Below are 57671 nucleotides of genomic sequence, written 5' to 3' on the forward strand. Positions count from 1 at the left end.
AGGATTGCCCCATGGCTGAGCGCTCACTGCCGAAAGGCCTTTATGACCTGCTGATAACACAGGATATAAAGTATCAGCTGGAGAGCTCTGAGCTTGAATCCTATATCGAGCGCCTGCACCCGGATGACAGTCATCAACGTCTGGCCGATGCGGTTGCCGAAGAACTTTCTCAGCTATTGGCGCAACTGCCTCAGCAGGGGGAAGATACCAAGCTACAGCGTCAGGTGGCGTTATTGAATGAAGTATTGGTCACGGCCAGACGTCATTATCAGCCGGAAATATCCCAAGCCCCACAAACAGGTACTTTGCCAGAGCACCCCAGCCGTTTGCTGGCGCTTGATGAGCATCAGCGTCGGCCAGAATTGCCCAGTATTGGGCTTGCCCAACCCTGGTTGTTTACCGCAGGCAAAGACTCCCCACCTTTATTGCACGAGCTGTCTGCTGAGCTTGCTAGCTGCAATCAAGTCGACATCCTGGTCAGTTTTATTACGCAATCAGCGCTGAGCTTTTCCACTGGCAGAGCCAAAACGCGGCAAGTGCCAGCAAACGGCTGGGGCGCTCTGGCCTTTCACTGCTCTATGCTTCATCTAGGCTGGCGGTTCACTTTTCTTCGCAATCCAGTGCTATGCTGAAAATCCCATCCATTATCGAGGCGATGTTATGTCCTGTTTCGTTAAGTCTTTTACGACTTCCCTGCTGACAGTCTGCCTGTTTGCATCCCCCTTGGTGCAGGCAAGCGCTGAGCAACTGGAAGCCGATCTTGCCGAGCTTTTTGCTGAGGGCGAGTTGAGTATGGGCGAGGTGAATGACGCATCGAGCGGCGGGCAAGTGGTCGCAGAAGATATTGTCTTCGAGGGCCAGGACGGCCAACGCATTCTGGTGGAGCGCTATTCGGTCAACGGCGACTATGACGCGCCGGATGATATACAGCTGGAAAATATCCGCATTGAGGACAACCGAATCGATAAACCGCTGCTGAGTATCGAAAGCCTGATGCTGGCCGAACCCGGAATGGCCGTGTTAACCGACCAGGCCCTGCAAGACCCTGCTTTTGAGCTGGCGCAGTTTGCCATCGATGGCCTGGTGGTATCTCTGGATTCAGAAGTGGCGGAAGAAATGTGGCGCGAGCTTGCGATGGAACAGGGGACCGGGCAGCTGACGATCGAAAGTATCCAGGGAGCGTCACTCTCGGCCACTGCCATTGGTGAGCTTGAATTTCGCAATTTGGCCATGCAGGGCAACAACATGGATGAGCTAGGCGATGTCTCGCTGGTGATCGGGCGATTGCGGATAGAGGATGTCCAAGGGCTGCAGCAGGAAGAACTCGAACGTATCGGCGCCATGTCGCTGGAACGGCTGAGCATGGATAGCGATACGTTCGCGGCCAGCCTGGCCTCGCTAAACCTGGATGGGGACCTGAGTGACGGTGCCGCCCAGGTAGAAATGGAAGCTTTGGAGCTTGATCTCGACCGGATGATTGCGCTGTCCCCCCGCGAAGAACGCACCCAGAGGCGCATGGTGGCCAATGTTCTCACCGACGGCACCGGCCTGCTGGGTATGGATGCGGATTTTATGGTTCGTTGGGAGGAGCTGGCCAACCAGAGCCTTCTCGGGGGCGATGGCCAGATATTCCTGCGTGACGCCCTCGGTGTGAGCCTCAATGTTGAGTTACCCGTTCAACTGCCAGAAGGCGTGACGCCAGTAGACGTACTGAGCGACAGGGTGACCCTTGACGATGCCACCCTGCTTGGAGGAGAAGCAACATTGACGCTGGATGACCACGGGCTCTTGACCCGCCTTGTGACGCTTGCCGCCACGCTTGAAGGCGTGACGGAAGAACAGATTCTGGAGGTTGCCCGTACCCAGGCGCGAGGCTACGGCATGGTGTTCGGCTCTCAAATAGAGGCGGTATTGATGGGAGGAATGACTCTTCTGGAAGGAGGTGCCAGCCAGATGATCATGCGCATTACCCTGCCTGACGAAAGCCGTCTGAATACCTACACCGATGACCCGCTGGGGCTGCCTGATCTGCTATCACTGGAGGTGGAAACATATTGAGACCTGGAGGTGGCCAGCCGGACATCTATCCGGCTGACCAATCCGGTTGCCAATGAACGCCTGGCGGTCAGCGGATCCCCGCACGCAGAAACGACTGGACAAATTGGCGTTGGAATAGCAGAAAAGCGATCAATAGGGGAGCGATGCTCAGCAAGGTGGCAGCGCTGATGGTAGCCCAGTTGACGCCGGTTTCAGGGGCTGAAAAGACCCCTAGCCCGACCGTCAATGGGCGACTTTCCACCGAGTTGGTAACGACCAGCGGCCACAGGAAGTTGTTCCAGTGGTGGCTGATCGACACCAGGCCGTAAGCCAGGTAGGTCGGCTTGGCCAGCGGCACATAGACTTTCCAGAGAATTTCCAGCCAATGGCAGCCTTCAATCCGGGCAGCATCTTCCAGCTCCCGAGGAATGGTCTTGAAGGTCTGGCGGAGCAGGAAGATACCAAAGGCGCTGGCGACATAAGGCAGGCCAATACCGGTAATCGTATCAATCAGCCCAAGCTCGCTGGCAATCCGGTAGTTCTCAACAATCAGCACTTCAGGAAACACAAACAGCTGAATCAGCACCAGCATGAAGAGCAGGTTCTTGCCCGGGATGGGGAACCGCGCAAAGGCAAACGCCGCCAGCGTACAGACGATAAACTGCGCGACGACCACACCGGTCACCAGCATGAAAGTATTCAGGTAGTAGCGCGCAAAGGGCGCCTGCGCCCAGGCATTGATGAAGTTCTCCAGTGTCAAGGGGGCCAGTAACGTAAAGTTCACCATGAACTCCCCTGGATGAAAAGCCGCCCAGAACGCATACAGCAACGGGAAAATCCATATCATGGCCAGCAGCCAGGCGGCCAGGGTCTCCAGTGAAGGCAGCACACGGCGGGAAGGGCGTATGGCAGAGACTGTGTTCATTGGTAATGCGTCCTGCGGTCCAGAATCGTGAACTTCAAGGTAGCCACGAGCGCCAGTATCAATAGAATGACGACGGTCATGGTGGCGGCCATGGTGCGATCAAAAAAGGAGAAGGCGTTTTCGTAGACGTAATACAGCAGCAGATTGGTGGCGTTGTTCGGCCCACCTTTGGTGAGAATGAACAGATGGTCCACCACGCGCACGGCATTGATCAGGGCGTTGATCAATACAAACAAGGTGGTAGGCATCAGTAGGGGAAACACTACTCGCCAGAAATAACTCCAGCGGCTGGTACCTTCCAATCTGGAGGCTTCTTCCAGCTCGGGTGGAATCCCCTGTAATGCGGCCAGATAGAAAATCATGAAAAATCCGGCCTCTTTCCAGACAGACATGACAATCACAGAGCCCAAGGCAACGTCTGGGTCGCCCAGCCAATTAATACCCGACAGCCCAATGCCCTCCAGCAGCTTGTTGAACAGGCCAATCTGAGGAGCGTAAAAGAACATCCAGATGTTGGCGGCAGCCACCATGGGCAAAATGGTGGGCGTAAAGTAGGCCATGCGAACGATGCCCCTGCCCGCCAGCTTGCCGTTGACGAACAGCGCCATGATCAGCGCCAGGGCAATAGAGGTAGGAATCGTGCCCAAGGCATACCAGAGGTTGTTGCCCGCCACCTTCCAGAAGGTGGGGTCGTCCAGAAGTAACTGATAGTTTTCAACCCCGACAAAGGCTGGCGGCGTATCACGAAAACCGGGCAGCATCATACTGTTGATCACTGTCATCACAGTGGGCAAATAGGCAAAGGTGGCCAACAGTGCCGCCGCTGGAAGCAGCAGCAAAGCACCGTAGAGCTGCATTTTATGATGAGCCGTCAATGTCATCGGCAAGCGTCCCAATAAAAAGCCGGGGCAAGCCCCGGCAGGTCAAGCAAGAGGCGCGCTAGTTGAATACCCTAGCGTGCATAGCGCCTTAATACGGCGTCGGCTTCGCGTTGTGCCTGATCCAGCGCTTCCTGAGGAGACATATCGCCCGTCAAGGCTGCTTGAACGGCATTATCCAGAGCGCGGCGAACACGCCCACCCTGATAGGTCGAGAGCTCTGCCGTGGCATGTTCCAGCTGGTTGCTGGCCACCGCCGCAGGCGGAAAGCTTTCAACGTATTCCTCAAGAGCGTCGGTTGCATAAGCATCAGGGCTGACGCCCATATAGCCGGTCTCGATAGACCAGTCGGCGGCGCGCTCCGGTGATGTCATCCAGCGGATAAAAGTCATGGCGGCGCGTTTTTCTTCATCCGTGCTGTCCTTGAACAGGTAGAAGTTGCCGCCGCCGGTGGGGCTGCCACGTTGGGTTTTCATCGGTAGCATGGCAACACCAAAATCAAAGTCAGCCTGTTGGCGCACTGCTGTCAGGTTGCCGGTGGAATGCCACATCATGGCCGTGGATTCTTCAAGAAAGTTCTGGCGCAAGGTGCCCCATTCAATCGTATCTTCCGGCATGGCGTTATGTTCCTGGGAAAGGGATACCCAGTATTCAAGCGCTTCGACAGCGGCCGGGTCATTGAAGTAAACCTCGGTACCGTCGTCACTCATCAGCCGGTGCCCGTTCTGGAACGCCAGGGCCTGAAACATCCAGTATGGGTAACCTGTGGAGGGTATCATCACGCCCCATGGGTCATTGTCTGATGCTTCGCTGACAGCCGCGGCCATGCTGGCCATGTCATTCCAGCTGGCTGGCGGCTGCTCCGGGTCGAGTCCCGCATCAGCAAAGGCTTCCTTGTTCCAGTACATGACGATCGTTGAGCGCTGGAAAGGAATGCCATAGGTTTTTCCATCAATCTGACCGTTTTCCATCAGACCCGGATAAAAGCTGTCTAGCCATTCACGCTCTTCATCGTTTTGAATCACGTCATCAAACGCGACGATAGCATCCTGTTCGAGCAGCTCATAAAGATCGATCGAGAACATCACCGATAACTGCGGTGCCTCACCGGCCTCGATGGCAGACATGGCCCTCACGCGGGTATCATCGTAGTTACCGGCATAAATGGCATCGACATCAATATCCGGATGCGCTTCTTCAAACGCGTCCACCAGGTTGTCGATCACCGCGGTCAATTCACCCCCCACAGCAACCGGGTAATACATGGTCAGTTCAACCGGTTCGTTGGCGGATACGTTGTGAGCGCTGATCAGGCCAGCGGCAAGGGCAGTTAATGCAAAAGGAAGGCGCATGAAAAAACTCCTAATCGGCTGTGTCGGTGAAGCCGAATAAAGGGGTGTCAGCATCCATAGGGCCCTGGGCCGTATGGGGTGAGGCGGAGAACGGAATACGCTGAATATCGTCGCGACGTTTTCCGTCCGTTCCGAAAACATGGGCCGCATCAGGATGCCAGCCCAGGCGGCATTGCTGGCCCACAGGCAGAAAATGTTGACCGGCAAGCCGGGCGCTGAGCGTCTGCTGTCCGACCTGGCAGCGGAGTATGGTGTCGGCTCCCAGATATTCGCTGTCAAGCACGGTAGCGGGAAGGCCCGGGGCAGAGAGATCCTGGTGCACATGGACATCTTCAGGGCGCACCCCCAGGGTGCCAGACGCTGCCTGCCCGCCCGCTACGGCAATACGCGGTTCCCCGGACAGCGCCGCACCTTCAGCATGTGGTTCAAGGGCAAGCAGATTCATGGCCGGACTGCCGATAAAACTGGCGGCAAAGGTGGTTTGAGGGTAACGGTAGAGTTCATCTGGCGGGGCATCCTGAACGATCTGGCCGTCTTCCATCAGGATGACTCTGTCGCCCATGCTCATGGCTTCAACCTGATCATGGGTGACGTAGATCACCGTCATGCCAAGACGCGCCTGAAGGGCTTTGATCTCGCGGCGCATTTCGCTCCGCAGCCGAGCATCCAGGTTGGAAAGCGGCTCATCCATCAAACAGATCGGATGCTCGGAAATAATCGCCCGTGCCAGGGCAACCCGTTGACGCTGCCCACCTGAAAGCTGAGCGGGCTTGCGTGCCAGATAGTCAGTGAGGTCAACCAGCTCGGCTACCCTGGCCAGGCGTTGTTGGCGCTCATGTTTGGACACCCTGCGACTGCGTAGCCCAAACACGATATTGTCGGCAACGCTGAGGTGAGGAAAGAGCGCATACGACTGAAAAACCATGCTCAGGCCACGGTCACCCGGTGGCAGGAAGGTCACATTGCGGTCAGCGATAGTGATATTGCCCTGGCTGGCTTCTTCCAGACCGGCAATCATGCGCAACGTGGTTGACTTACCGCAGCCTGAAGGCCCGAGCAGAATGACAAACTGGCCGGGTTCGATCGAAAAGCTTATTTCGTCGACCGCCGTTGTAGTACCCCAGGACTTGCTGACGTGGTCCAGTTGAATCATCAATTATCAACTATTAATTAAAGTATCTAGACAGATTATTGGCTTTCTGATGTCAATGTGGTGTCAGGCAGATGACGGTTATGTGAAGGTTATTTTAGTTAGCTTGCTATCCGGTTGAGCAGCGACAGCCACATTGAACAAAGCCTAGTTCAAGATTGCTCACTTAGCTGGCGAAAAAGAAAATTCGAGGGCATCCGGGCGATCAGTGTCAGCAAGCCCGAAGTGAGTCATTCTCCTGAGTTGCTCTGATAAAAGAAGGTAGACGCTTCTCCCGGCGGTGTTACCGGTCAACCACCGCCGGCTGAATCCAGAGTCGTTGGCTATTCTTTATTTCGCGCCTGCCAGTGACCCATGTGCAAAATGAATGGCCATTTCACGCTGATGACGTTCGGCGTCAGGGTCATCAAGGGCTTCAATACGTTCCAGTGCCCGGATATAGGCAGCCGGCAGGGCGTGTTCACGTGCCCCGGAGAGCACATGGTGCTTGTACCAGTGGTATGGGCGCATGCCTTGCGCGGTCTGTTTACCCACATAAGCCTGCACCTCGAATTCCCGCGCGCTGTGCAGGTCCGTCACGATCAATGCGGTAGCATCATAGGCATGACCCAGCCCCTCATAACCGTCCAGAGTGGGTTTGTGGTGGGAGGCAATTTCCCAGATTACTCCATATACGCAGGCCTGTTCAGATGCTGGCACAATGTCGCATTTGCCAGAACCGTCACCGCTACGTTGATGAAACGCCAGGCGATAGGAGGGCAGCAGAGCGGTGGTGATAAAGCGCGCTGGAATGCGCGCGGCCAGGCGTTGAGTCGCCATGTTAGAACCATAGGCAAAGTACAGCATCAGCCATTTCCTCGAGTGAACGAACAGGGGCATAGGTTGAAAGCGTGAAGATCACTATACATCAGGCGGATTTTCTGCGCGTTGAACGATGGCGCGGGCAGTGGCATAAATTTCGGCTCGCCAGTGGGGTGACTGTATGACGTCGACATTGGCATGCATACCTATCAATAATTTTTGTTCAATGCTGCACTAGTTTCCCCTAACCCCCATCATTCATCGAGTGTGTGATCTCGCTCATCAGCCAGATGGATAGGGGGCTTCATCAACGCAAAGCAGTTTCTTGGAGTAGTGGCCAAGTAGGCAGGGTGATAGGCGGTGTTAGAGATGGCTTACATGTTTTGTGGTCAATCACTTACATTATCGCCTAAACAGATTTGGCAAAGTGATTCTTACAGATGACATGCTGAATAAATACACTAGGATGATAGGCGGTGGAGACAGTCCGAAATCGGGTTCCCACAGCAAGTGCCATCAGCACAAGCAACCTGCAATGACTGTTTTCGACCCAAAGCGGACATGCTGGCAAAGGCAGCATACTCGTTCATTGGGGATATGCTGCATATGCGATGATCGGTGTTATACTGCCAAGCAATGTTTAATATCTCCTAATTTTAATAGGTTAAGAGGTAAGGTGGTGTGCAGCATAACATTGTTGAACGTGCATGCACGTTCATCCGACATCAGTCCGTGCGGTCTAATACCTGTTAAGCAATAATATGACTAAAGAAAAAGTTTCGGTTTCAGGATCAGGCAAGGTTACAACCTACAACTGGATGCTCAAGAGCGCCCGGCTCGCGCTCGATTTCGCACGCGAAAAGGAAGAAGGGCGTTTTTTCCAAACCATGAATGTGTTGGTGTATTCAGCATTTGCCATGGAGGCGTATTTCAACCATTTGGGTGCACACCTGCATTCGGACTGGCAGTCGAAAGAGAGAAGACTCTCGAAGTTCAAGAAACTGCGCCAATTTAATGAGCACCTCCAACTAAACCAGGATCTTGCCAAAGAGCCGTATCGTTCGGTTCTAGATGTCTTCGACTTTCGAGATGCACTTGCACACGGAAAGACGGAAGAGGTTGAGCGCCAGGAGACTGTCGAACTGACAGAGGATGAGTTGCGATCCTATATGATTGGTATGAAGTGGATGGATGCCTGCACTCTGGCGAACGCAGAACGGGTATTTACTAATGTCGAGGCAGTTATTCGACAGCTACACAAAGCGGCGGGTCTCGGTGACTATCCATTCATCCACTACCATAGTTCAGCATACAGCCTTGCTTAACAATTGGCTGAACAGCGACCGATTTTCCACCGCTTCGCGGCTCCAAACCGGCGCGTGAGCCGGGTGTTATGTGTAAACAGCTAGCGTCTACTATCGGTCTAAAGCGGATGTTGAACAAGTGAAAAGCTAGATCTTGTCCCCCATATACGAATAAGAGAAATGTATGCTGAAGGATTTTGTTGAACCGCTTGAAAAGGTCATAACCCTCCCGGAAAAGCTCGCACCAACTATTAAGGTGGGCGGAAATTATGTTCAACGGGTGTTGAGTAAATCACTTACTTTGACTGTTGAGTTGACAGGAAGTGAGCACCGAGGACTTTACAAGTTAAATACCAGACTGGAGCCCCCTTTCAATGAGGTATACCTAAAAGCATGGAAGGCGCGTTCAGAAATACCGGATAATGTTTATTGCCTGAAATTCAAATGCTCTACCTCTCTGGAGGGGCTGAATCAGGACACAGAGTTGGTCTGGTTGCAGTACCCTGGCCTAGACACTCTTCTTTCACGGAATGAGGTCGCGGCTAGCTGGCTTGGTGAGTTCACGTTCAAGGAGGATAAGCCTGAGCTTGGTCAGGCCGGTCTTCGTCTCCCTCAAATCGGTGCCTTGCATGCTATATCGGCACACCTATCAACTGATAAAGAGCTGGAGCCTGCTACGGTAGTATTACCGACTGGTACGGGTAAAACGGAGACTATGCTTGCAACCATGGTCTATCGCAGGGCTCCTTGTATTATGGTGGTAGTGCCGTCAAGGTCTCTGAGGGAGCAGGTCGCGAATAAGTTTTTGTCGCTAGGTTGCCTTCCAGACTTGGGTGTTGTCTTACCGGGTTGCAGTTTCCCTTATGTAGCAAAAATCACAACGGGTATACAATCCGTTGAAGAAGCAGAACGGTTAGCGGCTGCCGCGAATGTGATCGTGACTACGCCAAACGTTTTGCAGAAAGAAGAACATTCTGCAGCGGTTGATGTCCTTTGCCAGAAATGCAGCCACCTTTTCGTAGATGAAGCGCACCATGTCTCGGCTAAATCCTGGGCGGCTATTCGTGACAGGTTTATGGGTAGGCCGGTTATCCAATTTACAGCAACGCCTTTTAGAAATGACCATGAAGCCCTTGGCGGAAGGATTATCTTCAACTACACCATGGGCGAAGCTCAGCGCGCGAATTATTTTAAAACGGTAAATCTAAATCCCATCGAAGAGTTTTATGAAGATAAGGCTGATCAAGCAATAGCAGAGGAAGCTATCGCTTTATTGAGAAGGGATATAGAATCTGGATTTGATCATTTAATGATGGCTAGGGTCTCCAGCAAGCCCAGAGCCAATAATCTAATAGGGCTATATAGGGGGCTTGCTCCTGACCTGAAACCGATTGTTGTTCACTCTGACTTTTCTCAAGCTAGAAACAAGCAGTGTCTTGAGCTACTCCATGCAAGGCAATCTCGGATTGTGATTTGTGTAGATATGCTGGGGGAAGGTTATGACTTACCCAATCTTAAAGTAGCGGCACTGCATGACCATCATAAAAGCTTGGCGATAACACTGCAGTTTATTGGCCGATTTACTCGGGCTGCACGTGATTTGCCAATTGGCGATGCTTCTGCCGTTGTGAATATAGCTGATCCCGGAGTAGGAAAAGGCTTAGATCGGCTTTATTCACAAGGGGCTGATTGGGATGTTGTTTTGAGGCGTCTGGCGGAAAATCAGATCGAGCGGGAAATTCAGCTTCAGGATGTAGTTGATGCCCTTAAACGTGGAGAGGGAGATCTAAGTTCGCAGATATCGCTGTGGAATCTAAAACCCAGTTATTCAGCTGTATTGTTTGAAACACACTGCGATACGTGGAGCCCAGAGTCATATGGTGAGGATCTGCCATCGTTTGATGATCATTGGCATGCGATAGCAAAAGACGAGAATATCCTGATTGTCCTGGCTGTTCAAAGCTCAAAAGTAAAATGGGGTAATTACAAAGACCTCAATGATATTGAATATAAGTTGCTCATTGCTTACTGGGATCAAGAGCGTAGCGCTCTTTTCATTTTCTCAAATGACTACAAAGGGTTCCGAGTAGATAATCTGGCCAGAAATATTTGTGGAACGAACTGTGAGCTTGTGTCGGGTGATAAAGTCTTTAATGTTTTCAATGGCGTTGAGGTTCCATTAGTAAGAAATCTTGGTGCGTCTCAGGTGGGTTCCATTAGTTTTGCTCAATTCTTTGGTTCGAATGTCACTGAGGGCCTGGATCAGATTGAGAAATCCAATTCTAAATTGAGTAATGTGGCAGTAAAAGGTTACGAAGATGGTGAAGCAGTTCTTTGGGGTTGTTCCGAGAAGAAGGGGAAGGTGTGGTCTCCTCAAGCTTCAGGTTCATTGTCAGATTGGCGCGAATGGGTAACGGAGGCTTGGGATAAAATCGCCGAAGGTGGAATTGACGAAGAAAACATAACAAGGGATTTCTTGCGTCCTGAACGCATCTCTGAGCTCTATCCAGAGCACCCAGTGTCTGTTCAGTGGGGAGAGCAAATTCAGAATGTTTATGAAGAGAGGGTGAATATCCAATTTGGCGATGAGTTGGTCCCTTTCTACTTGGTAGACCTGTCACTCGATAGGCAAGAGGGCCGTAATGGGCTGTTTATTCGTATCTCCAGTAATGGGAAGACGTCTGTCTATCAGTTGAGTATTTTTGATGAAGCCCCTGGTTATAGTTACCAATTGGTAGAAGGCCAGCCATTACGTGTGCATAAAGGCAATGCTGACTCAATTGACTTCAATGACTATATGGAGCGTGACCCCGTAGTTATTCAATATGTTGATGGCTGTTTTTCATATAACCGATTCCTTGTTCGTGTCAAAGATGCTGTTGGCCTTTATCCTGCTGAAGACATCGTAGTCTGGAACTGGCAGGATGTTGATATTAGATCCGAATCCATGGGGCATGAGAATAAGACTGACTCGATACAGTATCGCTCATTCGAAGTGATTAGAGATGATTACGACGTTATCATTAATGATGACGGTTCGGGCGAGGCTGCTGATCTGGTTGCTTTTAAAGTGATCGATGATGAGATTGTTCTTTCGTTGATCCATTGTAAGTACTCTTCTGGTGACACTGCGGGCGCCAGAGTTAGTGATCTCTACGAAGTCTGTGGCCAAGCACAACGCTCAATTCATTGGAAGCATTCAGGCATGGGTCACTTCTACAAACACGTAACTCGTAGGGAAAAATCTTGGGGTGAACAAGGCCGTAGCAGATTCCTGAAAGGTGCAATGCGCGATCTGAATACCATTAAAAATAGAGCGCGAGCGTCAAAGTTACGCTTGGAAGTAACGATTGTTCAACCTGGTTTGAGCGTAGAAAAAATCAATGATGAATTATTGAAATTACTTGGGTGTACGGCATCGTACATTAAAAAAACAACTCAAGCAGATCTTGTTGTTATTGCATCAAGGTAAGATCCAATCAATGATTTAGACAGATCATGTGTTTCTTGATGTCCGTTAATGGCCGATAGCAGCCAAGCTAAATTTAGCGATCCAGAGCAGCATATCCGAGATATCATGCCACTCAATGAATCTGTCGCCTGGTAGAGAATTTCTTTACCTGTGCTGTTTTGATGTATTGATTTGGTCCGTACTGTTTAGGGTCCACCTTCATAGTTAGCAGTACGCGTTACATGGTGATCAGTATCGTGCTGCTTGAGGTGTGCTAAAATTAATACGAGCTTTGGGCAACCGCTATCGGCTTTTCTGATGTGAAGTGAGATAAAACTTTCATGCTTGCTCAAACATCACAAAAGCGCTGTAAGTCAACTCTTCCAAACTAAATGGTGAAGAGCCTAAAATATATGATTCAAACTATAAAAGATGTAAAAAAAATCGCAGAAGCTGCCCCATCACAATAAATAAAATACGTCAATCGACAATAGTGAGAAGTTCAACCTTTAATTTGCTAGCCATTTCATACGCACTCTTTGTAAACCCACTCGAAGAAACAACAACACTATTTTTGCAATCATAATAAAGAGCACCAGAATGCGTTTGCATAACTGCATCAACACCTACATTAGCACCATGATTTTTGCACTGAATACCTATTCGGCCACTATTTGATTCTGCAATTAAATCGATCCCAAAATCCCCACTTGCCGATGTATAAGAAACCTTGTATCCAATACGCTCATAAATCTCCGCGATTTTTTTCTCAAAATCTAAGCCTATTTTCACGGAAGACTCTGAAGAGTAATCGCTAGAAAGTTGGTTTAAAGTCAATACCTTTATAACGATTATGCCCAAAGGTAAAAGGTAATATACCTCATCGCTACCGAACTCTCTCTTGTAAATTTTCCTTATCTCAGAGAAGTCAATTTCTCCATTGGCAAGATTTAAATTTTTACTTTTGAAAACATCTCGGTAGTACTGAAAGTTTTTGAAATGCTTGTTATAAACTTCTCTTATTACATTTAACTCCATATACAAGGTGTGGGTTAAAGAAAAAAAATCTTCAATTTCTTTGTATTTATTAGGGGATCCTGGCTTACAGAAAGTTTCTGCCTTGCTTTTCACACTATTATACTTTTCTGAAGCTTCGTCGTGCATAATTTGTTGTGGGAGCCCTTGTAAAAAAGGGTCGCTTTCAATAACGGATATCTGGAAGCTAACGATGTCTTTAGTGGATATTCTATCTTTTTCAGAAAAATCGATGCCAAGTTTTTTGGCTGCTTTTCTTCCTCTATCGTTAAAATCTTTTACAGCCTCTTTCATAACGAGAGGCCTGGCATTTTTTTTCAGTATGTAATTCCATTCACCATACAAAATAAAATAAGTCTCTTTCCAAAATTCCAGCACAGCTGGCTCCGGCTCAGTGAAATCTTCTGTGAGATTAGAAATAAGATCTACACATTTATCTAAATCCAAGACCTTATTGCTACCAGTTATGTATGCCTTAGTCTTAAAAGGAATTTTGTACTTCATAAGCATCCATGCAAGATTTAGTTTAGCGCAAATTTCTCACGGTATATAAAAACGTCTGAAAGAAATATGATTTCAAAATCTGAACCAATTCATCAAGCACTAATGAACGTTCCTAATATAATACCTGAAAACCGACCTTCTCGCCACTCATACACTACCAAATTAAAGCCGGGTTCACCGCGAGCACATCGCCGCTGGTGCTGGGCGCAGTGAACGCCTGATGACCACGCTGGATAAAATCAATCGTGAACTGGGTAAAGGCATCTTACAGTTGTGGCTGTCACGTCAGAATAATGCTTGGACTCTAATCTTGTAGCAGTGCACCATCCACTATACCACCTGCTGGAAGGAGCTGATTCGTGTTAAAGTATGAGAGGGGTGCTTAAAATGATTAGAACCTGTCTGACCTGTGTCAATGGGGGGGCATCTTGTAACAGGGGTGGTTGAATTAAAGTCAGATACCGACCGAGGCTGTGTGAAAACGTATTGGCCGCTATACTTTTCCAAGGTTTATTGAGGAAATGACGATGAAGCGATTCGTTGTAGGCGAGGCCCGAGATCAAAGCACCCTGTTCCCTGCGCTACTGGATGACTTCGTCGCAGACGATAACCCTGTCCGTGCCATCGAGGCCTTCGTAGAAGGTCTCGACCTCAGAGAGCTTGGTTTCAAGGGTGTTGATCCGCATGCGACAGGTAGGCCCGCCTATCATCCTTCGGTACTTCTAAAGCTCTACATCTACGGCTACCTTAATCGCATCCAGTCGAGTCGCCGCTTAGAGCGCGAAACGCAGCGCAATGTTGAGCTGATGTGGCTAACAGAGCGCCTGACACCAGACTTCAAGACAATTGCCGACTTCCGCAAGAACTATGGCGATGCCATCTGCCGTGTTTGTCGTGAATTCATCGTGCTTTGCCGGCGACTGGAGCTGTTCTCCCAAGCCATTGTGGCCATCGATGGCAGCAAGTTCAAAGCCGTCAACAACCGCAATCGCAATTTCACAGCCATCAAGGTGAAGCGTCGCCTTGAGCAGATCGAAGAAAGCTTCAATAGGTACCTTGGTCAACTAGATACAGCCGACCACGCTGAGCCTGCTTTGGCCGAGGCCAAGACGGAACACCTGAAGGAGAAAATTATAAAGCTCAGGGAAGAAACCGCGCGATTACAATCAGTTGAGGAGCAACGACTGCAATCCCCTGACCAGTAAGTATCTTTGATGGATCGAGATGCCAGGGCGATGACCAACAGTGGCAAAGGCACCGGGACAGTCGGTTATAACGTGCAGACAGCGGTTGATAGCCAGCATCATTTGATTGTGGCGCATGAGGTGACCAACGTCGGGCATGACCGCGGGCAGCTTTTCAATATGTCGAAGCAAGCTCGTGAAGCCACTGGTATCGAGGAGCTGAAGGTCGTCGCTGACAGAGGCTACTTCAAAGGTGAAGAAATCCTCGCCTGCCATAAGGAGGGGATAACGACCTATCTGCCTAAGCCGATAACATCTCCAAACCAGGCAAAGGGCTTTTTCTCAAGAGACTCATTCCGGTACTTACCTGAAAATAATGAATATTTTTGTTCTGCTGATCAGCGACTCATATGGCGATATGAAACAGTAGAAAAAGGCATGAAGCTGCATACTTACTGGAGCTCGGCATGTGGAAGCTGCGCTATGAAAAAAAAATGCACAACGGGCAAGCAACGCCGGATCAGGCGTTGGGAGCATGAAGGAGTACTTGAAGCTGTACAGTTACGCCTGGATTGGAATCCAGAGATGATGCGCCTGAGGCGGCAAACGGTTGAGCATCCATTTGGCACGCTGAAAGCCTGGATGGGGGCGACACACTTCACGACAAAGCGGCTCAAAAATGTGAGCACGGAAATGAGTCTTCATGTGTTGACGTACAACCTGAAGCGCGTCATAAAGATCTTGGGAGTCAATGAATTGATGAAGGCCGCAAGGGCGTAATAGCCCTTTTCTCCGTATTTCAGGGCCGTTATAGTCGCTGTAACTGGTTTCTGATGACTTCATAATTTTCATATGTCACAACAGCAGTGGTCGGCAATTATCGTAGCAATGGCTCAGGTGGGGCCAGAGGACAGCTGAAGCGGTAGATTCGTGAGTAAGATCAGGTTTGTGCAGCTTTCACACGGCCAGGACCCAAAGTCGACATGTAGGCAAAGGCAGAAAGTTCGCTTATTCGCGCTATATGGCATACTAAATTTTAATTAAGGTTAAGCTCCATTTAGTATAAGAATGTTGAACGCTAAAGCTCGTTAACATGAGGAATTCTGTGCTGCCTAATGTCTCTTATGTTTCAGATCAATACGGTGAGTAATATGGAATTTATTTATGCAGGTGAGTTAAAAAAGAAGTTTTCGGTGTACGGGCATTTCTATGATATAAAAATCGGAGACACGATTTTTAAGTGTCGTAGCGTATTGGAAATATTGTCCAATTTAGAGAATATAGAAGTATCCGCAACACCTTGCGCAGTTGTCGTAATGATGAATCCTGGTTCTTCTAGGCCCGTTGACGATGATTACTTGCCTAAACAGTATTCAGTTTGTGAAGTCACTTCTGGTGTTTGGGAAAAAGATCTTATTCCGACGAGGCCAGACAATGCTCAGTACCAGATTATGCGCCTAATGTTGCTAAAAGAGTGGAAGCATGTTCGTGTTTTGAATTTGTCGGATCTGCGAAATGGCAACAGTGGGAATTTTTCAGGGGATTTCGCTGCAGCCAGCGAACGTGATTCGTCAAGTCCACACAGCCTTACTCACTCTCGCCGGTCACAAGAGCTAGAGAGAGGCTGTGAGGATGTTCCAGTCGTTATTGCAGCTTGGGGAGTTAGTGAAGTTCTTCGTGAGGCGGCGGAGTCTTTCTTGTCCAAGATTTCGGTAAGTGGACTTTCACTGGATTATCCGTGGTACAGATATCCAAGTCCTTATAGAAAGGATCAAAAAATCGAATGGCTGAAAAAGGCCTTTGAAGAGCTTGAAACTTGAAAAATGGCGGTCTCTATGAGCAATTTAGTTGGTTTAACCTGGAATCTTTCACGTTTACTGTTTGAACATGACCCAATGCAAACCTGTTGTCGAGAGAATGATGCATTCGATGAATACGAATACGTAGCAAGTACATTAGCAGTGAGCATGTTGGATGGCGAGCTTCCCAAAACGGCTCTTCGATCGGCTCTAACAACTTGGTTCGGTGACGAGTTGGCAGCTGAACAAGGCTTTTCACCACTGGTAACTGAAATTCAAGCACATCACGTCTCTGTACTTGAAGAGTATCTGCAAAAATTGCAGCACACTCTTCGTCAAAAAGCAGCAGGTCAAGACACTGGCACTCTACTGGGCTTAATGGGCTATACAAGCCGACAGTCACATCATCGTTTTCGCCTCTTGCGCGTGCTTGAAGATCCTTACCTTGGCCTTGAATCGGCAGAATACGACCTGGTGCATGAACGTCGCGGCTTCTTATTCGCGTTGTGTCGCGTACTCAATGTTGCAGAAAGTGACGCAAGCGAAGCGATCGAAAAATATGACACATTGGAAAAGATACGGTGTGATGCCTATAGACCTTGGTTGTTTGTCGAGACTGAAAATAGCGATGAACGCCTAGGGAGCTTTATAAATGCCTCGGTTGCTGGAAAGCGAAAGCTGCGATTACCTGCTGACAGCTGGCGGCAGCCACTCGATACACTGTTGGAATACGCACGTGACCTTATTTTTGAACACATAGCACAGACCAGTAAGACTTTGCGGGTCTGGGGGCGTGTCACCGGCTATCGCTTGCACTTCGCTGATGACGAAGTGATTCATTTGACGCTCCAGGGAAAAGTGATTTAAGCCATATCGCTAAGCTCGTCCATTGCAATCAAGGTCAGTGAACCGCCCTGGGTTTTGAGGAGGCCCCATATCCGAGAGAATGGAGCTATTTACAAGCCAAACAAGTTTTCTCCTGAAGTTAGAGAACGTGCGGTTTGAATAGTGCATGAACACCGTGGCGGATATCCGTCGTTGTGGGCAGCTGTCGAGTCGATCGCTCCAAAGATTGGCTGTTTGCCACAGACATTACTGGAATGGGTCAAGCGTGCCGAAATCGATGTTGGTGAGCGACCCGGTACAACGACCGCTGAAGCGCAACGTATGAAGGACCTGGAGCGCGAGAACAAGGAATTGCGGCGTGCTAACGATATCCTCCGCATAACCAGTGCTTTCTTCGCACAGGCGGAGCTCGACCGCAAGCAGAAGTCATAAACACCTACATTGATCAGCATCGGGGTACCAATGAGGTCGAACCGATCTGCAAAGTATTGCAGGTTGCCCCATCGGCCTAGCGTCGCCATGCAGCCCGGCAGCGCAATCCGGAACTACGCAGTGATCGAGCCAAGCGCGACGAAGTGTTGATACCGCATATCAAGCGTGTCTGGGACGATAATTTCAACGTCTATGGAGTCGATAAAGTCTGGAAGTAGATGAACCGGGAAGCTATTCCCGTGGACCGCTGTAACGTGGAGCGTCTTCTGAGACTTCTGGGCTTTCAGGGGGCTCGCCGGGGCAAGACGATGCGCACCACAGTCCCGGACCGATCAGTGCCGTGTCCGCTCGATAGGGTCAATCGTCAGTTTATTGCGGATCGTCTTGATCAGCTCTGGGTATCAAATTTCACGTACGTCTACACCTGGCAGGGTTGGTTATATGTAGCCTTTATCGTTGATGTGTTTGCGCGCCGTATCGTGGGTTGGCTCGTCAGTCGCACGATGACCACAGATTTCGTTCTTGATGCTCTAGAACAAGCACTTTACGCCCGTCAACCTGACAAATCGGAGGACTTAATCCACCACTCCGATAGAGGTTCACAGTATGTGTCGATCCGCTACACGGAACGCCTGCCGGACGCGGGTATTGATCTATCGGTCCGTAGCAAGGGAGATAGCTACGATAATGCCTTCGCTGAGACCATCAACGACCTCTACAAAGCAGAATTGATCCACCGACGCGGTCCCTGGAAATCCATGGAACCCGTTGAGTTGGCGACGCTGGAATGGGTATCCTGGTTCAACCACCAACGGCTGATGGAGCTATTGGGGTATATCCCGCCAGCAGAAGCTGAGGCAAACAACTACCGGCGGCTTAAAAGTCAGGCTGCTTGGCAGCCTGACTTAAATCAACGAGCCTCTGCGATACGCGGGGCGGTTCAATCGTATCGCTTCGTGTGTTACTTCTTTAGGCTTTTAAAATGACATCAATTTGGGAAAAGATATGCGCAGAATAGCCGTCATTGGTTCACGCAACTTTCATGACTATGGTCGCCTCAAATGCGTTCTTCAGCCTTGGCTTCCCGCACATATTATTTCTGGTGGGGCAAAAGGTACAGACTCTCTTGCTGAGAAGCTGGCGTTGGAGCATGAATTACCAATCACGGTGATCAAGCCTGACTGGAAGCAATACGGACGAGGGGCGGGCCCCATTCGTAACCGTGAAATTGTCGATACCGCTGATATAGTCATTGCCTTCTGGAATGGAAAATCAAAAGGCACCGCTTCGGCAGTAAACTATGCACGTACAAAAAATAAACGCCTAATCGTTGAACCTCTGGATGACCTATGACCCAACAAGAGTTAATAAACCTAATCCGGGCAAACGGCCAAAAATATCTGGCTTGCGATGAAGATTGGGAATCCGAAATTATCGAGTGGCAAACTATTATGACTATTTTTGAATATGGTGTGTCCATAGGACTTGAGGCGCCAGACTTTAGTCTAGTGTCTGTTCTCAATGCTGAAGATGATGAATCACCAGGTGTTCCCGAAATTGGCTGTCACGATGCAATAACAGATTTGATGGAGCGAATCGCTACACCAGACTGCGAACAGGCAATTGATGCTCCAGAGATGCGACAAATGTTGGAACTGATGGAAGCTGAATTTGGCCGTGGTGAAGTTTAAAGAAGCCTCTTCGCATCTGAAATGGACACTGGGCTAAGCGCTCATTCGGGCTTCAAAACTTCTGGTATAACCATCTCGATGGCAATGAGCCTTCGCTACCTGCTGTGTTGTCCAGTCCGCCATACTCAAATACATAGCGTCTCATATCGCTTGGCGTTTTAAATGACTGTCCATGAATAGATTCTTACTTTCGCAACGTGTGTGTAACTAGTCATTCACCCATATGAAGTGCTCCTGGGTCAACTCGCTCTCGCCATCCCAACGGTAAGCGCACAGTTTAGCCTCGCCAGTATCCTGAATATTGTCTGCAGCAATGCTGTAATCTAGACAAGCAATGTAGCGATTTAGCGGCGCAGGTTCGCCAGTTAACCAATAGTGGCCGATGAATAAAGGCTTATCCCCCATATAGCCTGGTAAAGTATCTTCTGGCACCGGATCATTTGGAATCGACTCAATCTGGTCCGCCGGTACCATCGCTAGGTCGTGGTAGCTCCGAGACTCCAATTCCCACCAACGAGCCCGTATGTGGTGACGTGCGTTACCGTCTTTGTCGAAGAATTCAGCCCCAACCGGTAGCGGAATTTCTAACCCCTTGATCGCTGTTTCCAGCGCATCATATCCCGCACTATTCTTGCGACATAGTTCTGGCCAAGCAGCCTTCAGGATGCGTTGCTGATTATCTGTATAGTTATTCAAGACTTCTAATGAAGGCGGGGACCAGCAAGCATGGATAACTCTTAGCCCTTCAAGCTCCAAATATAATGGTAATCTACGAAACCAATCTATCATGTCGTAATATTGCTGAGAGCCTTCACCAACCTGATCGAGAAATGCCTGATGTTGATGGCGATTTTTCTCACTGTGAGCTCTTAGGAAAACACCGGGTTTTTCGGGATCTTCTGTTGCCCAGGCAACAGCATTGAACTCGTGATTGCCCATCACTGCCATAGCCTGACCCGCATCGACCATTGCCCGAGCAATATCGACGGTTTCTACTTGTTCTGGCCCTCGGTCTATAAAGTCACCCAAAAAGATGACTTGCCGATCGGAGTGTTGCCATACACCATCTCGCTCTTTATACCCCAGTCGCTTCAACAGATGCTTAAGAGGGGATGCATAGCCATGGATGTCACCAATGATATCGTACATATCGCTCCTGAATGGGTTCTCTCAGATCTTCAAGTTTAATTCAGGCGACCCCATAAATTCAGGATGCCAACCTGCAATGATACCATCCTGAGTAAATGGCGTTTGCTTAATGTGGCGCCTAGCACAGCAGATTGTAGATGATATGCAGGATAGCGCGAATGGCCTTGGAATAATCCAGCGAATCAAGCACTATCAGAAACTATTACGCATCCTATCAGTTGTTAGTCCTGAACGACGATAGGACATCATAATTTGTAGCCAACTGCAGTTGCTTGAGCGTGTCTTCGTAGACGGCAAATCGATTCACGTCCTGCAGATCAATGCGAATGAGGGACATGAATGAAACTGCAATCACTGCTCACTGAGTACGACGATGCACTATCTGGTGACTCGTTCATTGATCCATTGGGCCAGTTGGTTATCTGGTCTGCCTATGGTCAGCAGATTTTCCGAAATCGAGTAAATTCCGTCTCCAATGATGTGCGGAACTTTACCCTGAACCTTCTGCATCACGGAGTAGTCCGTTCTTTGCTTCAGGCTGAGGATGTGGAGGTATCTTCGGCTCTTTCTGACCAGTTGGGCCCAAAAGACAGCCTGCCATTCATTCATGCTTGTTTAATCCACCTCGAAAATATTTTTACCTACTCTATGGTTGATCACCCGGAACAAGATGGGATCGATACCATGGGTATTCTGGGTGGGAGTAAGGCCCGGGCGGAAGGAAGCTCAAACCCTCAACTGATTTTTACCGATAAGCCGGATGGCCACCTGCTTGTTCGTCAATTGGGTTTGGGCGTTAGCGGTCGTTACAAAACCCCATTCGTTGAAATGGGATTCTTTGATCAAGGCTATCGTTATTTCTCCGACACAGCAGTGGAGCTTTGGACTGAATTTGATCAATTGCTCGGTGAGAGTGCCGATCTTAATCAATGCTTCGAGGAAGCCAAAAATCATCTTGTTCAGCTTATCTCCACTTTGCAAAACAAAAGTCAGGTACCCCCAAAGCTGAACTTGTCTGACACCCCCTCATCACTACGTGACGCTTACCGCAAAGCGTTTACAACCGGCGGCAAAGTGGGTGCTGAGACCCGTGAGTTTTGGTTGGCTGTTACCGGACTGGCTGATGGCGCAGCCGGTGCATTGCTTCGGGTTATGGAGAGACAATTAGCTGAATCGAAATCAGACGAGACCGGCAATGAGAAACTAAGACCGGAGAGGGTGGTTCAGGAAGCGGCTGATCAACTGGCCTCAGAAACCGATGAATGGCAAAAGCTGGCCGATATTCAGCGGGTAGAGCCTCTGTTAGCTGAGTTGGACTTGTTGTTCCAGTTGGCGCGTTACAGGAAGCTTCAAACATTGGCCGATATGCGTCGTCATTGGGAAGCCCTCGGGCGCACTGACTCAACGTTGCCAAAGTGTGCTGAAACAGTCAGGGCGAAGCCCCGAGTGCTTGAGGTTCTTAATGGCACTGGAAAGCACCGTATGGATCAGATATTGGACTTGGCGTGTCGGGAAACTGTTGAAGAGCAACTCGAAGCCCTGCTCAACTATCACGCCAATGTTATGAAACAGCGGGGGCAGCTCCGTTGGGTGGAGCTAACCCGAGGTCAGGAAATCCATAACTATGGGCGCACCGCGCCAATTCCTGCCAGAGAGGACAGGCCTGTCGGTGCTTGGGTTAACACCTACTATCTGCATCAATTCAATTACCTGGTTGGCGGGTATTTTGGAGGAGCGCAATGAAGCTACTCTCCGCGTTCCGGGACCAGATCAAAGCGGTTGGTAATGTTGAGCGGGTTTGGCTAACAAGCTTTGTGATCAACATTGAGTTCATAGAAACCTATTTGCTTCCGACCATTCTGGACATGGAAACGCCCAAGCTCAGAATGGACTATGAAGGTATGCAGCAGGTCTTGGGTGAACGGGACATTGATGTACAAGTGTTCTGCGATAAGCGCTTTATTGAGCCGGACCAGAACAAGCGCACCGCGATTCCGGTACACGGTGTTTCTCCGGAGCGATTGCCAGCTAATGGGGCGCTAGAGTTCACGGAGGACAGTCTTTTTCATGCCAAAGTCATTTACATTCAAGGTGACCAAGGCGCTGTTCTGGGGAGTGGTAGTGCCAACCTAACGGTCGATGGCTGGGGGCGAAACCAGGAAGTCTTCTCTTTTATTCCAATTGCCGGCCCACAGATGGCGACATCGGTGGCCCAGTTTTTTCAGTCGATCTTCGACAATGTCGATGAGCCGTTTCCCAGTGATTTTCCGATGCCAAAACAGATGACGGAATTGGACAATATTTTCTGTCATAGTTTGGCGGGCCCGTCGTTCCTCGACCGGCTTATGGCCGAGCACCCCGATACATTGGTGGTTTGGTCTCCCTATTTTTCCAGGGACATCAGCCAATACGTGAAAGGGCTGCAGCGTTATTCAGATAACCCGGCTCTCAAAGTACAACTGGTGCCGGACCGTGTAGAGAATCAGTACCTGCGATCGGGTTGGCAAGCAGGTTTGTCAGAGTTGCATGAGCGGGGCTTGTTGGCTTTCAGACTTCCCCGGGTCCAGCGGGATCACCGTAGTTCGATGACTCACGCAAAGCTCTGGAAAACGGCGGACCGTCTGGCGATTGGCTCCTGGAACTTTACCCAATCGGGCAGCAATCTGTTACTTGAAAGCTCTTCTGCTGACTGCAATGTCGAAGCAGGATTTATTTTCAACGATAGCGATCCTGTAACAAATTATGTTGGTGACGAGCTTCCGCTTTCGAAGTCATTGTTTGCAACTCAGGAGCAACTTGAGGAAGAGCGCCTGCGGGTACCGAAATCACCGCCGTTTGATCTTCAGGTGATGTTTGATTGGCGGACTGAATGTTATCGAGTTTCAGGAGTACGGCTGGGTAAAGAGAAGCCCATTCATGGTTATGAATTAAAGCTTCCTGGCATGCCGCACCCAGTGGCATTGCAATGGCTGGACGTCCCTGAGCAAGAAGGGGACCGATTACAAGAATTGGAGTTGCCTGTATCAACAACCAAGGAATTGCTGGTGCATCACAGCTATGAAGTGTCTCGTGAGGGCGCTTTGGTCGCTCGTGGACTGATTATCGAAAAACTTTCGGTTTTTCGAAGAGCCCAGCAGTATGAAGATCTGAGGGGATTGCTGGATGCCTTGGTATTGTCGGGCGGTGAACCGCCGGCAGACGATGCTGCCTACCGAGTGCATGAGGATGACGATAGCCAGGTGCTAATTGATGCTTTGTCCGATGATGAGGCTGTAATCGCTGACTCCCAGGAGCACGATCCTACTGAGATTAGCTATTTTCGTTTGTTCTCGGCGTGCCACCTTTACTCCGATCTCCTATCGGCCTGTCGAAGCCAGAAAGAGCTGGAGTATTGGTCATTTGTCCGACCTGGCTGCTTGAACGAACTAGTGGGTAAAACGGTGGATCGCATTAACGCTACTTCGAGCCCGTCTATGTTCAACTGGTTTCTTGCTCAGGAAGTGAATCAACTATGCCAGCAAGCCCTAGACGCCCGAAATGCACTCTCTATTGAGAGTAATGGTGTCCCCAAGGAGCGCTGGCAAGGCTTGCAAGTCAAGTTGCCTGAGCTACCTGAATCGTTAAGCCCGAAATACTGTGATTGGCTGATGAAGGAATACCATCGCCGCAACACACACAAGGAGGTGGTATGAGTAACGATGGTTGGGGCCGTGTAATTCCTGAGCTGGTTACAGAATGGATCAACTTCAATCGTAACGACGCGGATTGGCGTTACGATGGCAGTGACCGACAGTCTATGCCTGCGAAACAGACCGAGGGCGTGGCTTATCTATGGAACGTGTTGTCTGATCGGGGAGTAGCACTGCTTGCCGATGAGGTCGGTATGGGTAAAACGTTTCAGGCATTGGGCGTAGCTGCGCTGCTGTGGAAGATGAAGCCGAATGCTCGGGTTCTCGTGATGGCGCCGAATCGAGACCTCTGTTTGCACTGGCGCCGTGAACTCAACACGTTGGTTCGTTACCATTTCAGAGGCGTAGACCATACCGTGAAGAACAGTGTTGATGGCGAACTTGTACCCAGTATCGAGGTCTGTAAGTCGCTTGGAGAGCTGAATACAGCGGTTAATCACGGTGTTTCGCATCTGTATCTGATGACCATTCATTCGCTGAGTGGGCTGCTGCGCGGTTCAGATGAAGTTCAAAAACCTGCTGAGGCCGCAGGTGAGAAAGCAGGGCAAATCCACGACAGTTTAAAGAGTGAAACCGCCCTTGGCGCTGGCGGCTTTGATCTGATTATTGTGGATGAGGCCCATTATCTCCGAAATGTTAATGGCGGCTCTCAACGGGTGGCGGCAGCTCGCGCATTTTTTGGTAAAGAAAATAAACTGGCGCAAAAAGCACTGCTGTTAACCGCCACGCCCAGCCACACACGCCTTTCGGACGTGGCGAATATTTTCAGTTATTTCCTGCCCGTAGATAATAACTGGTCCAGTGAAGCCGACCGGGCCAGTTATTACCTCCGACGCTACGCGTTACGCCGAATGCGACTGATGGATGGGAATGGGAAGCTCTATAGCAAACGCCATTATCGCCATGAGAAACCGATGCCGGCGACGTTTGAAGGGCAACCGGAGGCAGAGGGCTTTTTTGCTCTGTATCAGAAAGGCCTGGTGGCTGAACTCAATAAAAAGAACGAAAACAAAAGCCTGATGTATGGGTATTTGGAGGGGTTCGAATCCGTCGGGCGGCAAGCGGCGTTGGCAGTCACAGACGACGATGAAGAGAGCAATGAGTCCATTTCAGAGACAAGTCAGGGAGATTACTCGAAGGCCGCCGATACCAACCTTCTGATGGGATTGACGCACAGTTACTACCAGGCTTTTGGTCACACTCCTGAACATCCTAAATACGGTAAGCTCATTGAAGAATGTACGCCTTCAGAGTTAGAGCTGAAGACTCTCGCACCCTCTGATCTCAAGCACCTGATTTTCGTTCGCCGCATTCCTTCAGTACGAGAATTGACCCAGCGACTTAATGAGCGTTACGACCAGTTATTGTGGGGGATGTTATCAGAGGCCTGGGGAAAGAATGCCCGCCCGACTATGCCAAAAGGCCTTGCCCGGGAGGAGTTTGAGAAATTTGTATCGTCCATAGGGGCGAGTGGTGAGCCTGATGATGTCGAAGATCTTGAACCAAACGATGAAGATGCTGACGACCCAGAAGAAGATTACCTGGCTTCTCGGGTGGCTCAGCTATTTGTCGTTAAGCGTGGTGGCGGAGGCCAAACTGACTGCGCGAACGTTCGACTTCGGTTTACAAAGCCTGAAAGCCTTTTCTCTCTTTTTCTGGAACCATCCAGTGATTACCTGCAAGGCGGATATCGGCACTTTTACAGTGATTCCGAGCGTAAAGGCAAGCGGGCGAATTATGGTTTGGCTGCTAAATATGAACGGATCAGTGGCTGGCAGCTTGCGTCGGATCTTCGAGAAGTTGCCGGTGACAATGATGCGCCATCAATGCCTTATCAGAAGGAGCTGTTCAGTGTCTGGCCGTTGCTGGTAAAAGAGCTTCCGGCAGAACTGTATAAAAAACTCAGTGAATGGACTCATTCGGGGAGGCCCATTGCAGAGAATTTTGCAAACTATGTGAAAGCGGGCTTTTTACACGCTAGCCCGGTCATCGTGGAGCTGTATGGCTGGTTTGTCGAATTCCGACGAGAAGTACCACGTACATCCGATGTGCAGGCGTCATACCGGGCATTTTACGAGTTTGTTCGTCCAAAAATCAGGGCTTCTCTGATGCTTCGATACTTCGTTTCTGCCCTGGAAACGTTCGAGTCCCTGTGTAACAAGATTATTGATCACCGTCTGGAGGATTGGCGCCAGGAGTGGAGCAGTCTAAAGCGCCTTACTAGCCCTGCCTGGCATGCCTGTGGTGATAACAGTAGTGCTCGTCAGCGCCTGATCCTGGGCTTTAACAGCCCGTTTTATCCCAATGTTTTGGTGTCTACTTCAGTTTTTCAGGAGGGGGTGAATCTTCATCTGAATTGCCATCAGGTGCATCACTACGGGATTGCGGGTTCGCCCGGTGACAATGAGCAGAGGGTAGGGCGCATCGATCGTTTATTTGGGTGCGTGAATCGTCGATTGGGTTCTGGCAATGGAGAATTGAGTGTCCACTACCCCTTCTTGGAAAGCTCTGTTGACGAGGATCAGGTGGCGTCTTTTGTCGAGCGAAAGCATCGCGTAGAAGAGCGAATGGATGCCTGCTTACAGGCAAAATTTGATGCGGAGTACAGGCCTACCAGTACTCGGGATTGGGAGATATTTCTTCGAAAACCTTCGTCTTTGTCGGACAAAGAAGTAGCTGACCCGTATCCAGCCAACTTTGAAGATTTTGAGAATGGTGCTGGCGGATATAGGCTGCACGAGACTCATTCGGAAGAAGACATCGTTCAGGCGCTTCACTGTCTTCTCAGCCAAATCTGTGAAGGGGGAAGAGATCGCTTTCAGGCTGCGGAGTCGAGTCAGACGTCGCCGAAACCGTTATTTTTGATCGACCCCGTGATCAAAAAAGGTGAAACCCAGCGGCACCAGCCAATTTTTTTAACCTTAGGTTTCTCGCCAAAATTTTCGGCTTTGGTGCCAGATACGGCGTATATCGTCAGCTTGTGTTCCCCAATCGCTAATGAGGAATCTTTAAAAGAGACAGATTCTGAGGAACTTCAACGCTTGATTGATGAGCTTAGTGATCAGTACCCGCTAGTGCGGGTGGCACTGGACGTGCAGGCTTCCAATAGCTATTTCTACCTTAGTACCAGGGTTAACTTCCCTCTATTCGTAAAAGATGGCCATTTGCAGCATCTGTCAGCTTACGAACTTGAGAGGGGGCTAGAGGACATCAAGCAATTCTCGGATGAATTGGAAGCAAGGTTATTTAATAACAAGCAGGATCTCACCCGTGCTCAGGTTGGCAACAAAGTGGTATCCGGGCCGAAGCCATTGCCAGAAATACTCCAAGGGCAAGCTCGAAAAAACCTCCCTAGTGAGTGGACAGAAAATGGTGCTGTGGCGCGTTTATCTCAACCATTACCTTCGGGCAAGCTCAAACAGCTGCTGGAGGATTCCGATTCTGGCGGTAATGCAGTTGATAGCATTCAAAGCCTTCTGAAATTGAATAACCGGTTTCCATTTGCGAATTTCCGGCGCACTGCAGAAGGTCGTCAGGAAGCTCAGCTCAATTTCCCAAGTGGTGATTTTCAGTTGGAAGAGCGTGAACTGCTAGAACGTTGGTTCAACTATGTTGTTTCTTTTTGATAGTCAATCCACCGAACATAGAAACGCGCAGCTCGTTTTCTCCATCCTTTCTCAGTGGGTGGTTCCGACAATATATAAGATTTGTCTGAAATTATGCTCCTGGCCTGGTGCAGAGCTTCAAGCTACTCTGACAATGGGGCGGCAGTTGACGACTCTGAGCGGTCCTTTCGAGGCTCATATAAAGATTTTGTTGATCTACTCAGCATTTAACAATTCGTGTAAGGCTGATGTCACTTGGGGGCCGTCGCTTCGCCCCGCGTTAGACATCAGATTGATATCAGGAGCAGGCCTTGGAACAATGTGAACAATGCGGCGGCGAATTAGCCAAGATCAATGGCAGGACCTTGAAAGAGGCGCTGAATTTTACGAAGGCGTCTTTCACCTCCAAAAAGATCTCGAATGTTCAGTGGGTGGGCGTATGTCCATCTTGTGATGCATATGCTCTTGGCGTGGAGACAACTCATCCTTGGCCATTCAAAGCCGCGGATGGTGTGATGCGGGTTGTCGATGACTATGAGCAAGGTTGCGTGTTTGCAGAGAGCAAAAGTTTAGAATTTTGTGGCTTCAGATTTTCTGAAGCCGCATTGGTCAGCGCTAACTTTCTACTCGGTGTGGAGGCGGCGAGCACACATTCTCTGGAATTGAAGGGTGGTTCACTGTCAGAGAGTTCTAGTGCTGCAGATTTTCTTCAATTTTCCCGAGGAGTTTGTGAATGGGGGCGAGGTCAAAGGGTCTGGGGAAATTTGCAGCGTCATCACGGGGCAGAGAGTTTGGCTCAGGTGCTGAGGTCATGGCTGGTTTTTGCAAATAGTCCTTGTAAAGATGAAGATGCCATTGCCAAAGGTGCACAGATAAAAGGGCTTGGCGTTTCATTCGCCAGCAAACATTTGCGTATGCTAGATCCTGAGCGATACGCGGTCCTTGATGACGTTTTGCAGCAGGGCCTAGGTATCGCACTTAACCCACGTGGTTACCGCTTGTTCCTATCTGCTTTAAGGGCCATGGCCAAAGAAATTAATCAACCGATGAGAATAGCGAATCTGGAAGCGGCGTTGTTTATTTTGGTTCGGCAGGATGTGAGGACAAAAAGCTGATGAATTGCGACCCCGTTATATTGCGCCTTTTGCTCCAAAAAAGACCACTCCTGGCCGAATGCAGAGCTTCAAGCTACGCTGATGATATAGATGGCAGTTGACGACCCAAAGCGGACTTTTCGGCGAAAGCGGCATGCTGGTTCAGCTGTATTATGCAGCCGTCACGATAATCTATGTTATGCTGCCTATTTATAATTAGTTTCTCTTTATTTCAATGGGATAGGTGGTCAATGAAAGGCGGTATAACCTGAATTAACGCGCTGTCGGGATCATTGAGCTTATGTAGACGGGTATATAATCACTGTTATCTTCTTTGGAGCTTGTAACTCATGGCGTGGATATTTCAAGGGAACCCGAATCGTTTTGATATTGACGATTACCTTTCCCGCTACTCGCAACTGATCTACTGGCGTACGAACCGTTACATCAAAGAAATTTCGGTTGGTGACCCTGTAATTATTTGGCGCGCAGGTAGCGATGCTGGCGCTGTAGCGGTTGGTCGGGTAGTAGAAGAACCAACGCAAGCTCAGGAAGTGAAGCACCCGGAAGCGCTTGGTGATGATCTGTGGGTCGCGGGCGAATCGAGCCCCACTGAGTTCAAAACCGGTATTCAGCTCAGCGAGGTTCGTCTTTCAACTGACGAGGGCATGGTCGCGAGGTCTATCGCAAAGAATGACGGTACACTGGCCTCTTCAACTATCATCACGATTCCAAACGGTACAGTCTTTCACTTGTCAGACGACGAGATGGCTGCGCTGATACATCTTTGGGGGGCTCCCATAGATACCTTCCCAGCCGCCGGTGTTGTTGAGGGTAAACAACAGCTCCGCGCTCACTATGCTCGTGAGCGCTCATCGCTGCTACGCCGCGACAAGCTGTCTGCGTTTCGAAAAGAACATGGAAGCTTATTTTGCGAGATTTGTGGGTTTTCGGCGTCCGCTCATCATCCAAAGCCGTTCTCTGAACGCGCATACGAGGTTCATCACAGAAACCCGCTTGCGGCTGCGGCGGCACCGGTACGAACTGCACTGAATGATCTGGCGGTTTTGTGCGCCAACTGCCACAGGGCGGTTCATGCAAATTCAGATGTGACCGAAAATTATGAGAAATTTGCCAAGCTGCATGCAAACAGAAGATAACAAGGCCAAGCACGGCGACAGCTTTTTCGTTGCGGCTTCGCCTTCACTACAAAGCTGCGCGTGTTGGCGGCGTTATATCAGTGTCGCCTCAAAGACCGCTCTTGGCCGATAGCGGACATTCCCTGACCTGACGCATTCGGTTGCCCAACAGAAAAATGCTATTGTCAATGCATTGGCTTACAACGGCAAACCAGGGATCAGACATGGCGACGTCTCACTCCACCCATTTCTATGATGAGCATGCTCAGCGTCTGTTTGATCAATATCAATCGCTGGAGTTTGAGCGGGTTCATGGCGAGTGGTTGCATCATTTGCCGGAGCAACCCGGGTTAGCCTTGGATATTGGGGCTGGCAGCGGGCGTGATGTCAAGGCCTTGGCTCTACGGGGGTGGCAGGTGGTTGCTGTTGAACCGGCTGATAAGCTTCGCGCCTTGGGGCAAACCACGACAGCCGGTCTGGACGTCAGCTGGTTGGAAGATAGCTTGCCTGCCCTGAGCTCTGTGCGTCAGCTAGCGCAACGCTTTCAGCTGATTCTGGTTTCCGCTGTCTGGATGCATTTGCCGGGTGAGGATCAGCAACGCGCTTTGCGCGTGTTGAGTTCCTTGCTAGCACCAGGTGGGCATCTGGTGATGACCTTTCGTGAAGGCCCGAATAATGATTCACGCCAGTTTCATCCGGCCGAGATGGGCGTGCTGGATAGCTGGGCACAAAACCTTGCACTGTTACCGGTTCAAGCGAGCCACAATGATGATCAGCTGGGACGAGATGGCGTGACCTGGCATTTACGTGTGTTCCGGCTCCCTGATGATGGCACCGGTGCTCTGCCGTCCTTACGCCATATTATCGTGAACGATGACAAGGCCTCATCTTACAAGTTGGGGCTACTGCGTACGCTGACACGCCTGGCAGATAGCGCGCCGGGAATCGTAATGTCGCGTACGGATGAATGGGTCACAATACCACTGGGCGCGGTAGGGCTCTTCTGGATCAAACTATACCGACCCTTGTTAATCGAGCGTGATCTACGCCAATCACCTGGCCAAAAAGGCTATGGCTTTGCCAAGGATGATTTCTATCGCCTTCGGCAACTGTCTCCCCATGATCTGCGGATAGGATCGGCTTTCCTTGATCCTAAATGTGCCGCCAGTGTGATGCGCGCGCTGCGTGATGCTTGCCAGACCATTCTCAAAATGCCCGCGCATTTTATTACCTGGCCTGGCAGCCAGCGTCCGGTCTTTGAAGGGCAGTATAAGGGCATGCGTGTCCGGGAACAGGCTGTTCGCCTTGATAGTGCAACGCTGGCATCTTGCGGCACGTTTCAAATCCCGACACCGCTTTGGGATGCAATGAGTCGTTATGCCTGCTGGCTGGAGCCTGCCATCGTCCATGAATGGGTGCAGCTGATGCAGCGATATGACTCCGGCTACGATATTGGCACTCTGCATCACGCCTTACAGTGGCAGGAAAACCGTCGTGATACGCAGCAGGTTCGCCAGCTGGTGGCACAGCGTCTGAAACATCCAGCGCCGTTGCCTTGTGTCTGGACGCACAACGATCTTCACCGCAGTGCTTATGCCATTGATCATTGTTTCCCATGGTCACGCTGGAATAACAACGATCTCTGGAACCTGCTACCTGCGACGGAAAAAGCCAATCAGGCAAAATCAGACCGACTGCCTGCGGCTCAGGTAATGCACAAGGCAAGAGAAGACATTCTGCACTGGTGGCAATGCCTGGATGATAACCCGTTGATCCATCAACAATTCAGGGATGAAGCCGCCGTTGCATTGCCCTTGGCAACCCCTGATGCCTCTCTGGATAAACTTTTCGAAAGCGCTCTGTTGCAACGTCAGCGCCTAAAGGCCAATCAGCAGCTGGTCGAATGGTTGGGAGCGTTGAACCTAAGGTCAGCCACGAGACGATGAAAGCCTTGATCCCGCAGCCTCCAGCAAACATGCGCGTGCCTACTCACGAAAACGTATCAGCTGTTTTAATCTGGTGCCTGACCGGGAAGGGCCGGGCACCAGTCAAGTGGGGCAGTAAAGTGTCTCTGATGCCATAAGAGGCCACTTTATGCTTTTGGGTCTTCGCCTCGCCTGTTCGTTTTGCCTGGTGCCATTGAGCATCATGTGCGGTTACTTCCCACTCACTATCAAGCACGGTTTAATCACTGAGGATATTTTCCCAAACGCCGCTACTGGTCAGAATCATCCTCAGCAAAACCTTTGCGGCTTGCAAGCGCTAGCGCGATAGCCATGCCCGCCAACTGCGGTAGTCGGTGATGTCCTCGGCTTCTCCGGGTTCGTTGAGGGCGCCTGCGGCGCAGATAAAGCCGCACTTCCAGCGGCCATCGGCCAGTTCCACCTGGCCCAGGCCGAGCGGTGCCGGAATGCCGGCGAGAAAGCTACCCAGCGATTCAACAGGTAAACGCCACACTTCCACTTCGATTGCCTGGCCGGTGTCATCGCGCACCATGGCAGGGCGCCAGGGCGGCCCGCCTGCCAGGGCGTAGAGTCTGTAACGGGGCGCGCTCTGGGTGGTTGCCACCAGGGTGCCGCCGCGTTCGGTGAGCTGGTGATTCAGCGGCAGGCCGTCCAGGTGGGCACCGCACACGACCAGTTCGAGGGTGCCGTTCAGCCCTTGCGCTGGCAGTTCCTCCAGGGCCGGGTGAGGATGGTCGGTGGCGCCGAGGGGCAGCATCAGGCGGGCTTCCAGGGCGCGGCCCAGCGAGAGCAGCGTCAGGTCGTCGAACGCCTGACCAAACAGCGTTACCCCTGCCGGCAGGCCTTTTTCGGTAATATCAATGGGTACGGCAAGGGCGCTGTAGTCCAGCAGGTTCATGAAGTTGGTCCAGGTGCCCAGGCGCGAATTCACGCCGATCGGGTCTTGCGCCACGTCTGCCTTGGTGGGGTGGTAGAGGGTGGTGGGCGCCAGCATGACATCCGCCCGGGCCATAACGGCATCAGACTGACGTTTGTATTCGGCAAGTTGGTAGCGCGCCGCGAAGGCATCCACTGCCAGCGGGGCGGCACCGCCCTGGGTGATAGCGGATGTGATCGGATGAATGGCATCCGGGTGGGCTTTCATCAAGTCGCGGATTACATGGTAGCGTTCGGCGACCCAGGGGCCTTCGTAGAGCAGGCGCGCGGCGGCAAGCAAGGGGGAACAGTCGAGCTCCACCTTCTCGCCCCCGAGCGCTTCCAGCGTGCTGATCGCTTTATGCATGGCCTGGGTGTAGGCCGTATCGGTCTGCCACTGGGGTTCAGGGGGCACGCCAAAGCGGAAGCGGGCAGGCATGCTGCCATAGCGCTTGCCATGAACGGCAAAGCGGTACTTGCGAGACCAGGCGCATTGGTCATCATAGACAGCCGTTATATCCAGTAGCCTAACGGCATCATCGGCGGTCAGCGTGAACAGGCTGATGGTATCCAGGGTGGCGCAGGCGGGCACCACCCCGCGGGTGCTGAGCAGGCCCAGGGTGGGCTTGGTGCCATACAGGTTATTGAAGCAGGCGGGTACGCGTCCTGAGCCTGCGGTATCGGTACCCAGCGCAAAGCTCACCAGGCCCGCTGCGGTAACAACCGCTGATCCGCTGCTCGAACCGCCCGGGATCACCTCGGGGTCAAAGGGGTTGGCAGGCACACCGTAGTCACTCAAGGCGCGCTCACCTACCAGGCCGGTGGCAAACTGATCAAGGTTGGTCTTGCCCAGCGGTATGGCACCGGCATCAATCAGTTGCTGAACCACAAAGGCGCTTTCGCTTGGCGTATAGGCGTAGGCCGGGCTGCCAGCGGTGGTGGGAATGCCGGCCAGGTCGATGTTGTCCTTGATGGCGAAAGGAATACCGTAAAGCGGCAGCGTATCGGGTGACTCACCTTCCAGGCGTTGCAGGTAAGGTGCCAGCTGGTCAGCGGTCAGGCGAGTGATCCAGGCGCTTTGATCCGCCTGGGCGTCGCCCGCCGCCAGCAGGGTGTCAACCAGGGCGGGGGGCGTCAGCTCGCCTCGGCGATAGGCCGCCTGCAGGCTGGCAATATCGAGTGCAAATGTAGTCGTCATCAGGGTCTCACGCTCAAAGAGAGGTTATTGAAAGTAAACAGGGTACGACGGCTGTGTCTGCATGCATCGTCATGACGCTTCACTCGCCTCATCGGCAAGCACCACCAGAGGCTGGCCGGGGGCAACAGAGGCGCCTTCGCTCAGCGGCAGCCTGACCACCCGGCCGGCGCAGTGGGCGGTAATTTCCACCTCCATTTTCATCGATTCCACCAGCGCCACCGGCTGGCCGGCACTCACCTGTTCGCCCTCCTGGATGAGGAGCTTCCACAAACTGCCGGTCACGGGGCTTTCTATGCCCAGCTCGTGGTCATCCAGTTCGGTTATTTCAGTATTTTGCGGGGCCTGGTCATCAAAGGTGAACTGCCCATTGGCGCGCCAGGCGGCCATCTCTGCCTGGAAGGCAGTCTCGCGTCTGCGGCGGAAGGCCTCTATGTCCGTGGCGTTTCTGTCGATATCGGCCTGATAGTCCGCCAGGCGGAAGTGCGCCGTTTCCACCGGCAGCTCGAATCGCCCATGCGGGAAGTCGCGGCGAATTTGTTCGAGTTCGTCGTGGCTCACCTCATAGAAACGCAGCTGATCGAAAAAGCGCAGCAGCCAGGGATTTTCAAAGTGTTGCGTGGTGCGGTAGCGGTTCCACATCTGCAGTGTGCGGCCAACAAACTGGTACCCCCCCGGGCCTTCCATCCCGTAGACGCATAAATAGGCGCCGCCAATGCCAACAGAGTTTTCGGCGGTCCAGGTGCGGGCGGGGTTGTATTTGGTGGTGACCAGGCGCTGGCGCGGGTCCAGAGGGGTGGCGACGGGGGCGCCCAGGTAAACGTCGCCCAGGCCCATGACCAGGTAGCGGGCATTGAAAATCACGTCGCGAACGTCCTGTTCGCTTTCAAGCGCATTGATGCGGCGGATGAAGTCCAGATTGCTGGGGCACCAGGGGGCGTCCGGGCGGACGCTGCGCTGGTATTTGTCAATGGCTGCCTGGCAGGCGGGGTCGTCCCAGGAGAGCGGCAGATGCACCACCCGGGAGGCCACTTCCAGCGACGCGACGTCGACCAGGGCACGCTCTGCGTCCAGCAGGTGCGCAAGTAACGCATCCAGGCTCAGCTCAAGCGGTTCGTAATGTACTTGCAGCGAACGGATGCCGGGCGTCAATTCCCGCAGGCCGGGCAGGGGGTGCTCCTGGAGCCAGAGCATCCAGGCATGGGCCCGGAAGCGCAGGGCAATATCCAGCTCCATGGCGCCAAACTCGATGAGCAGAAAGTCATCCCCGGCGCGGCGATAGACGATGCGTTCTCCGGCGGTGTCGGCAGGCACATCGCGCAGGATGGGGTTGCCGCCTTCCTCGACGCAGGGCAGGTCCGGCAGTGCGGCAAGGCTTTCAAGCTGAGCCAGCTGGCGTTCCTCGAGCGCGCGCGCCGAGGCAAGGCTGACGGGCACAAAGCGAACCTTGTCGCCTGCGCCCAGCTGGCCGAGTTTCCAGCGTTCGGCTCGCACCACGGTGGCCGGGCACACAAACCCGCCCAGGGAGGGGCCGTCCGGGCCAAGGATGACCGGCATATCGCCGGTGAAGTCGATGGTGCCAAAGGCGTAGGCGTTGTCGTGGATATTGGAGGGGTGAAGACCCGCCTCGCCGCCGTCGGCCCTGGCCCATTCCGGGCGTGGGCCAATCAGCCGGACGCCGGTGCGGCTGGAGTTGTAGTGCACTTCCCACTCATGATCAAAGAAGCGCTCAATATCCTTGTCGGTGAAAAAATCCGGTGCCCCGTGCGGGCCGTAGAGCACGGCGATTTGCCATGTCTTGCCGCTTTCCTGGGTGGCGAAGGCCGGAATCAGCGCCTCTTCCAGCGCTGCCGCCGGGGCGGGGGCAAGCGGTGGCAGGTCAAGCATGTCGCCGCTGCGCAAGGCGCGCCCGCCGTGGCCGCCAAACTGGCCAAGGGTGAAGGTGCTGCGCGACCCCAGGTATCGAGGGCATTCAACCCCGCCCCGCACCAGCAGGTAGGCGCGGGTGCCTGCCGTGGCCTTGTCGAGTGTCAGGGTTGCACCGGCGGCGATATCCAGCACCTGCCAGAAGCCGACCGCCTGACCGTCCAGGCTGGCAGGTATCGGGGCGCCTGTGAGCACGATCTGGCTGGCGCGATGAAAGCGCAGCGTTGGGCCGGTGAGGGTGATTTCAAGCCCGGCCGCGTCAGCCGGGTTATCCAGCAAGCGGTTGCCCAGGCGAAACGACCAGTCATCGAAGGGGCCAGAGGGGGGAACCCCCACATCCCAGTGGCCCTGGCGGCCGGGAAAGTCCTGCAGGGTGGTCAGGGTGCCAGGCGCGATCACCTCGATGGCTGGCGGTGCCCAGTCAAGAGTTGTCAGCCAGTGGGTATCCAGGTCGGCGTGCCTGAAGCGCTCGGCGCGCAGCACATGGGCAAGCCAGGTGCGGTTGGTGGTAATGCCGTAAACGCTGGTGTGATCCAGGGTGGCAGCCAGCTGATCAATCGCCGCTTCACGGTCTGGGCCATGCACGATCACCTTGGCGAGCATGGGATCAAAGAGGGCGGATATGTCCAGCCCGGCTTCCAGGGCATGATCGATGCGCAGGCCCTCCGCTTGAGGAAAGGCGACCTCGGTCAGCAGGCCGGCACTGGGTCGAAAATCATGTGCGGGGTCTTCGGCATAAAGGCGCGCCTGTACTGCGTGACCCTGGGGGACAAGGTGGTCAGCCAGCGCGTTCAGCGGGGAAAGCTGAGCGGCCCCCAGGCGTAGCATCCATTCCACGATATCAATGCCATACACCTGCTCCGTCACGCCATGCTCAACCTGCAGGCGGGTGTTGACCTCCAGGAAATAGAAGGCCTGGCGCTGGGTGTCGTAGATAAACTCAACGGTACCGGCACTGCGGTAATTGACGGCCTTGCCCAGGGAAACGGCCGTCGCCAGTAGCTCGCTGCGTATCCGGTCCGGGAGGTTCGGCGCGGGGCACTCTTCAATCACCTTCTGGTGGCGGCGCTGGGTGGAGCAGTCGCGTTCGCCCAGTGCGACAACGCTGCCTTCACCATCCCCGAATAACTGTACTTCCAGGTGGCGGGCGCTGGCGATATAGGCTTCAAGGAAGACGCCGCCATCACCAAAGTTGCGCTCACCCAGGCCTTTGACCGAATCAAAGGCCCGTTCAAGTTCAGCCGCGCTCTGGCATATCTGCATGCCGATACCGCCGCCGCCAGCGGTGGATTTAAGCATGACGGGGTAGCCGATCTGCTCGGCGCTGGCCAGGGCCTCGTCAATATCCGAGAGCAGTTCGGAGCCTGGCACCAGGGGAACGCCTGCCTGTCTGGCAATCGCGCGCGCCTGGTGCTTGAGGCCAAACTGTTCGATCTGTGCTGCCGTGGGGCCCAGAAAGATGAGCCCGGCGGTATCGCAGGCAGTGATAAAGCGGGTGTTCTCGGACAGAAAACCGTAGCCGGGATGCACTGCCTGGGCACCGCTTTGCCCGGCAACGGCGATCAGCTTGTCGATATTGAGATAGGTATCGCTCGCGGTTCCCGGGCCAAGTGAATAGGCTTCATCGGCCTGGTGGACATAGGGTGCGTCGCGATCGGCATCCGCGTAAACCACTACGCTGCCGATATTCAGTGCCTTTAATGTGCGCAGAATGCGTGCGGCAATAGCACCGCGATTGGCAATAAGTACTTTGCTGAACATGTGAGATTGCCTGCAAACGAGGGCGGGTCGTCCCGCAGGTTGTTTGGCCTTGTGGGGTCGTCCCCGGGCGTGTTGCTTACTGCCAGATCAACAGCTCAATGGGCGTGGGATCATAGCCGTTGCACGGGTTGTTGAGCTGTGGGCAGTTGGAGACCAGCACAATTACATCCATTTCGGCTTTCATTTCAACGTACTTGCCGGGCGCCGAGATGCCATCCTCGAAGGTCAGGTCGCCCTCCGCCGTGACGGGCACATTCATGAAAAAATTGATGTTGTGCGTGATATCGCGCTTGGTCAGGCCGTATTCCGGATAGTCGGCAATGGCCTGCATCCAGTTGTCACGGCAGGAGTGCATGTGACGTTTTTCCAGATCGTAGCGAACGGTATTGCTTTCACTGGAGCAGGCACCCCCCAGAGTATCGTGGCGACCGCAGGTGTCAGCGGTAATGGTCAGCATGCCGCGCCCTTCACTGGATATCAGACGGGAACCCGCGGTGAGGTAGACAGCGCCCTGTTCACGCACGGTGTCCATGGCACTGTAGCGCTCGCTGGTATCGTCAGCGCTGAAAAACAGGGTGTCAGCAGCCTGATTGCCTTCCAGGTCGAGGATGCGCAGGGTCTGGCCACGCTTGACGATACCAATATAGTGATCGCCCGCATTGACCGTGGTGCGGCTCAAGGCGTTCTCGGGGTGACGTGTGCTTTCAATAATCATTTGACATTTCCCCTTACAGGCCCAGATGGTAGAGACGGTTATTGGCAAAGCCACGCGCGTTTTCGGGGCGCGACAGATAGCAGGGATCATCGTCAGTCGGCGGTTCGGCGGTGCCCAGGGCGATGTCCACGCCGCGGCGCGGGTAGTCAACGCTGGGGTCCAGCGGGTGGGGGCAGGTGTGCAGCAGTACCAGGGTGTCCATCTCCATACGCAGGGTGATCTGGCTGCCGGGCTGGCAATGGCCGTTGACATAGCGCAGCATGCCGGCATCGTCGCTTTCCACCCGGGAAAACAGATTCAGGTTGGCTGCCATGTCCCGGCGGCCCAGGCCGTATTTGGCAAGCTCTACCAGAAAGGCATCGAAGCCGGTGCGGGTCCAGTCGTTATGTGCCTGCTGGTAGCTCACCGGTTGCCAGCCCTTGCTGACCAGGTGTTGAGGCAGGAGGTTGCCGCCCACGCTGTCATGCCAGCCGAGATTGTCGTCGGTGATGGAGGCAAAAATGCGCCCCATATCCGAGTAGAGGCAGTGCCCCTGGGTGAGCTTGAAGGTGTGCTGGCACTTCAGGGTGTCGGGCAGGTTCAGCCGTTCCAGCAGGTTTTCCGGGTTGTAGCACAACACGCCTACGTTAGTATCCGCCTGTTGCGCGGTCAGGGTGAGGGTGGTGCCGCGGCGCAGGCGCAGTGACCAGTGATGCCCGCCGGGTAGATGGGTCGTATAGTGAGCGTCGTTTTTCACAGCAGCGTCTCCTCCGTATGGGTTTGCAGGCCGCCTTTCTGCAGCACTTCCTTGAGCGCGGTGGAAGCGCGGTCTCGCGAGATAGGCAGGTCGTAGGTGATGGTGGCCCCATACGCCTCCGGGGCCTGGGGGTCGTGGCGCGTCTTGTCAAAGACCCACAGCCGGGTGCCTAGCTCAAAGGCTTCCTTGAGGTCGTGGGTAATCATGAAAATGGTCAGTTCCTGCTCTTTCCACAGGCGGTTGATAAGCCCGTACATGTCCTGGCGGATGCCCGGGTCGAGGGCGCCGAAGGGCTCATCCAGCAACAGGATACGTGGCCGCATCATCAGCGCCTGCGCGATGGCCAGACGCTGCTGCATGCCACCGGAAAGCTCGTGAGGGTATTTGTTCAGCGCATGGCTCAGGCCCACTTCGTCGATGCGGGCCCGGGCGGTGTCAATTGCCCGGCGTCTGGCAGTACCAAAGCTCTTGCCCAAAAACCGGGCGCTGTGCAGTTCATCGGCAATCATGACGTTACCCAGCACCGTCAGATGAGGAAAAACTGAGTATTTCTGAAAGACAACGCCGCGGTCTGGCCCTGGCTCATTGGGAATCGGTTTGTCATCCAGCGTGAGGCTCCCCCTGGATGTGGCTTCCGTGCCCAGCAGCATTTTGAGAAAGGTGGTTTTACCGCACCCGGAAGCGCCTACCAGGGTGACAAACTCACCGGGCTCTACGCTAAAGTTAAGATTTTCAAGCACGACATGATGGCCGTAGTGTTTCTCAAGCCGTTTGGCAGCGAGCAGGCTCATGCGTTATCTCCTTCGCCTGCGTGGTACCAGGGAAAGGCCAGGCGTGATGTCCAGGCCAACAGTTGATCCAGCAGAAACGCCAGCAGGGTTATCCATGCCACGTAGGGCAGAATGATATCCATGGACAGGTAGCGGCGGACAAGGAAAATTCGGTAGCCCAGTCCTTCCTGGGCGGCTATCGCTTCAGCAGCGATCAAAAATAGCCAGGCGGTGCCCAGTGCCAAACGCGTGGCATTCAGCAGGCGTGGTGTCAGCTGCGGCAGCAGTACCCTTAACAGCACCTGCCAGGAGCTGGCGCCCAGGGTTTGCGCCTTGATTAATTGTTCATCGGGTAGGCGTATGGCATGGCCCTGAAGATCGCGGATAAGAAATGGCGTCACGCCAATCGCGATCAGCGCGATTTTTGACGCCTCACCGGTTCCAAAGGCGATAAACAGAATAGGCAGTATTGCCATGGGCGGAATCAGCGAGACAACGGTGATCAGCGGCGAGAGCTTGGCCCGCACCATGGGCAGGCCCCCACTCAGGATGCCGACGATCAGGCCAATCAGCGCGCTGATGCTCACACCAATCACAATGCGTTCCAGGCTGGCAAAGGTATCTGTCCATAGCAGGACCTCGCCGGTTCGCGCGTTTTCGACCGTGGCCAGGTGATAAAACGAACCGGCCATTTTTGACGGTGTGGGCAGCAGGCGGTCGTCGGGGTTTTCCGCCAGCCGGGCGCTGGAAAGGCTCATATAGAGCACGGCCAGCAGCAGGAAAGGCAGTAAGCCCAGTAGCCAGCGGCTTCCCCGTGAGGGCGTTAGGTTAATGAATCGCTTCATGGCTGTGTCCACACAGATTGAGGGCAGCGGGAGTGGCGTTTGCCACTCCCATGACACGTCTTATTCAGCGTCGATGTAGGTCTGGGTAAAACTTGGGTCAAAGCGCAGTCTTACATTGCCTTCATCGCCAAAGGTGCCGGAGGGCGTTTCAATGCCGACGACGCCCGCATTAGGGGCCATATCGCCCAGCAGGCCGTGGGTGAAACTGAATTCGGCGACTCTTTCCATGGTCGTCAGCACGTCGGAGCTTTCGATCAAGTCAAGCGCCTCATTGGGGTCGGTGTACAGGTAGGTGGCGGCCAGTTGTTCCTGATACCCTTCGAGATCGGTGCCTGCCGCCTCGGCCATCTGGGTGAGTGCCTGCTCGTCGTCGTTGGCCATCAGGTCCATGACCTCATACCAGGCGCCGACCAGGGCGTGGCCCAGTTCCGGGTAGTCTTGAAGTGTCTGGGTGTTGACGACCATGAGGTCAAGGATCTCGCCCGGGATCTCGGCGGAGGTGTAGACCACGTTGGCATTCGGCATTTCAGCAATGGCGCTGAGCTGCGGGTTCCAGGTGGTAACGGCTTCGGTGGATTCGCTTGAGAAAAGCCCGACAATATCGGCATCCGAGCTGTTGACCGTCTCGACATCACGTTCGCTCAGGCCGATGCTTTCCAGGCCTCGGGCCAGCAGGTAATGCGAGACGCTGAACTGCACCAGGTTGACGTTCCTGCCTTCGATATCCGCCAGATCATCGCTTCCCTTCAGCACAATGCCATCGTTGCCGTTGGAATAATCGCCGACAATCAGGGCGGTGGAATCAACGCCGCTGGCAGCCGGAAGGGTAAGGGCATCCATGTTGGTCATGGTGCAGCCGTCCATGTTGCCAGAGGTGTACTGATTGATGGATTCGACGTAGTCGTTGATCTGAACCACGTCGATACTGATATCGTATTTGTCTGCCCACTTATCCATGATGCCTTCGGCATCAATGTAGGCCCAGGGCATCCAGCCAGCATAGATAGACCAGCAGACGCTGAATTCATCGCGTTCCTGAGCCTGGACCGGCGAGACAGCAACGGCTGACGCCAGCATTAGCGTTGAAAGGGGGGCGAGAAGTAAGCTTGTCGAGGAGATAGGACGTTTGGGCAACATGGAAGCCTCCGGCGGCTATGGATAAAATCAGGGGCATCGGCGCATTGCTGAGCCTTATCCTCCCGGGCTTTTATCCCGCCGTGTAACCTTGCCGGCTGACAGTGAATCAATCATGCAAGGTCGATTGCTCTTGGACCAGTCACGCCATCAGGGCCATTCATTAATGGTGTCGGAACCCTAGCAATCTATTGAAAGCTACATTGTGTGGCAGCAATGCTACCGGTGCCCATGCTCACCTGAAAATAATGCACTATTCATGCCATTGCATAAAAGTTGATTAATATCAGTTTGTTGAGTGTGATGTTCAGGCATGCTGAGATAATGGCTGAGCCAGGATGCGCACTTTCAGTGCGAACACCTGGGTGAAATGCACCTCCATGTGGCGAACAGGGCGCTTGTCTTGGTGGTTACATGACCGAAGCAATAAAAAGGTAGCAGGGGGTATCACCCCTGCTACCTGCATGGCACGTTCTGGCGCCGCAACGCGGTTAGCGATAAAACGTCAGCAGACTCTAGACAATATCGCTAAACAGCCGCTGGTTCATCAGCTCGAGAAAAAGGCTATAACGTGCTTCCCGTGACTCATCACTGGTTCCAGAGTTGATGAGGTTGGTGATCTGGTCACAGACCTCACGCGAATCACCACCATCGGCCACGTCGTTCATTCCGTGACGCAACCAAAAATCAATGGCCGAGCGCACTGCATAGCGGGGCTCTGCGACAAGATCCGGCTCACTTTCGAAATCAATGACTTCTCCCCATAGGTCTGTGTGTCTTGCGGTAAATGCCGCATAGTTACTCCGGCCTGTCAGCTGAATGAGGCCTCGACCCCGAAAGCGCCAGCCGTCACCGGTTTCCGGGCCGCCGTTGCCCAGGGAGGCTCTTGCGTAGGCGTGGTTGGCAATGGCTTCTCTATCGGCAGGTTGATCTGTTTCATCGTTGCGCCCGTGTTGCTCGGCAAGCGCTGGATTATCTCTATAGAATTTGAAATCGCCTGTTTTGAGCGCCTCCACCGAATAGTTGAGGCTTTCAACCAGGCTCAAACGGTACCCGGTTTCATGACGCACCTGAGCCATGAAATGTGCCAGGCGCAGCTCGGTATTGAGATCTCCCAGCATCAGGTTTGCTGAAAGTTCCGAAGCAATCGCGTCCATATCGTCAGCTGAGGCCGTGCTGTTGGGCCAGACTGCGACTAGATGAGAACGCTTGATAGGCCCATTTTGTGGATCAGCCTCCTTGCCAGGCGGTTGGTTTTTCTTCGTTAGCGCCTGGCTGTTTCCCGTAGCACCAAGCAGGTTCTCGGTCGCGATGCGCCCCTGTTCAGCGCTAAGCTGACCGCTTTTGACGGCTTCCTCAATTACGCGGGCGTGATCATGGTTGGTCGCCGGATCCGACTGCCTGACCGATTGACCCACCTGGGCGCGTTGCTGCGGCGTTACACCGAGTGGCTGCAACGCTGCGCTGCTGCCAGCGCTTCCTGCACCTCCGGAGAGGGGAGTGCCATTGCTGCTGCCACTGCCACCGGACGCGCCTCCAGACTCGCCACCGCTCAGGCTACCCCCTGTGGGCGGAATTCCCATAGAGGCCTGGGCGGCTGCCAGGGCAGTATCGGCGGCCACCTTGGCAAGCTCCGTAATGGTGTCGAGTATCTGTTTCTGTTTTTCGCCGTCCACTTTCATGGCGGTATCCGCCAGAGTACGGATGGTGTTCATGGTTTCTTCACCGTAGCTCAGATTATGAAACGGCGAGGACGTCGTCAGCCCCTGAAGGGCGCTATCAATGGCAGTATTCGGGGTCTGCGGCGGCGATTGGTAACCCAGCACGGCGGATGGCAGTGAAGTGGGCTGCGGGGCCTGCATGGGGCTGCGACCACCGGTAGCAACGGGGGCGATGTCCGTTGCGCCAAACGGCACGGCCTTGCTCTGATCGATCTCCCGGGTGACGTCGCGTTTTTCGGTGGCGTTGTGGCAGGAAAGGTAGGTTTCCGCGAACACACCGCTGGTGGGCACCGATACGACCCGTGCCTGCCGGCTGATGCGACTCAGATCAATAGGTGGCAGCACCCGCAGGTTGGGCGCCAGGCGGAACGCAACGTAGTTGCCATCAACGCCTATAGGCACGTTGACAATCAGGTTGAGCAAGGACTTTCCGTTGTAGCTGAGACGGTCGAAACGCAGTGCCCGCTCCTGGGGGTCTTCGCTCATCCAGATGGCTGACATGGCCGTCATGGGATTCTGCTGCAACCAGCGCACAGCACTCTGCAGCAGCTGGTAGTCGGCTTCTCGGGGCGTTGTCTGCAACAGATTATTTCTCAGATCACCCTGGCTGGGCACCTCGAGACCTAGTGTAGCGCTGCGTTGTTCAGTGCTCACCGTGACGTTTCCAGTGCCCGGCAGGGTGTAGACGCTGATATGCGGTTTGAGGTGACGACCGCGCTGCAAATGAGCGGTTACCTCAAGATTGGAGAAGCTGAACTCCAGTGCTCGATTCATTCTCTCACGCAAAATGTCTTCCCAGACATCCTGAGCCCCCTGCGGAATGAAGCCGGGCAGGTCCGGCATATTGATCTCTGCCTGAACCTTGGGATCCAGGCGGAAGTGGAGGCCCCGGATACGATGCAGGGCTACTGGGGTTGAAACGAACTGGGTGCGCGAGCTGTCCAGCGGACGAAGAGGCACGCGGCCGTACTCTGTATTCAGGAACAGATCGATTCCTTCCTCGATGCTCTCATCTGCCATGATGGTCCAGCGGCTGGCGGTGACCTCTGGCTCCTGGTAGCTGGCGGCATTGTGGAACAGCCGCTCCAGTGCATCCATGGCGGACGTCAGGTGTCTGGGCAGCGCCTGACGCAGTGCAGATTGATGGCGCAGCAGGAAGTGGACCAGTGCCCAGTTGTAGGACGTGTAATAATGGCGGATGTCTGGCAGTGGCGGCAGCGGTGCAAAAATGTCGTGGTCAATGGCGTAAGGGACCATCAGCACGTCTTCTTCGGACATCGCCTCGGTCACCACCCGATAGTGTGCCAATACCTGATAGTACTGAATCGTCAGGGCATGATGCTGGTTCTGGTTACGCACTGTTCGCGTGCGTACTTCTTCACGCTCGGTGACCTCGGAAGCCGTGACCACCGTTGAGCGCAGGTCGCGAATAGAAGATGCCCGCTGGGACACCACATCGGACGCCTGCCTTACGGCCTGCGAGGAAATGTTGCGTACTGCATTGTTCCAGGCATCAATATTGCCATCACTCTCGCTGCCGGTATCCGGGCGCACCAGATGAGCAGCGGCAATCCCCAGGCCTGCACCCACGGGACCGCCTATCAGCCCACCGATAACGGCGCCGCCCAGATATTCTTTCCAGCCAGGCTGGTTGTTCGCTTCTGCGCTGGCCTCGGCACGGCTGCCGCCTGAGATGTTCTCTTCAATCGAGCCGGTCACAATGTCTGATACGGTTGTATCGCGCTGCATGTCGGCTTCCAGCGCTTCAGACGCTTTGACACTATCCTGACGCATGGCCCTCTCGGAGCGGCGCCAGTCGATAATGGCCAGCTTGATCTCTTCTCGCGGTGCCAGCGCAAGGCTATAAAGCAGCTTGCCCAGGCCCTGGGCCGCTGGCTGCCAAGCCTGCCGGTAATTGACGATTTTACCGGTGATGATGCGGCCCCCCACCACGCTGAGATTGGCGCCAAGATTATTGTTGGGCCGGACAGGAACCGGCGAGGTCACCGGATCGCGCTCCCAGATATAGGCATCCTCCTCATTCTGGGCGATCAGGTCAGACTCTTCTCCCCGCATCAACTGACTGAAATGGAATTCCCGAACGGCAATTTCCGAACGCGCCTTCAGGCATGCAGATCCGTCATGTTCATGCGCATCGAAAGAGAATGACTCAGGATCGTTCATCAGGTCATCGGCATCGGGATCTTCAGTAAAGATGAAATCCTTGGGCTTTTCTGCAATCTTACGGGCAATGCTGGTGGGGATGTCGAAAATGATGGGGTTTTCGAAAACGACATCAAGAAACTCGTCCTTGTCGAAACGTATTCCCTGTGTTGCGCCATGGCGGGTATTGAGTTCGATACTTTCATAGCCACTGAGATCTGTCCGGGAAGTGTCCAGGCTCAGGTAACCGTTATTGTTGGTGACCCCCCGGCTGATCACTGTGCGTTTTCCGTCCTTGGTGAAACCCACGACTTCCAGAGGTAGATGACTGCCCGACCCTCCATTTTCCTTCAGCGTTGCTTTGACCCGGATCTTGGCCAGGTGGGGGCGCTCCTTTACCTGGAACCCCCCGGCCGATTCACTGACATCAATTGGCCGATTGCCAAGGGTAGCCGCCGTCATGGTGACGTTTTTCTGTGAAGAAAGTACCGATCTTAACTGTGTTTCGGGGCTCTCAATCAGGGTGCGCAAATGCGCCGGAGCCCGCGGAAGGGGGGTTGTGGAAATACCCACCTGATCAGCAAGCTCAGGCACTTCTGCAATCGAATCGCGGATTTCCTTCAGGATGGACTGGTGATTCTCCAGGTTGAATTCGCCGACTTGGGCGACATTCCTGGCATGCTTTTCAAGTTCATCAATGCGCTGTGTTAACGGTTTCAGCTTTTTCTGCAAATCAGGGTTTTCATGGCTGGACCGTTCAAGTTCCAGGATCTCCTTGCGGATGTCGCCAACCTCAACCACCAAATCCCCCGCATTTTTTTCTTTATCCTTGACGTCGAGCAGGCTTCTTTCCAACCGTTGCAATTGGCCCCCCAGATTACTCGTCAAGTCTGTCAAACGTTTGGGCGTGACGTGTTTATTATCTGACTTCGGCATCTCATGGTCCCCCTAATTGTTAACATCAAGCGCAATCATGTAACAATTTATAAAATTAGCATTTGTTTAATAAAAAGCAAGTTGATGCACCGACGTTTGTGCCCAATAACATCGAGGATACAAAAAGGGCAGGCCACCAATGACCACGCCTACCCGGCCCCTTGACCCGACAGGCAAAAAAAAACGGCTGCCTCGGCAGCCGTTTTTTTATGGTTTTTTGCATGCAGACTTGGGGTCCGAACCCAGTGCCTCAGGTTCTCTGAAAGGCCGCCAGCCGGCCCTTCATGCGCCATCAGTGTGAGCGCTTGCCATCCGGCACCAGGCCCTTGAGCACTTCGCCAACCTCATCACTTTCCAGGGTTTCGTGCTCTTCAAGGGCATGGGCGAGGGCGTCCAGGGCCTTACGGTGTTTTTTAAGCAGTTGTTCGCCTTTGTCTTGCAGGCTGTTGAGCAGCTCGCGGATCTCTTCGTCGACCAGGCTGGCGGTGGAATCACCAAATTCACGACCCTGAGCGATCTGTTGACCGAGGAAGACATGCTCCTGGTTTTCAGCAAAGGAGACCGGACCAATCCGCCGGTTCATTCCCCAGCGCCCGACCATGCGCCTGGCCAACTGAGTGGCCTGTTCAATGTCGTTCTCAGCACCGCTTGAGACTTCATCGAACACAATCGATTCCGCCAGTCGCCCCCCGAACATAACCGTGATGCGGTCGCGCAGGTAGCTTTCGCCCATGTTGAAGCGATCTTCGCTAGGCATCTGGGCGGTTACCCCAAGTGCCTGGCTGCGCGGCAGAACAGTGACCTTTTCAAGCGGATCAGCCTTGGGCAGCAGCCAGGTGAGCAGGGCGTGGCCAGCCTCGTGATAGGCCACGATATGACGCTCATCGGCGGAGAGGGCAATATCCTTGGCCTCACCCAGCAGCTCGTGGTCACGTGCTTCTGACAGGCAGGCCCAGTCGATGCTCTTCTGCTTGCGTCGTCCGGCCACCAGGGCGGCCTGATTGACCAGGTTGGCCAGATCGGCACCCGAGAAGCCCACCGTCATGCTGGCCAGACGTTCCAGATCGACGTCATCTGCCAGCGGCATTTTGGCGGTATGCACCTCAAGGATCCGGCGGCGCGCCTCGCGGTGCGGGTTCTCCAGGGTGACCTTACGGTCAAAGCGGCCCGGGCGCATCAACGCCTTGTCAAGCACGTCGGGACGGTTGGTAGCGGCCAGCACCACCACGGTCTCGTCTTTGGCGAAGCCATCCATCTCGGCCAGGATCTGGTTGAGGGTCTGCTCGCGTTCGTCGTTGCCGCCACCCATCCCGGTGCCTCGGGCGCGGCCGATTGAGTCCAGTTCGTCGATAAAGACTACCGAGGGTGACTGCTCTTTGGCCTGCTTGAACAGATCACGCACCCGTGAGGCGCCTACCCCGATAAACATCTCGATAAATTCAGAGCCGCTGATCGAGAAGAAGGGCACATCAGCCTCGCCGGCCACCGCCTTCGCCAGCAGGGTCTTGCCAGTGCCGGGTGGGCCCATCATCAGCACCCCGCGGGGTACGCGCGCGCCAAGGGCCCGATAGCGGTCCGGCTCCTTGAGGAAATCGACCACTTCGGTCACTTCGCGCTTGGCGTTTTCAGAGCCGGCTACATCGTCCAGACGCACCTCGCTGTCTTCACTGCGGATCTGGCGTGCCTGGGACTTACCCATGTTGAACATGCCACCACCGCCATTGGCCATGATGCGTTTTTGCATGCGCCCCCAGAACCAGAACATCAGCCCCAGGATCAGAATCCATGGCAACGCCTGGGCAATGACTTGTTGCCACCAGGGGGCCTCGGTCGGGCGTGCCGACACCTGAACCCCATTATCTTCCAGTCGCTCAAGCAAGCGGGTATTCTCGATAGTGGGCCGTGTGGTCTCGAAGCCTTCCGACTCGTCAACGCTCAAGGCCTCACGTCCGGCATCCGTGAGCTCACCTGCCACGGATTGGCCACGCAGAGTGACAGACTCGACGTGCTCACTCTCTACGGCTTCCAGGAAGTCGGAATAGGCCAGGTCCACTCGTTGTGGCTGCTCAACGCCTTGCAGGTAGTAGAACGCCAGAAAAATGCCAATGGTCAGCCAGAAAAACAGCCCCCATTGGTTAGACGGGCCTTCCTGAGACGATGGACGCACCGAAAAGGGGTCTTGCGGAGGGGTGCTTTCGTTATGATTTTCTTGGTTCTTGTTCTCTCGGCTGCGTTTCTTGGGATGTTGAAACATTGGAGACTCGCACGGTTGAACACAATACTGTTCAACCTGCTATCGATGAAGGCGTTTTACAACCCCATCGGAGAAATACCAACCAGCATCGGCTGAACTGATACCCTTCAGCACTGTCGAGAAGATTATGAAACAAAGGCGATTTTTCGCCCATACGCTATTTACCCCGTTCTTGAAGGATGGGTTCAACGCGGAGCATTTTATGAATTACGAACATGCAGTTGTAAAATTCGAAGACGGCAAAAGTACCCTGCTCTGCAACGGCTGCGGCGCGACCATCGCTGAAGGTACCCAGCACGAAGACAGAGAGCACTACTGCATCATGTGCATGAGCGGCAATTGCAAAGCAAAATTCAAGGACGGAAGTTGAAAATTCTAGGGCAAGGCTTGGGGCGCGGATGCTCCCTGTTGGTAGGCGAATCGTTGTAAGGCACCAGTTGATTGATTACCCGCTGAGTAGATCGTTTTGGCTGTTTCGTGTCGGTCGACGTTTCATCGCTAACCATTGCTGCGCAAAGGGCGTCAGGCAAGGCGCGAAATTTCGGCAATTGGTGCCCTTGCCGATTGTCTAATGTGTCAAGAATGACTCGAGGCGTTCCTATAACATAAATACCTATCATCATTGGATATGTTGGCTTCATTGTTGCAAAAAATATTTATGAGACAGTAGATCTAGTAAGCGGTGAACAATCATCCCAGATCACAAGCGGCTCCAGTCAAGGCTAAAATTCCTCAATATTTCAATGCCTTGTATGCTCCACTCGTTAGCTAAACTTTAGTTGTAAGAAAAGTATTACTACCATTTGAGATTTATGCCATATCATCTAGAGAAATAATTGTTTACAAATACTTTAAATTTCCCTCTAAAGATAAGGTTCAACATGAAGGCTAAATACTTGATTGGAGCACTTGCTTTTTCTCTGATGTCAACCCCTGTTTCTGCAATTGATGCTGGAGATAAGTATGTAGGAGGGCAGTTATCACGAACTGATTTGGACCGAGATATATCCGGGGCTTCCGATATTAATCCTAGTGCTTTTATTGGGCGTTTAGGGTTTTTTGGATTTGACAATTTCGCTATCGAAGGTCGCTTAGGTACAGGTATTTCTGATGACACGGTTCAAGGAGTCGACTTTGAAATTGACTCTATTGTGGGGGTTTACGGAGTAGGTCATTTACCACTAGGAAACATTGCTTCTGCTTATGCAGTTGTCGGTTATTCACGTGCAGAATTGACTGCATCTACTTCTGGCTTATCTGTAGATGATAATGATAGTGATTTTTCTTACGGCGCAGGGTTTCAGGTAAAGATCACCCCCACACTTTCTGGCCATGTGGAGTATATGTCCTATCTTGATAAATCAAACTATGATTTTACAGCTGTTGGATTAGGGCTTAACTATCATTTCTGATTGTCCTGATTAAGTTATTATTTAAAATATTAAAGCGCTTGAAAAGCGCTTTTTTTGATTATAATGATCAAGCTCTTTTTTGATGAAGGGCTTGTTTTTTGGCTTGAAGATAGAGCCATAAGATGGAATATGGAGAGGTGCCAACTGGAACAAAGTGTTGGGTATCTTCTCACCGACACCAGAAAAGCTTGGCTTTTTGAGTTGGCCAGCGAGCATCTATGAGCTCTTCCTGCCACTATCGCTTGAGCTTCGACTGTAGTTGAGTTGGTGCTTATGTAAAGCAGTCAACTTGATCGAAAGCAAAAAGCCGCCCCTCCTGTGTGTCAACCTGCATCCAGTCACCAGCGCAGTGAGTTAATCTGAATATCCGCGCAGTCTGGATGCTACTCGGGGAGATCGCTCAGCGTTTGTTGGGGCCGTAGGCTAGATTTACTTTTTCCTAGCCTTCCAGGTTCCACCATATTGATAAGAATTCTCATGGGCCGTTTTGACAGTAACCAGACATTTACCGCAAAGAAATACCCAATCAGTTAGCTTTCCGAATCGACACCGATAGAGGACATCTTTTGATTCGCCACATTTGAAACAACCTTTAGTTCTGATTCGCATTATGGCCTCGGTCTGGCGGGAATTTTCTGTGGTGGCCCAACATTCCTACCTTGCCAGGTTGAGAAATATAAGAAAAGAATCGCTCGAACTCGAGAAATAGCTCTCGGTAGACGCTATGGCCCTCGGACAGCCTGAAGCAGTTATGAATCCTGGCTGGCAGCGGCCTCCATCGATCAGGGGAACCGGGCAGAAGCTTTCTCACGGTGGGTATCGAGAAGTCGAGCGCCTCCAGCGTGGCCCGAATTTCGTCACTCGTGATCCATCGGCGCTTCCTGCTCTTGCGGAAAAGCTCGATCAGGCTGTCGGTGATGGCTACCAAAGGCAAGATCAGCCAGCAACAGCGTACGGGGGCCAGGATCAGTAGCGGTTTCTCCACCACTCGGCCATTTCATCGGAGAGTCCGCCTGGCCCGCGGGCCTCGAGCACCATCCGCGTCAGGCGCTGCTGATCCTGCGGTGGTCGCCGTACTTTGCCCGCCGCCTCCTGGAGCTGGCGAACCCGTCGTGTCTCCTCCCAAGGCAGCGCGACCTCCTTACGCCCGAAGTGACCGAAGGCGGCCGTCGCTGCGTACAGCGGGCGCTTCAGCTCGAGGTCACGCAGGATGCCGGCGACCGAGAGGTCGAAGGTCTGGCGTACCGCCCACTCCAGTGTCTCGTCGGGCACTATGCCGGTGCCGTGGGTATACACCAGCAGCGAGACAGGATGGGGGTGACCGATGGCATAGGCCAGTTGCACCGTGGCCCGCCGGGCTAGCCCCGCGGCCACTAGGTGCTTGGCGACCCAGCGCGCGGCATAGGCGCCGGAGCGATCGACCTTGGTGGCATCCTTACCCGAGAAGGCACCGCCACCATGGGGACAGCGTCCGCCGTAGGTATCGACAATGATCTTGCGGCCGGTCAGGCCGACATCACCCAGTGGCCCGCCGATCTCGAAGCGCCCGGCCGGGTTGATCAGGTAGCGGATCGACTCGCTGCGCAGTGCCTCGGGAATCACCGGCCCGATCAACTCGCGGATCACCTCCTGCTCCACGGTGGCAGCGGACACGGCCTCGTCGTGCTGGATCGAGAGCACCACGGTCTCCACGGCCACCGACTCCTCGCCGCGGTAGCGCACGCTGACCTGGGTCTTGGCATCCGGCCGCAGCCAGGGCAGGGTGCCGCTGTCGCGCAGCTCCCTGTGACGCCGCATCAGGCGGTGAGCCAGCTGGATCGGCAGCGGCATCAACGCCGGGGTCTCGTCGCTGGCGTAGCCAAACATTACCCCCTGATCGCCAGCGCCGAACTCACCTTCCCCGTGTTGCACGCCCTGGGCGATCTGGATGGACTGATGGTGCAGACGTACCTGGATGTCACAGGTGTCCGGATCGATGCCGGGAACGTCACTGCGGTACCCGGTCTCGCGCAGTATCTCGCGCACGAGGCCTTCCACCTCATCCAGCACCTGACGATGCAGAGCGGGGGAGGAGAGGCCGAGTTCGCCGGCGATCACCACCAGTTCGCGGGTCAGCAAGGTCTCGCAGGCCACCCGAGCCGATGAGTCGAGGGTGAGGCAACGATCCAGCACGGCATCCGAAATGCGGTCGGCCAGCTTGTCAGGATGCCCGTCGGAGACCGACTCTGAGGTGAACAGGTAGCTACGGGTCATGAGCATACCTCCTTGCGCTGCCTGGCCAAAGTCTCCAGTTCGGCGGTGCTGCCCTTCACGCGGCAGTAACCACAGCCGAACTCGTTGGCGCTGCTGCTAACCATCAGCCGATGGGATTTCCCTGGGCAGTCGGCGTACCAGGCGGACGGCGATCGGCCGGCGGGTTCCGGTCTCAGCCCCAGCTGGCCGGCCAGCACGATAATCGCCGCTTCAGCCTATTCCTCACCCTTCACGAACCGGTCAGGAAGGTTTTCGTCACTGCCCGCCAGTCCGAAGGTGGCAAGGGGTGGGTCGAAATCATTGTTTTCGCCAATCACCTCGCCGGTCGTCGAAATGACGATGCTGCGCTTTTCAGCAAAGCAGTAATGGTATCGCTTGATCTCGCCCCAGGTGACCAGCTTGCCGCCGCTGTCCTGCATGTGGTCGAGGGCTTTTTGGCAGGCGCTTGCCAAGCGCTCCTCGTAGGGCAGACGCCAGAAGCCGATGGGAAACTTGAGGCGGCGGAAGCGTTCGGTGAAGGCCATGGCGAAGATCGGCGTGCCAGGCCCACGCACATAGTCAGTATCGGCGAACAGCCAGTGGCGAAAGGCGGCGCGATCCTCCGCAAGGCGTCCATCGATGTCGTCGATGGCCGCCAGATACTCGACAGGCTCCAGACCGATGAAATTGCACAATGCTTCAAGGAAACCCCGTTCACCGAAACGCTCGTTTCGGTAATCCTTCTCCAGGCCGAGATAGGGGCTCATCCTGATGCTCTGAAGGTGAGCCAATGTCGCTTCGTCGGCGGTTGTGTAGCCCATGCCGCGGAGCAAATCGAGGTCTGCCAGATGCTGGGTTCTCAGCAGAAGTTCCTGTTGCAGGTTCATGAGAGCGACCTCCCCGCCAGCGAGTCGTGGCTCGGGGCGGCATATCGCGTGCGACGTGATGCGCGCTGCGAATTGAGGATTGCGGCATTGCGTAACTCAGGTCGCACGATGTCGTCCTGGAAGTGCAAGGCTGCCAGGTGATTGCGAAGTGACGCGGCGTCGTCGATGCCCGCGTTGTGTGTGCGGATGTGGGTTTGGTGGGTCATGCTCTGTCTCCATTTCCCCTGTGATGGTTTGAAAGCGTGGTCAGGCAAGCGCCGACCCAGGGGAGTGGAGTCGCACGCCGCTTTAGCTACATTTCTATCCCGCCCGCAAGTTGGTGCTTAAATCGGCGGTGGCCCGAAGGCCAGGCAACAAAAAACCCGCTTTGCATGAGCTAAAGCGGGCCTCTGGGGACGCTTTAGCTGTATTTGTAGAGCGCCCGCAAGCTGATGAATCAAATCGGCGCTAAGTTCAACTATAAAGGGGGTGCTGGAAGGTTGTCAATGCAGGCAACTGCAGAGATCAATTACTCATTGATACTGATTTTTCTACCTGGCATCGCGGCAACAAAAAACGTCCACTTCGCTGATTAGCTAAGTGGACGTTTTTATTGAAATTTCTGGTCGGAGCGACAGGATTCGAACCTGCGACCTTTGCAACCCCATCCTGCTAGCGCTCCCTTAGGCGCAAAGGCTCCAAACGCAAAGAGTTCAAATAACATATTGATCAATAGTATCTTTTGATCGCCGTCTGGTTCCATGGTTATATTAACTTTGGACACTGAAGGCGGAACATACTGGTCCAATGATGCAATGTCCGTATCATCTGGAGCCGTAACGGACGACTCGCTGAGCCGTCCATCCCAGCCATGTTCAGGCGTCCGACCAGACCTAATCATCACTGGGGGCGCATCCGAGATGACTGACTATACCCTGAAGCGGAAGATCACTGAATCTGCGATCAAGTATGCAAGACAAAAAGGCATCCGCATCATCTACGACACTGTGACCAGTGGTTTCACCTGCACGCTTTACAACCGTAACGTCACGACCTTTTCGTTCCGCTATCGATCAAAGCTCACGGGTAAGAGACCGACGGTCAAAATTGGTCGCTATCCAACAGTCTCGCCTGATGAGGCAAGGGTGATGGCCAAGAGTATGGCGACAGGTCTTTCTCAAGGCGTTGAACCTCGATTGGTTGAAGAGGCCGCTAAGGAATCCGAACGACGCAAGGAAGAGCAACGGCGGAGAGAGGACGCTTCGATTATTCAGACATTTTTAGAAACTGTTTACCGCCCGCATAAGGCACGTATGAAGAGAGGTCAGGAAGACCTTGACCGTATCGAACGGCATTTCAAGCCTTGGTATCGAAAACGCATGACAGAGCTAACGAAGTCTGACGTGACTCGCTGGCACCATGGGCTAGAAAAAAATGGACTGGCATTTCTGACGATCAAGCGGTCTTATGACGTGCTTCAGAACATGCTCAACATGGCGGCTGAAGAGAAGTTCATATCTGAGAATCCGATAAAAGGTATTCGACTTAAAAAGCCTATTGCGGGCGATGATCATGGTATTGATATCATTCGTTCACGCAGGGCGTTGACTGACGAGGAAGTGATTGGGCTGTTTCGAGGGCTTGATGCCTATACTCAGAGCCGCAAGGACATGCGCCGTCGCTCGCGCACCAAGAAGTCGAATCGGCATCTTCCCGACTGGGATCACCTCACGTATGTCGATTATGTAGTTCCCGCGATTCTGGTCATCTACTACGCTGGGTTTCGGCCAGGAGATGTCTACGGTCTGCGCTGGGAGAACGTCAACTTCCAGACAAAGACGATCACCAAGGTAATTGAGAAGACAGCGCACCATAGCACTCGGCCGACCAGCTTTCCGATCTCTGAACGCCTGCTGGAGGTGCTTCGGATATGGTGGGACGAGAATGGTCGTTCCAATACTGGCTATATTTTTCCATCTCTCAGGACTGGTAGGCGACTTTCGTCCGGGGCGCTGGGCCGTCGACCGTGGCCGATCATCAAAAAGCTTGGCGGTCTTGACCCTGATCTTGACCTCTATACGCTACGGCATAATTTCGCCTCTCAGCTCATCATGTCGGGAGCCGATCTGATGACAGTGATGAAACTCATGGGGCACCGTGATATAGCGACAACGATTGATCACTATGGGCATCTGACAACAGAGCACCTTCGTTTGGCACTAGGTGCGCTCGACACGCCTGAGTAAAGGGAAGGTCAGAGGGGCAACCTTATGGATGTGTTATAAAGTGGTTTTGTATCTGCCAAGTGAGACTGAAGGGACTGTATGCGGATCGTTACTTGGAATTGCCACGGGGCATTCCGAAAAAAGTATCTGGAGCTAGAGAAACTCAATGCTGATGTCTACGTGATTCAGGAGTGTGAAGACCCGAACCATGTTCGACATGAGGGTTACCGGGAATGGTCATCAGGTGGCATATGGACAGGTGCCAACCGAAACAAAGGGTTGGGTATATTCTCACCGACACCTGAAAAGCTTGGCTATTTGAGTTGGCCAGCGAGCATCTATGAGCTCTTCCTGCCGTGCTCTTTTGGTAACCAGTTGAACGTGCTTGGCGTTTGGACGAAGCAAGCGAACTCACCAAACTTTGCCTACATCGGACAATTCTGGCGTTATCTGCAAGATAATTGGCCACGCTTTGTTGAGTCACCCTTGATAATTGCTGGGGACTTTAACAGCAATTCTCGATGGGATGAGTGGGATCGCTGGTGGAATCATTCCGATGTTGTGAATCAGCTAGCGTCACTGGGTATTGAAAGCCTTTATCATCGTTGCACGGGGGAAGCGCAAGGAGAAGAAATCCAGCCAACATTCTTCATGCATCGCCGTATCAGTCGTCCCTACCACATCGATTATCTCTTTGCTTCGCAGTCACTGCTTGCACGTGTAGTCGACTTCAAGGTTCATGATGATCCCGCTTGGCTGGAGCTGAGTGACCACCTGCCAATATCGCTTGAGCTTCGACTGTAGGTGAGTTAGTGCTTATGTAAAGAAGTTAACTTGATAGAAAGCAAAAAGCCCTCTCAGTATGACTGCCAAGTCATGTCGAGAGGGCCTTTTGCGTGGACTAGCATTGGACTGTTTGTTTGCCGTGAACATGCTAACGGCAAAATTAAAGCGCTAACCCTTTGAATTTCTGGTCGGAGCGACAGGATTCGAACCTGCGACCTTTGCAACCCCATTGCAACGCGCTACCAAGCTGCGCCACGCTCCGATGTCTTTTTTGAAGCCTTGATAAGTGCCTCAAGACGGTGCGTATACTAGCGTTTAAGGTTTCAAAATGAAAGTGCTTTTGTGATTTTTTTCAGTTGCTTGTGGTGATGGGCCTCTTGTTGTCAGCGGCAGCGGCAGTGAATTCACACATGGATGCGTGCTGCTTGGGGTGAATGCAGGACAGATAGCGCGTAAAATGGCGAACTTTTGTACTACAACTGGACCCTTTTGTGATCGCAACCGCCAACATCACCATGCAGTTTGGGGCCAAGCCCCTGTTTGAGAACGTCTCTGTCAAATTCAACAATGGAAATCGCTACGGGCTTATCGGTGCCAACGGCTGCGGTAAATCCACCTTCATGAAGATTCTGGGGGGCGATCTGGAGCCTTCTGCCGGACAGGTGATGGTGGATTCCAGCACCCGGCTGGGTAAATTGCGCCAGGACCAGTTTGCATTTGAAGACGAGCGGGTGATCGATACCGTCATTATGGGCAATACCGAGCTTTGGCAGGTGGCGGCGGAGCGTGAGCGCATCTATTCGCTGGCCGAGATGAGCGAAGAAGACGGTATGGCCGTGGCAGATCTTGAGGTGCGTTTTGCCGAACTCGATGGCTACACCGCCGAGCCGCGTGCCGGTGAGTTACTGTTGGGCCTGGGAATTCCGCTCGAGCAACATTTTGGCCCGATGAGTGAGGTCTCCCCAGGCTGGAAGCTGCGTGTCCTGCTCGCTCAGGCGCTGTTCTCCGATCCGGATGTGCTGCTGCTGGATGAGCCGACCAACCATCTGG

At 53.3% G+C, this 57671-nt stretch carries 41 protein-coding genes, 1 tRNA gene, 2 pseudogenes, 1 riboswitch and 1 other annotated feature (1 of these 46 running past the window's edge); of the genes and pseudogenes, 22 read left to right on the forward strand and 22 right to left on the reverse strand.

The features are described from left to right. Positions 1-11 precede the first annotated feature (11 nt). Entirely contained in the window at positions 12-632 is a 621-nt protein-coding gene (locus tag LL947_RS06465; RefSeq protein ID WP_499834275.1) for a hypothetical protein, read from the forward strand. Between the two features lie 28 nt (positions 633-660). After that, complete coding sequence (locus LL947_RS06470) at positions 661-2058, forward strand: hypothetical protein (protein WP_499834276.1); 1398 nt, start codon at positions 661-663, stop codon at positions 2056-2058. A gap of 67 nt (positions 2059-2125) precedes the next feature. Here LL947_RS06470 and LL947_RS06475 read toward each other — a convergent pair whose 3' ends face one another. The 5 genes from LL947_RS06475 to LL947_RS06495 all read right to left on the reverse strand — a co-directional run bounded on the left by LL947_RS06475 (position 2126) and on the right by LL947_RS06495 (position 7188). Next, complete coding sequence (locus tag LL947_RS06475; RefSeq protein WP_499834277.1) at positions 2126-2962, reverse strand: carbohydrate ABC transporter permease; 837 nt, start codon at positions 2960-2962, stop codon at positions 2126-2128. After that, positions 2959-3843: a carbohydrate ABC transporter permease gene (locus LL947_RS06480; RefSeq protein ID WP_499834278.1), complete on the reverse strand. Its 885-nt coding sequence runs from the start codon at positions 3841-3843 to the stop codon at positions 2959-2961. The genes LL947_RS06475 and LL947_RS06480 overlap by 4 nt, the downstream gene beginning before the upstream one ends. Before the next feature lie 71 nt (positions 3844-3914). Continuing rightward, positions 3915-5192, reverse strand: a complete 1278-nt coding sequence (locus tag LL947_RS06485; RefSeq protein WP_499834279.1) for an ABC transporter substrate-binding protein — start codon at positions 5190-5192, stop codon at positions 3915-3917. 10 nt (positions 5193-5202) lie between these two features. Then, positions 5203-6345, reverse strand: a complete 1143-nt coding sequence (locus LL947_RS06490; protein WP_499834280.1) for an ABC transporter ATP-binding protein — start codon at positions 6343-6345, stop codon at positions 5203-5205. Between the two features lie 327 nt (positions 6346-6672). Further along, positions 6673-7188 carry a gamma-glutamylcyclotransferase family protein gene (locus tag LL947_RS06495; RefSeq protein ID WP_499834281.1) on the reverse strand — a complete coding sequence of 172 codons (516 nt, stop codon included), beginning with the start codon at positions 7186-7188 and terminating at the stop codon, positions 6673-6675. A gap of 716 nt (positions 7189-7904) precedes the next feature. Here LL947_RS06495 and LL947_RS06500 point away from each other — a divergent pair. Both LL947_RS06500 and LL947_RS06505 read left to right on the forward strand, forming a co-directional pair. Next, positions 7905-8468 carry a hypothetical protein gene (locus LL947_RS06500; RefSeq protein WP_499834282.1) on the forward strand — a complete coding sequence of 188 codons (564 nt, stop codon included), beginning with the start codon at positions 7905-7907 and terminating at the stop codon, positions 8466-8468. 163 nt (positions 8469-8631) lie between these two features. After that, positions 8632-11919: a DEAD/DEAH box helicase gene (locus tag LL947_RS06505; protein WP_499834283.1), complete on the forward strand. Its 3288-nt coding sequence runs from the start codon at positions 8632-8634 to the stop codon at positions 11917-11919. A 459-nt stretch (positions 11920-12378) separates the two neighbouring features. Here the strand turns inward: LL947_RS06505 and LL947_RS06510 are convergent, their stop codons facing one another. Continuing rightward, on the reverse strand, positions 12379-13437 hold the full coding sequence (locus tag LL947_RS06510; protein WP_499834284.1) for a restriction endonuclease: 1059 nt from the start codon (positions 13435-13437) through the stop codon (positions 12379-12381). A gap of 220 nt (positions 13438-13657) precedes the next feature. Here LL947_RS06510 and LL947_RS06515 point away from each other — a divergent pair, with 220 nt between their 5' ends. The 7 genes and pseudogenes from LL947_RS06515 to LL947_RS06545 all read left to right on the forward strand — a co-directional run bounded on the left by LL947_RS06515 (position 13658) and on the right by LL947_RS06545 (position 19389). Continuing rightward, entirely contained in the window at positions 13658-13753 is a 96-nt protein-coding gene (locus LL947_RS06515; protein ID WP_499834285.1) for a hypothetical protein, read from the forward strand. A 211-nt stretch (positions 13754-13964) separates the two neighbouring features. Continuing rightward, positions 13965-15401: pseudogene (locus LL947_RS06520) on the forward strand (IS1182 family transposase). A gap of 371 nt (positions 15402-15772) precedes the next feature. Beyond that, a complete protein-coding gene (locus tag LL947_RS06525; protein WP_499834286.1) occupies positions 15773-16441 on the forward strand; it encodes a DUF1643 domain-containing protein in 669 nt (222 codons plus the stop codon). A 15-nt stretch (positions 16442-16456) separates the two neighbouring features. After that, positions 16457-17287 carry a hypothetical protein gene (locus tag LL947_RS06530; protein ID WP_499834287.1) on the forward strand — a complete coding sequence of 277 codons (831 nt, stop codon included), beginning with the start codon at positions 16457-16459 and terminating at the stop codon, positions 17285-17287. A 138-nt stretch (positions 17288-17425) separates the two neighbouring features. Then, a pseudogene (locus LL947_RS06535) lies at positions 17426-18588 on the forward strand (IS3 family transposase); the annotation flags it as partial. Next, positions 17653-17769 (forward strand) — a sequence feature (AL1L pseudoknot). Its footprint overlaps the pseudogene before it by 117 nt. Positions 18589-18703: 115 nt before the next feature. Next, complete coding sequence (locus LL947_RS06540; RefSeq protein WP_499834288.1) at positions 18704-19051, forward strand: SLOG family protein; 348 nt, start codon at positions 18704-18706, stop codon at positions 19049-19051. Then, positions 19048-19389 (forward strand): hypothetical protein, encoded by a 342-nt coding sequence (locus LL947_RS06545; protein ID WP_499834289.1) that lies wholly within the window; start codon positions 19048-19050, stop codon positions 19387-19389. The genes LL947_RS06540 and LL947_RS06545 overlap by 4 nt, the downstream gene beginning before the upstream one ends. Before the next feature lie 207 nt (positions 19390-19596). Here the strand turns inward: LL947_RS06545 and LL947_RS06550 are convergent, their stop codons facing one another. Then, on the reverse strand, positions 19597-20538 hold the full coding sequence (locus tag LL947_RS06550) for a metallophosphoesterase (RefSeq protein WP_499834290.1): 942 nt from the start codon (positions 20536-20538) through the stop codon (positions 19597-19599). Positions 20539-20877: 339 nt separating this feature from the next. On the opposite strand from LL947_RS06550, the gene LL947_RS06555 reads away from it, so the two are divergent. The 6 genes from LL947_RS06555 to LL947_RS06580 all read left to right on the forward strand — a co-directional run bounded on the left by LL947_RS06555 (position 20878) and on the right by LL947_RS06580 (position 32011). Then, entirely contained in the window at positions 20878-22281 is a 1404-nt protein-coding gene (locus tag LL947_RS06555; RefSeq protein WP_499834291.1) for a hypothetical protein, read from the forward strand. Further along, positions 22278-24230 (forward strand): phospholipase D-like domain-containing protein, encoded by a 1953-nt coding sequence (locus tag LL947_RS06560; RefSeq protein ID WP_499834292.1) that lies wholly within the window; start codon positions 22278-22280, stop codon positions 24228-24230. Before LL947_RS06555 ends, LL947_RS06560 begins: the two co-directional genes overlap by 4 nt. Then, positions 24227-27853 carry a DEAD/DEAH box helicase gene (locus LL947_RS06565; RefSeq protein ID WP_499834293.1) on the forward strand — a complete coding sequence of 1209 codons (3627 nt, stop codon included), beginning with the start codon at positions 24227-24229 and terminating at the stop codon, positions 27851-27853. The genes LL947_RS06560 and LL947_RS06565 overlap by 4 nt, the downstream gene beginning before the upstream one ends. Before the next feature lie 290 nt (positions 27854-28143). Beyond that, positions 28144-28947, forward strand: a complete 804-nt coding sequence (locus LL947_RS06570) for a hypothetical protein (RefSeq protein WP_499834294.1) — start codon at positions 28144-28146, stop codon at positions 28945-28947. 329 nt (positions 28948-29276) lie between these two features. Next, positions 29277-30086, forward strand: a complete 810-nt coding sequence (locus LL947_RS06575) for an EVE domain-containing protein (protein WP_499834295.1) — start codon at positions 29277-29279, stop codon at positions 30084-30086. Positions 30087-30289: 203 nt separating this feature from the next. Beyond that, complete coding sequence (locus LL947_RS06580) at positions 30290-32011, forward strand: class I SAM-dependent methyltransferase (RefSeq protein ID WP_499834296.1); 1722 nt, start codon at positions 30290-30292, stop codon at positions 32009-32011. Positions 32012-32327: 316 nt separating this feature from the next. Here LL947_RS06580 and atzF read toward each other — a convergent pair whose 3' ends face one another. From atzF to ftsH, 9 genes are all read right to left on the reverse strand, one after another. Continuing rightward, complete coding sequence (gene atzF, locus LL947_RS06585; RefSeq protein WP_499834297.1) at positions 32328-34142, reverse strand: allophanate hydrolase; 1815 nt, start codon at positions 34140-34142, stop codon at positions 32328-32330. A gap of 69 nt (positions 34143-34211) precedes the next feature. Beyond that, entirely contained in the window at positions 34212-37826 is a 3615-nt protein-coding gene (uca, locus tag LL947_RS06590; RefSeq protein WP_499834298.1) for an urea carboxylase, read from the reverse strand. 76 nt (positions 37827-37902) lie between these two features. Beyond that, on the reverse strand, positions 37903-38541 hold the full coding sequence (locus tag LL947_RS06595) for an urea amidolyase associated protein UAAP2 (RefSeq protein WP_499834299.1): 639 nt from the start codon (positions 38539-38541) through the stop codon (positions 37903-37905). Positions 38542-38554: 13 nt separating this feature from the next. Beyond that, positions 38555-39277, reverse strand: coding sequence for an urea amidolyase associated protein UAAP1 (locus LL947_RS06600; RefSeq protein WP_499834300.1), 723 nt, complete (start codon positions 39275-39277; stop codon positions 38555-38557). Continuing rightward, complete coding sequence (locus LL947_RS06605; RefSeq protein WP_499834301.1) at positions 39274-40068, reverse strand: ABC transporter ATP-binding protein; 795 nt, start codon at positions 40066-40068, stop codon at positions 39274-39276. The genes LL947_RS06600 and LL947_RS06605 overlap by 4 nt, the downstream gene beginning before the upstream one ends. Beyond that, positions 40065-40892: an ABC transporter permease gene (locus LL947_RS06610; RefSeq protein ID WP_290823636.1), complete on the reverse strand. Its 828-nt coding sequence runs from the start codon at positions 40890-40892 to the stop codon at positions 40065-40067. Before LL947_RS06610 ends, LL947_RS06605 begins: the two co-directional genes overlap by 4 nt. 60 nt (positions 40893-40952) lie before the next feature. Continuing rightward, the gene (locus LL947_RS06615; protein ID WP_499834302.1) at positions 40953-42029 is read right to left on the reverse strand and encodes a putative urea ABC transporter substrate-binding protein; all 1077 of its coding nucleotides are present in this window, start codon (positions 42027-42029) and stop codon (positions 40953-40955) included. A 57-nt stretch (positions 42030-42086) separates the two neighbouring features. Further along, positions 42087-42221: riboswitch (guanidine-I (ykkC/yxkD leader) on the reverse strand. A gap of 320 nt (positions 42222-42541) precedes the next feature. Then, positions 42542-46846, reverse strand: a complete 4305-nt coding sequence (locus tag LL947_RS06620; RefSeq protein WP_499834303.1) for a glycoside hydrolase family 19 protein — start codon at positions 46844-46846, stop codon at positions 42542-42544. Between the two features lie 292 nt (positions 46847-47138). Then, positions 47139-49100, reverse strand: coding sequence for an ATP-dependent zinc metalloprotease FtsH (gene ftsH / locus LL947_RS06625; RefSeq protein ID WP_499834304.1), 1962 nt, complete (start codon positions 49098-49100; stop codon positions 47139-47141). 202 nt (positions 49101-49302) lie between these two features. Here ftsH and LL947_RS06630 point away from each other — a divergent pair, with 202 nt between their 5' ends. Both LL947_RS06630 and LL947_RS06635 read left to right on the forward strand, forming a co-directional pair. After that, positions 49303-49470, forward strand: coding sequence for a hypothetical protein (locus tag LL947_RS06630; RefSeq protein WP_290823642.1), 168 nt, complete (start codon positions 49303-49305; stop codon positions 49468-49470). 511 nt (positions 49471-49981) lie between these two features. Next, a complete protein-coding gene (locus tag LL947_RS06635; protein ID WP_499834305.1) occupies positions 49982-50512 on the forward strand; it encodes a porin family protein in 531 nt (176 codons plus the stop codon). Positions 50513-50533: 21 nt separating this feature from the next. On the opposite strand, the gene LL947_RS06640 is transcribed toward LL947_RS06635, so the two are convergent. The 5 genes from LL947_RS06640 to LL947_RS06660 all read right to left on the reverse strand — a co-directional run bounded on the left by LL947_RS06640 (position 50534) and on the right by LL947_RS06660 (position 53837). Then, positions 50534-50728, reverse strand: coding sequence for a hypothetical protein (locus LL947_RS06640; RefSeq protein ID WP_499834306.1), 195 nt, complete (start codon positions 50726-50728; stop codon positions 50534-50536). A gap of 213 nt (positions 50729-50941) precedes the next feature. Then, complete coding sequence (locus tag LL947_RS06645) at positions 50942-51121, reverse strand: DUF8622 domain-containing protein (RefSeq protein WP_499834307.1); 180 nt, start codon at positions 51119-51121, stop codon at positions 50942-50944. A gap of 357 nt (positions 51122-51478) precedes the next feature. Continuing rightward, entirely contained in the window at positions 51479-52765 is a 1287-nt protein-coding gene (metK, locus tag LL947_RS06650; RefSeq protein WP_499834308.1) for a methionine adenosyltransferase, read from the reverse strand. A 215-nt stretch (positions 52766-52980) separates the two neighbouring features. After that, entirely contained in the window at positions 52981-53631 is a 651-nt protein-coding gene (locus LL947_RS06655; protein WP_499834309.1) for a hypothetical protein, read from the reverse strand. Continuing rightward, on the reverse strand, positions 53628-53837 hold the full coding sequence (locus LL947_RS06660) for a hypothetical protein (protein WP_499834310.1): 210 nt from the start codon (positions 53835-53837) through the stop codon (positions 53628-53630). The genes LL947_RS06655 and LL947_RS06660 overlap by 4 nt, the downstream gene beginning before the upstream one ends. Before the next feature lie 693 nt (positions 53838-54530). Between LL947_RS06660 and LL947_RS06665 the strand changes: the two genes are divergently transcribed. Together LL947_RS06665 and LL947_RS06670 are read left to right on the forward strand one after the other, a co-directional pair. Next, the gene (locus LL947_RS06665) at positions 54531-55856 is read left to right on the forward strand and encodes a site-specific integrase (RefSeq protein ID WP_499834311.1); all 1326 of its coding nucleotides are present in this window, start codon (positions 54531-54533) and stop codon (positions 55854-55856) included. A 78-nt stretch (positions 55857-55934) separates the two neighbouring features. Then, positions 55935-56639: an endonuclease/exonuclease/phosphatase family protein gene (locus LL947_RS06670; protein WP_171702503.1), complete on the forward strand. Its 705-nt coding sequence runs from the start codon at positions 55935-55937 to the stop codon at positions 56637-56639. Between the two features lie 167 nt (positions 56640-56806). Here LL947_RS06670 and LL947_RS06675 read toward each other — a convergent pair. After that, positions 56807-56883, reverse strand: a tRNA-Pro gene (locus LL947_RS06675). A 229-nt stretch (positions 56884-57112) separates the two neighbouring features. On the opposite strand from LL947_RS06675, the gene LL947_RS06680 reads away from it, so the two are divergent. Beyond that, on the forward strand, positions 57113-57671 hold the 5' portion of the coding sequence (locus LL947_RS06680; protein WP_499834312.1) for an ABC-F family ATPase. 1028 nt of this gene lie beyond the right edge of the window; the window shows 559 of its 1587 coding nt (coding positions 1-559); it begins with the start codon at positions 57113-57115; its stop codon lies beyond the right edge, outside the window.

It is taken from the genome of Halomonas sp. BLK-85 (genome assembly GCF_044792155.1).
Classification (GTDB): domain Bacteria; phylum Pseudomonadota; class Gammaproteobacteria; order Pseudomonadales; family Halomonadaceae; genus Vreelandella.

What these genes read in the sequence shown, in the direction of transcription:
- LL947_RS06610 (WP_290823636.1), bottom strand. Translation starts at nt 40,892, where the DNA reads ATGAAGCGATTCATTAACCTAACGCCCTCACGGGGAAGCCGCTGGCTA.
- ftsH (WP_499834304.1), bottom strand. Translation starts at nt 49,100, where the DNA reads ATGTTTCAACATCCCAAGAAACGCAGCCGAGAGAACAAGAACCAAGAA.
- LL947_RS06500 (WP_499834282.1), top strand. Translation starts at nt 7,905, where the DNA reads ATGACTAAAGAAAAAGTTTCGGTTTCAGGATCAGGCAAGGTTACAACC.
- LL947_RS06615 (WP_499834302.1), bottom strand. Translation starts at nt 42,029, where the DNA reads ATGTTGCCCAAACGTCCTATCTCCTCGACAAGCTTACTTCTCGCCCCC.
- metK (WP_499834308.1), bottom strand. Translation starts at nt 52,765, where the DNA reads ATGACCCGTAGCTACCTGTTCACCTCAGAGTCGGTCTCCGACGGGCAT.
- LL947_RS06595 (WP_499834299.1), bottom strand. Translation starts at nt 38,541, where the DNA reads ATGATTATTGAAAGCACACGTCACCCCGAGAACGCCTTGAGCCGCACC.
- LL947_RS06465 (WP_499834275.1), top strand. Translation starts at nt 12, where the DNA reads ATGGCTGAGCGCTCACTGCCGAAAGGCCTTTATGACCTGCTGATAACA.
- LL947_RS06505 (WP_499834283.1), top strand. Translation starts at nt 8,632, where the DNA reads ATGCTGAAGGATTTTGTTGAACCGCTTGAAAAGGTCATAACCCTCCCG.
- LL947_RS06575 (WP_499834295.1), top strand. Translation starts at nt 29,277, where the DNA reads ATGGCGTGGATATTTCAAGGGAACCCGAATCGTTTTGATATTGACGAT.
- LL947_RS06665 (WP_499834311.1), top strand. Translation starts at nt 54,531, where the DNA reads ATGACTGACTATACCCTGAAGCGGAAGATCACTGAATCTGCGATCAAG.
- atzF (WP_499834297.1), bottom strand. Translation starts at nt 34,142, where the DNA reads ATGACGACTACATTTGCACTCGATATTGCCAGCCTGCAGGCGGCCTAT.
- LL947_RS06530 (WP_499834287.1), top strand. Translation starts at nt 16,457, where the DNA reads ATGAGCAATTTAGTTGGTTTAACCTGGAATCTTTCACGTTTACTGTTT.
- LL947_RS06475 (WP_499834277.1), bottom strand. Translation starts at nt 2,962, where the DNA reads ATGAACACAGTCTCTGCCATACGCCCTTCCCGCCGTGTGCTGCCTTCA.
- LL947_RS06560 (WP_499834292.1), top strand. Translation starts at nt 22,278, where the DNA reads ATGAAGCTACTCTCCGCGTTCCGGGACCAGATCAAAGCGGTTGGTAAT.
- LL947_RS06490 (WP_499834280.1), bottom strand. Translation starts at nt 6,345, where the DNA reads ATGATTCAACTGGACCACGTCAGCAAGTCCTGGGGTACTACAACGGCG.
- LL947_RS06565 (WP_499834293.1), top strand. Translation starts at nt 24,227, where the DNA reads ATGAGTAACGATGGTTGGGGCCGTGTAATTCCTGAGCTGGTTACAGAA.
- LL947_RS06660 (WP_499834310.1), bottom strand. Translation starts at nt 53,837, where the DNA reads ATGACCCACCAAACCCACATCCGCACACACAACGCGGGCATCGACGAC.
- LL947_RS06635 (WP_499834305.1), top strand. Translation starts at nt 49,982, where the DNA reads ATGAAGGCTAAATACTTGATTGGAGCACTTGCTTTTTCTCTGATGTCA.
- LL947_RS06470 (WP_499834276.1), top strand. Translation starts at nt 661, where the DNA reads ATGTCCTGTTTCGTTAAGTCTTTTACGACTTCCCTGCTGACAGTCTGC.
- LL947_RS06605 (WP_499834301.1), bottom strand. Translation starts at nt 40,068, where the DNA reads ATGAGCCTGCTCGCTGCCAAACGGCTTGAGAAACACTACGGCCATCAT.
- LL947_RS06545 (WP_499834289.1), top strand. Translation starts at nt 19,048, where the DNA reads ATGACCCAACAAGAGTTAATAAACCTAATCCGGGCAAACGGCCAAAAA.
- LL947_RS06655 (WP_499834309.1), bottom strand. Translation starts at nt 53,631, where the DNA reads ATGAACCTGCAACAGGAACTTCTGCTGAGAACCCAGCATCTGGCAGAC.
- LL947_RS06550 (WP_499834290.1), bottom strand. Translation starts at nt 20,538, where the DNA reads ATGTACGATATCATTGGTGACATCCATGGCTATGCATCCCCTCTTAAG.
- LL947_RS06670 (WP_171702503.1), top strand. Translation starts at nt 55,935, where the DNA reads ATGCGGATCGTTACTTGGAATTGCCACGGGGCATTCCGAAAAAAGTAT.
- LL947_RS06620 (WP_499834303.1), bottom strand. Translation starts at nt 46,846, where the DNA reads ATGCCGAAGTCAGATAATAAACACGTCACGCCCAAACGTTTGACAGAC.
- LL947_RS06485 (WP_499834279.1), bottom strand. Translation starts at nt 5,192, where the DNA reads ATGCGCCTTCCTTTTGCATTAACTGCCCTTGCCGCTGGCCTGATCAGC.
- LL947_RS06540 (WP_499834288.1), top strand. Translation starts at nt 18,704, where the DNA reads ATGCGCAGAATAGCCGTCATTGGTTCACGCAACTTTCATGACTATGGT.
- LL947_RS06515 (WP_499834285.1), top strand. Translation starts at nt 13,658, where the DNA reads ATGACCACGCTGGATAAAATCAATCGTGAACTGGGTAAAGGCATCTTA.
- uca (WP_499834298.1), bottom strand. Translation starts at nt 37,826, where the DNA reads ATGTTCAGCAAAGTACTTATTGCCAATCGCGGTGCTATTGCCGCACGC.
- LL947_RS06510 (WP_499834284.1), bottom strand. Translation starts at nt 13,437, where the DNA reads ATGAAGTACAAAATTCCTTTTAAGACTAAGGCATACATAACTGGTAGC.
- LL947_RS06580 (WP_499834296.1), top strand. Translation starts at nt 30,290, where the DNA reads ATGGCGACGTCTCACTCCACCCATTTCTATGATGAGCATGCTCAGCGT.
- LL947_RS06555 (WP_499834291.1), top strand. Translation starts at nt 20,878, where the DNA reads ATGAAACTGCAATCACTGCTCACTGAGTACGACGATGCACTATCTGGT.
- LL947_RS06630 (WP_290823642.1), top strand. Translation starts at nt 49,303, where the DNA reads ATGAATTACGAACATGCAGTTGTAAAATTCGAAGACGGCAAAAGTACC.
- LL947_RS06495 (WP_499834281.1), bottom strand. Translation starts at nt 7,188, where the DNA reads ATGCTGTACTTTGCCTATGGTTCTAACATGGCGACTCAACGCCTGGCC.
- LL947_RS06640 (WP_499834306.1), bottom strand. Translation starts at nt 50,728, where the DNA reads ATGCTCGCTGGCCAACTCAAAAAGCCAAGCTTTTCTGGTGTCGGTGAG.
- LL947_RS06525 (WP_499834286.1), top strand. Translation starts at nt 15,773, where the DNA reads ATGGAATTTATTTATGCAGGTGAGTTAAAAAAGAAGTTTTCGGTGTAC.
- LL947_RS06480 (WP_499834278.1), bottom strand. Translation starts at nt 3,843, where the DNA reads ATGACATTGACGGCTCATCATAAAATGCAGCTCTACGGTGCTTTGCTG.
- LL947_RS06645 (WP_499834307.1), bottom strand. Translation starts at nt 51,121, where the DNA reads ATGCGAATCAGAACTAAAGGTTGTTTCAAATGTGGCGAATCAAAAGAT.